Here is a 57,671-nt window from a genome sequence, read left to right on the forward strand (position 1 = left end):
ATTGTTTTACGGCCTTTATGACAGAGCGAAGTAATAGATTTTGCTGATTGATTAACCATTAGCTGCCTAGCGGCAGCTAAAAAAACACTATTGCCTATTGACGGGGATAAGGTTCATATGTGTTATGAATACACTACATTAACACTATGATTGTCATTAATAAAACCACGAAAATCATCGATAGAACAGCTATTTTGTTTAACTGTAATCTCTTTTGGCGCTTTGGCAGGATAGTACAATTTGATTAATTGATTTTGGCCACTCACAAACTGGCAGCTGATTTTATTAACTTCTGTGAGATCAACTTTATATTTACGAAATATGTTTAAATAAAGAGTAAGGTCATTCCCTTCAATTTTAGCTAAAGGCTTTAAGCGAGTTACAGTTTTAAACAAATAGATTGCAAAGCCGAAAGGAAAATATATCGCGTACAGTAAGAGAGATTCATCTAGGTTACCTTCACCTAATCGAAAGTACGCAGCTCTATCAACGGCAAATGCAAATATTAGCGGAACGTACAAAATCTCTGTGTTTTTTATTAAAATCTTATAAATCGGATCGTTTATTTTCTTTCCATTTCGATAGATCTTATTCATTGGTAAACACTATACCTTCCATGTATTCATAACGTAAAGCTTTGGGGAGGCTGGAGCGCAGCGTAAGCCGTCCCAGCCACGATAGTGGCGACAATAGCGCCTTGTTATAACTATATGCCCAATTCATTGCACAATTCATGGTGCTTTTCCGTGATAGCATCAATCAGTTGCAGGGAGTCAGACAGAATTAACATTTCTGGTGACAGATTATCTACTTTTATGGCAAAAGCTAAACCGCATCTACTAGACTGAAATGAGAAAGACATTTGAATCACATCATGGCTATTGTCTTTCACGCTATAAGCAAATCGCTCAATATGTGCTAATTCCTCTTCGCTGATGCCTCCATCAATCAAATCGCCAATTTTTCTCCAAAATGCGGCAATATTTCTCAAATCACAATTTGCTGAAAATTCATAATCCATTGAAGGAACACCGATAGTTATAACAGCTTATTAGAAGGCTCAAGTCTCTCTATCACCAAGCTTAAACCTTAATACTTTTGTTTAAATAGTATTCCTGATACTTATAATTTTCAACGACTTATTTCTTTTGTGTCTCGCTTTCCACGCAGAAAGCGAGATCTATTCTCTATTTCTTGTAGAAAGCGAGACAAACGCTAAGCTGTATATAAATACAACACAATTAACTCTTCATTTTTATCTTCACTGAAAGAACATATGTGGACTTGGCGTTATGCCAAAAGAACTATCGAAAGTTACTTATATTGGATCAAGTATTTTATAAACTTTACAACAAGCGCCACCCGCTAAGCTGTCACAAAGCAGAAGTAGCGTCTTTGTTAAATTATTTGTCAAATGAAAAAGTTAAGCCGCATTGATATTTATAGGTCGCTCTTCGATGTTTATCAGGTGAAATTTAAGCCAATTTTTTAGCACTATCTTCCCAAACATAACCAAGAATATTGAGCATTAAAAAAGCAGCCAAGCTTTCACCTGGCTGCTTTTTACATCGGTTAAATAAATTTATTTAAATTCGATTTTTGCAACTTCTATTGAGCCATCAAAAGTACGAGTTTTAATATCACCGCGCCCTTCAATGTTTACCGTATTAACTTGGCTTGGCCAAATATCTCGCAATGCAGAGTGTTCAACCGTTAAACCGTTTAGCAAAAACGGTTGTTTCGTTTCTTGGTAAACCCAAAAAAAGCGACCATCAACTTCAAAGCCTACCGGTGAAAGCGCAATTGGCTCACCTTGATCATTTTTTAATGAAAAGCGTTGCATCACATATTCAAAGAACTTTTCTTGGGTTTCTTTTGAATTAATGATGTCTGCGTTTTTACCAAAAATATGTTTTACCGCGTGTTCAGCATCGTGCAAATAAAATCGGTGACTGACTTCAATATTTTCAGTTCTTGGATTAAACAACACGGTACTGATTGCTGCTTTTTGTTGATGTGCTAGTGCCATGTCACTAAGTAACATCACACATAGCAATAAACCGTTAATTAAATATTTCATACTACTTTTGTTTACTTATCTTTGTTGTCGTCTTTATCTTTATCTTTATCTTCTTCGTCTTTTTTCAACTTGGTTTTGATTTCGTGCATTAAGTCGCGACGAACACCCGTTGAAGAGCTCTTAGATTTGAAACTTTCGATACGAGAAGGAATAATTTGTCGAGGGAAATGGTTGTTCTCAACATTAACATCGGCAGTTTCCCAACGAGGATCAACCACAACACTAACTAAGTTTTTGCCTTTCTCAGTAACAATTAGCTTGCTAACTGCTTTAGGAGACTTACGCCAGATTTCCGCTGGAATGTACATGTTCTCTTTAGTACCGTCTTCAAAAGACAATTCAAGAATGATAGGCATCACCAAGCCGCCTTTGTTAGAGAAGTCTAAAACATAGTAGTTTTTATCTTCTTTAACAGCGCGTTCTAGTGCTTTGCGCTCCCAATCTTTTAAGCCTTTCATAAACTTGTTGTACTTGTTACGGTCTTTATTGGTAACCGTCCAAATATCTTTTTCATCATAGATGTCTTTGATATCAGAGAAGCGTTCAACCCAAAGCTTTTGGCCTTCTGCTTTGTTGCGCTCGTCTGTTAACGACATAGGCTTGTTCTTCTCAACTTCGCGCTCACGAGCAAAGTCAATATCTGGGTCTTCAGTGTCAATACGAAGTTTGTATACGCTGTCTAAAGAAATATCTACATGATCTGTAGTGTAGAACCAACCACGCCAGAACCAATCTAAATCAACACCTGATGCTTCTTCCATTGTGCGGAAAAAGTCTGATGGTGTAGGACGTTTAAATTTCCAACGCTGTGCATATTCACGAAATGCAAAATCAAACAATTCACGGCCTAAAATAGTTTCACGTAAAATGTTTAACGCTGCAGCAGGTTTAGTGTAAGCATTTGGCCCTAAGCGCAATACGCTGTCAGACTGTGTCATGATAGGTACTTGTGTTTCGCCTTTCATGTAGTCTGTAATATCGCGAGGTTCAACTCCCCAAGGAATGTTTGGATCCCATTCGCGACCAGCAACACCGTCTAAAAAGCTGTTAAGACCTTCATCCATCCAAGTCCATTGGCGTTCATCAGAGTTAACCACCATAGGGAAATAAATGTGACCAATTTCATGAATAACCACACCAATCAAAAAGCGTTTTTCCGCTAATGAATAAGTACGTGAGCCATCATCACGTAATTCTGTGCGCGGGCCATTAAAGGTGATCATTGGATATTCCATACCACCTACTGGGCCATTTACTGATTGTGCCGTTGGGTATGGGTAGTCAAATGAAAAGCGGTTGTAAACATCCATGGTATGAATGATTGACTCAGTCGAATACTTCTTCCACAGGTCGCCACCTTCTTTAGGGTAGAACGACATTGCCATTACCACTGGATTTTCGTCATTGTCTTGCTTAAAGCCACGAGCATCCCACATAAATTTACGAGACGACGCCCAAGCAAAATCACGAACGTTATCGGCTTTAAACTTCCAAGTTTTGGTTTTGTTTGTGCCTTCTTTTTCGTTTTCTAATGCTTCTTCTTCTGTCACGATGAACACGATACGATCAGCATCTTTTGCTTTTTCTAAGCGATTACGTTGTTCTTTTGTTAGAACATTCTTTGCGTTCGTTAATACACCAGTTGATGAAACAATATGATCAGCAGGTACTGTCATTTCTACCTGATAATTACCAAACTCTAAAGTAAATTCACCTTTACCTAAGAATTCTTTGTTGGTCCATGCTTCATAGTCAGTGTAGGCATGTAAACGCGGGAACCACTGAGCAAATAAGAAAATGTCGTTACCACCTTCACGTGCATCATCTGGGAAATGTTCATAACCTGAACGAGCATTTACTGCATCTTCTTCAACAATGTTAAAAGCAAAATCTAAAGAGAATTCAGTTTTTTGACCTGGCTTAAGTGGTTTAGGTAAATCAACACGCATGTTAGTGCCAACAATAACGTATTTTAGTTTGTTGCCACTTGCATCTTTTACATTGCTAATTTGGTAGCCAACATCAACGTCATCAATAAATTGCTGACGACGTAAATCAGACAAACTAATTTTACCTGTTCTAGGATCTGACCCTTTCTGTTTGCCTAAACCACCAAAAGTTGTGGTTAAAGAGCTCATTGAGTCTTCTTTAAAGATATTTTGATCTAATTGTATCCACAAATATTTCAAAGTATCCGGAGAGTTATTGGTATAAACGATGTCTTGGCTAGCTTCAATGCGGCGCTTAGCTTCGTCTAATTTTGCTTTAATTTTATAATCAACTTGTTGTTGCCAGTAAGCATGTCCAGGCTCACCTGCCGCGTTACGGTATACGTTGGGCGTTGGTAACACTTCATCGAGTTGACGGAATTTATCTTCGAAATCCCCTTTAGTCTGCTTGATAGCAGCGGTAGCACTTAATGAAGCACCACACACTAACAAGACAGCCAATTTTATCGTTTTTATATACATGTTGTATCCTGCTCAGCACTTGATTTACGCGAAAGATGACTCGCGCAGCCTTGTGATAATATAACAAACGACGAATAAATACTCGTCGTTCGTCAGATTTATTCCCCACCTTATCGTATTTAATTCACTTTTTCACTCAAATAACGAACGAAATCATTCGTAAGTCAGATAGTTACAACACTTATTTGTTAAATTAAGAAAAACCTTGTTTACAACTCATTAAACTGTACTAGTTCAACACCGATCATATTTTGTAGATAGCTTGCAAAAAACACTTTGTGATTAACCAACATTTGCAACTTTGTACTAGGATTAAATAAGGGTATCTGCACAGATAAAACACTGTTATGGCCGAAGAATTAGACCAGGTTATTGCTAACGCACTACGAGAAGTACTCGAAGTAACTCCCAATGCTATTGGTATTTTTGACCAGTCACTTACTTTGATTTATTGCAACGATGTTTTAGCCGGTTTGTTCTGTATGACTAGAGCTGAAGCTTTAGGTAAAACACAAGAAGAAATTTTAAAGCGATCTTTTGATACTTCGGAAGGAATAAACATAGCGTCAGACGATTTTGATTCCTGGTACCAAGAATTAAACTGTAACCAACAGCAAACTCACTTTAACCAATTTGAAGCCGATACCACTGAGGGTGTTGTGTTCAAAATGACACGTATGACACTAGATAGTGGTTTAATGGTAATGTTGGGCACCGAGATTACTGAGCTCAAACAAGTACAATCATCACTTGAACTCGCACTGACTAAACTTGAATTGTTGGCGAATACTGATCAGCTTACTGGCGTATATAATCGACGATACTTTGAAGATATTGCTCGCAAAGAAATTGATCGCTGTATTCGCTACCAACAAACATTTTCCCTATTGTTAATTGATTTAGATCATTTCAAAAACATCAATGACCATTTTGGTCATCATATTGGCGATGAAGTATTAATTCATGTGACGTCTATTTGCCAGCGTCAATTGAGATTAACAGATACTTTGTGTCGTATTGGTGGAGAAGAATTTGCCATCATATTACCCAGTACAGAAGCCAGTGATGCACTGCAAATCGCGGAGCGAATTAGGGAGTCTGTTAACCAGGCAAACATCCCTGTTGATGAACATCAAACCAATATCACCATGTCAATTTCCATCGGTGTCACTGAATATAAACGACACGACATGGCGATATCCGATACTTTAATAAGAGCCGACAAAGCACTTTATCGAGTAAAAGAAAACGGCAGAAACAGTTGCCTGCTTATTTAACGGGGTTTATCAAAGCAATCGATCAAGTTGCTGTTGATATTGCGCAACCGCCATTTCGTCAGCTTTTGCTTTATCCAATGCCTGTTGAAAATGTTTAACCGCTTGTTTTGTGTTGCGCTCTATTAGATATAATTTAGCGAGTTCGCCAGATAATTGATGAACTTGGGGATGCTGTTTTATTCCTGCTTTCAATACTTTAATCGCACGTTCAACATTGTCATGCTCAGCAAAGAACTTAGCGTAGCTTGTAAATCGATTATTGATTTTGTATTCGCCTAAATAACGCTCAAACTCCTGAAACGCCTGATAATTATTTTCCTCAAGTGCGTATCTAAAAAGCGTAAAATGCGCCACTTCCCCTACCGTTTCAGGGACGCCATATTTTTTTGCTCTGCGTTTAAAATAGTCAACTATTGCCGTCACGCCACCAAAAGCTTCAACATCTTGTAATGAATAAAAAGTTAAGTCGTGATAATCATTAAACTGCCATGTCAGCCCTTTGCTTAACGCGTCAAATGGCGTAGTAAAATGATCGATATGACCACTATAGTTATCATGATAATGATAATTCCAATCGACTGTCGCTCTGCCGGCTGCTTTAAACACCTCAATTAAACCTTCATGACCTACAAGCGCGTGTTTTTCTTTTTCACCCAACGACAAATAAACCTTTACACCTAGCCCCTTATTTAACGCTAGGGTGTCTTTGGTTCTAGCAATTTGTGATTCACTATAATATGGCCCACTTGCCAACAATAATCCTTGGAAAGCTTGTGGGTAGTCATTAAAAAGGCTTAAGCCAAACGAGGCGGCAAACTGCCAGCCAAAATAGAGGTTCTGACCACTGGTATGAAAGGCGTTATCAACTTTTGGCATAATGTGTTCAACCAAGGTTTTGCTTAGCTGTGCAGAATTACTATTTAATAACTGTGCACGCTGCCTTTTCGAGTTTTGTACAAGTTTTGCGGTGTTGATGCCGACAACAATAAAAGCGGGACTTGCCGTCATGGTATGAATACCGGCACTTAACGTTTGTTGAAAACCTATGGCGTTGTAAAGGTAATGTTGCCCGTCCATAACATATAGTACAGGCAGGCGAATGTCTTTGCTGTTGCTGGGAACAAAAACGTCAAGACTTAAGCCTTGTTCTAGCTTAAGTTGATAAAAGTGTCCCATGTCATTGTTATAAACGTTAGTAAACTTGTGGTCTTTGGCAAATGACATCGAAGAACACAAAACGGTCAGCCAAACAATGGTTTTGCATAAGTTACTGATTAATGTTGCTGTTGATATGCTACTGAAATTTTTATAGCGCAATAATGATAAAAACAAAATGATCCCCTTTCCTATTTAACCTCAGGTTTGTATAAGAAATAGTGCTAAATCAAAGAAAACAATAAGTTAGCAATCTCTTATATTTCTAGGACGATATTTTTGTCTGAATTAAAGGCATTTTGCAGCAGGAATAGCTAGCTATTTCGCTTCAAAATAACGCAGAAGTCAGTAAAAATAGCACCTAGAAACGCATTGTTTATGCGAAGCTGAGGTTATTTAATTAATTTACGCCTTTTTAAATGGCAGGGGCAAGCAATACAACCTTAAACCCAGTTGTTTAACTGATGATGAGCTGATGTTTAACTGATGCTTATTCTATTGCTTAAATATCAACAAGTTAAAATAGCTTAACTAGCTCTTTTCGAGCAGAAATTATTTGAGTTGTTAGTAAGTTATCGGCCTTTACGTCAGTAATAAAGGTGGTTTTATCTTTCAGTGTCATCAGTGTGTTAATGCTTGACTGGTTATACGATTTACTCATCAAGTGTCGGGTTTTATGGTTAGTCCAATAAACGCCATCAATCGCAAAAACTGCCACATCCACTTGTTCAGCCAGAACTTCAGGGCTGGTTTGTTGCAGTTCAGCCATCGCTATTTGCATCAAGCGATCATCTCTATCAAGTACGTATAAGGTGTCATCTCTAATCGCGGCACTTGCCACATTGTCGATGCCTAAAGAGGTTAGTTCACCATTTGTTAGATTCACCACATATAACTCTCTAACTTTATGATGGTTTGCGCTGATTAAAACTTCATTATCGCTATACCAATCTAGAACAAATCGAACAGGTACTGACACAGCATGTATTTGACTATTGCCCTGCAAGTCTACTTGCACTAACTGGTCATTGGCAGAAAGTAAAAGATGTGTTCCATCAGGAGACCAATGAATGTCATTTAAATTGCTCCCTTGACGAAACCTTGTCAGAGGGTACGCATGCTGTAGATCAGTTAACCACACCTGCTCTGAGCCATTTTTATCAGAAATATAAGCAATTAAATCACCATTAGGTTGAAACTTGGCTTTTCGTTCAACCGCAGTACTTCGGCTTAAACTTTTATAAGGCTGAAACTCTTGATTAAAACTACCTTGTACCGACTGCCAAGTTGCCTCATCAGCTAGGTTTATCAAGGCGACATCAGTGTCTACATGTCCACGCACACCAACTAAACTTTGCATATCAGGTGCCGCAGTCACCATAATTATGCCCTTTTCAGCTATGGTTATCTCTTCTGTTTTACCCGATAAATAGAGATTAAAAGTGCCCGAATTATTGGCATAAATAAGGTATTCGCCATTGGCGGCAAAATTTGCTTCAACATAATCATATGCGCCAGATTGAACTGGACGTTCAATCAATACTTCAGATATTAACTGTCCCTGCTCATCCAGCAAGATAAGCCAATCATTATGATCGCTGTCTCTGGCGATAACAGCAAACGTGTTTGTCGCAGCATGGTGATCATAATAATAAATGCGCTTTTCACTATTTTGATAAATGGGTTGTTCAACTTGGGTTCTGTTGTCAACCTGCATCAATTGATAACGATTTTGTATCATTTTTAAAAATGCGACTTTGTTATTGCCCAACCCATGGGCAAGTTCAATTAAGTGTTGATCACAACGATGTACAGTATTTAATTTCGCAGGTGCAGTTAACGCTTGAGCAAAATCAACCGATTGAATAGACCAACAATTATTAGTGGAAGCTTGAGGAGTGCAGCTTTCTTGCACTGTGGTAAATATCTGACTGCCATCAGGTGAAAAGCTTGGCAAAGTGTAAACAGCGTCAACTTGTGTTAATTGGCTTTCTTTGCCTGACTCAAGGTGTTTTGCCCATATTTGGCTCTGGCAAGTGCCGATCATGCGGGTAAAAATTAAATATTGTCCGTCGGGTGAAAAAGTTGGAAATAAATCATTTTCTTCACTTTGGGTAAGTTCTTGTATGTAATTATATTTCACCATTGGCGACGATGACTGATGGTGCCAAAAAAAAACACTCGCGACTAATACCAGCAAAAATAAAATTAAGCCGCTTTTAAAACTAAAGCGCTGAGGTGATGTAGCAGTTTGCTCTAGCGTTTTGTTATTGGTTTCAATGATTTCAACACGGGCCGTTAATCGATAACCAATTTTTGGATGTGTAACAATAACCTCCTGGCGTTTTGCATCATCACCTAACACTTTCCTTAATTGTGCAATGCAGCGCTGCAAAGCATTAGGTACCACTTCAACATTGGGCCAAATCGCATTTTTTATCACGTCATGCGTCACCACTTCATTTTGATGCTTGGCCAATAGCGCTAATACTTTTAGGATTTTAGGCTCTATCGATTGTGTATTATCGTCAATAGTCACGGTTGAATGTAAAAGGTCAACCAAAGTGTTATTAACATAAAAGCGAGTGGCAAACATAAAACTTCATTAAAAAACGGCAATTCGCTCATTGTAGCGAGGGAAAATATCAATTGAAATAACTAACTAAAGAAGTGCCGAAATATCACTTTTTTAACTAGCGTAACAGCTATTACAGTAATACATCAGCAATTCATCAGCCCGAAAACATTGTACTCTAGTGACAATTATTCAAAGGTAGCTTTAACTTTTGTTTTAAAATACAAATCAGAGGAACAATGAAGATTTTTAAACAAGTTACTTTTTGCCTATTAACTATTTATTTAACTTTTGGTGTGATAAATCAATCTATCGCAAATGACACGATACAATTTAACACCAACGAATTTAACGCTAATAAATCATTAGTCATAAAACTACCCGAAAGTTATCAGCAATCGCCCAATCGACATTACCCTGTTGTTTACCTGTTAAATGCTAACGACTTTTATTTTGGTGATATCACCGAGCATTTTGAACAAACCATCACACGACTAACTTTGCAAAATCGCATTCCTGAAAGCATTGTTGTCTACGTGAATAATAAATCTTGGTATCAAGACGCTATAAACCAAGGTGACAGTTTTACAACTTTTTTAACTGATGAGGCGATTACAGCAATCAGCAGTAAGTACCGAGTGTTAAACAAGCACATACTCGTTGGACATTCGTACACAGGTGCTCTTATGGCAAAAAGTTTTGCCAAGCTGAGTAAGGCATTTACTCATCAACTGATCATTTCACCAATATTCCCAGACGTTGATTTTATCCGAGGTGCAGCCAATGCTCAGCAGCCGTCAATGACCAAATACCAGCAAGCACTCTTATTTGTTGACCCGCAAAATCAACTAGATGTTAGCTTATTAACTGACATGTTATCGGCATCACAATTGCCAGAGTATTTTGATGTTAGCGTTGAACAACACACGGGGCACTTCACTGTGTTACCTGTTGCAATAACTAAAGGTATGGCAAAGATCTATGCAGACTTTTTACTGACTGAAGAAAAGTCAACGCCACTTAGTCTTGAGCAAATCAAAAGCCAATATTTAGCCGTACAAAATAAATATCAACAACCTACTGAACGCCAAGACATAGACAGTATTATTACCGCTTTTGCCTCGAGCTATTTAGAACAAGGCTATTTTGAGCAGGCTTTTGATTTGTGGCAGCACAGTAAAACTAAATTTAGACATTATTTTATTAACAGAGCGGCACAGCGTTTCATGGCTAAACATAACTACCAAAGCGCAGAGCAAGTATGGCTAGGGCTAGCTAAAATATTTCCAAACTCTCCTTACGTTTGGCAACACCTTTTAAACCTTGCTGATACAACAAACAATAACAAACTAAAACAACATGCTACGTTAGGCTTTGATAGTGCCGTTAAGCAATTTACACAACAAGATCACGCCATGTGGCTGGCCTATATCGAACAAACACAGTCGATCAATCAACAGTTAAAACAAGCAGTATTAATCCGAGTTCTGCAGCAAGAGCCAAATAATGAAAAAGCACAAAGTCTTTTACTTAAACAGCATGACTAAGTGACATACCTCACGCCCCAATTTAAGCGCTTTAAGAAGTTAACTTACTCAATGGAGTTAACTTCATCACTGCTATCTACTTTTGTCTGATTTTTATTGTCAGTTGACAGTTCTCTGCTGATTTTTTGGATTGGCGTTTCTTTTGTTGTCGAAGCTTTCCCCGCCGGATGATTCAAATTCGACAACACATTTACCAGCTCGCCGTCTAATTGCTGCTTGTCAGCAAGTGTCTGTGCAAGAGGTGAAAATACGCTTTCAAGTTGCTGAGAGAACAAGCCAAGCACTTCACTTAAATCATGACCTTGCTCAGATTTAGCTGATTTGTTTGGCTTTAAATCACGAACAGCGTCAGTTAGCTCAGATAAGTTAACACTATTGGGTTGTTGTAATATCTTCGCCAAATTTGTCAATTCCTTCTGCACCAATGAAACTTGCGAAGCAATATTGGCCACAGGGTTGTCACTACCACCCAGATTTTTATGGCGTACGTACTCTTCTTTGATTTGTAACCAACGATGCTGATCTTCTGGAGTTAAGGTGTTTCTTAACTCACCAAGCTTAAGTAAATTCTCTTCAGCACCAACCGTTAATGTTTGTGCTTCACCGCGATAGTGATCGGCTATCAGCTGCTCAATTTCTTGCTCTGTCATCACAGGCACAACTTTTTCTGCCATTTTATTCATGTTGCGATAACTTCCCTGCAACTTAAATGGCGGCTCTATCCGATATTTATCATCTTGAGCGGCAGAGGCAATATACTGCTCGTTGGTTTTTAACACCGTTTGTTGTATTTGCCTAATGCGCTTAATCACTGCGATGATTTCGTTAACTTCTGCTTGAGAGTATCCGTGTTTTAAATCACTGGCATTGACCGGTTCGCCATCAGCTTGTTTGATCAGCTGATACAAGTCATCCATATCTCGTGTTGCCAATGGTGCTAAATAACGGTTACTGGTTAATGAGTTTTCGATAAAACTCAATGAAAATTCATATTCTCGGCCACTTAGCGTGTCACCTAGATTATAAATATCTGCTCGGTTCGCCAACATGTCTGGGATAGTGAACGCTTCGCCAGACTCTGTATAAGGGTTGCCCGCCATGATCACAGCAAACTTTTTACCGCGTAAGTCGTACGTTTTGCTTTGTCCTTGCCATACACCATCAACCTTTCGAGAGCCATCACACAGTGAAATAAACTTTTGCAAAAACTCAGGGTGAGTGTGCTGAATATCATCGAGATACAACATCACGTTGTTACCCATTTCAAACGCTAGGTTAATTTTTTCTACTTCACTCCTAGCCGTTGAGTTATTTGCTTGCTCGGGATCGAGTGACACTTGGTCATGACCAATAGAAGGGCAATTAACCTTAACAAAAGTCATACCTAACTTACTGGCAACATATTCAATTAACGTAGTTTTACCGTAACCTGGTGGAGAAATAAGTAACAATAAGCCCATTAAATCGGAACGCTTTTGGTTGCCTGCTGCGCCAATTTGTTTTGCTAAATTAGCCCCAATGATCGGAAAATAAACATCGTTAATTAACTTGTTTCGTACAAAAGAAGATAAAGCTTTAGGCTGAAATTCACGCATATTCAGCTGGGTTCGCTTGTGCTCTAATACTTGTTGTTTTTGCTGATGAAATTGCTTAAATGCTGGCACATGTACATCAACAAATTCTGTTAACCTTGAAACAAACTCTTGATAATTAATAGTCAGCTGACGATCAACAATATTGCCGTGTTGCCCTAAGAGTTCCGAGACTGTTTTGTCCGTTTCAGCGGACGAGCTATAAAACTGAGCAGCCTCGCCAAAGGTCATTAAACATGCAGCTTCCACTAAAGTATCTTCTGCTGCCTTGATCTGTTGATTCTCAGAAAAGGCACTTAGCCAAGCATAATAAAGTGCATATTGCTGCCCTGTGTGCTGGCAGGCACCAATTGCTTGTCCAATAGAATGTTCTAAGTTATTAGCTTTGAGTTGTAGTTTTAGGTCTTTAACGAGAGTTTGACTGGCTTCTTTGGTCACAAAGCTAGAATTACCCTGTGACAATTCTTCGAGTAAATAACGTGCCGCCAAAGCAGGTTGAGCGCTCAACCATACATGTTGCTGCTGAAAATCACTCAACAGTTCAGTAAATTCAGCTAATAAATCGTTGCGCAGTCCACTAGAGCCAAAGGTTTGCTCCATCATATTTAAATTTACGCAACGGTTTTGTATATCGATACGACTATTATCATTGAGCTGCATGCACCAAAAAGCAAGTACTAGGCGCTTTTCTTGGCAAGGATAAGCAAGTAAACCAATATCAGCTTTTAACGATAACAAAGCGTTTAAAATCGCCACTGCGTCTTGGTCATGTACCCCCTTGTCATAACCTTCTTGATACCGTTGTTCGACATAACGTTGAACAACTTTTATCAAGCTATTATCACTTGCGGCGGCGGTTAATTCGGCGATAGCTTGCAGCCCTTTCTTTTCAGCGTCAAATAAAATACTTGCCGCCAGATATTCACCGCGATACACCGTGCTATTTTCTGATATTAGGTCTTGTTGCCATAAATATTGAGTACCAGCAAACATCGAGCTGTCTATGACTTCAAAATATTCACTGCCAGAAATATGCAACAGCATCTCGTTATCTCTTGGCAGTAACGTTAGCTCTGGCTGTTGCTTATTCACGGAAAATTGATGATCGCCAATTTTAACTAAACTGCCGTCTGCCGAATAAATATCTGACTTATCACGTAATGCTCGAACCGCCTGCTCTTTAGCGTTTTTTAACTTAGCGTCTACATCGTCAGCTTTAACATGATCATCTAAGGCTCTAAGCTGCTCAACTAACTGTCTAAGCTTTGTCACCATAGGGTCTGCGGCAAAATAGCTATTGAGTTTATCTAGGCTGTCAAAACCACTGGTTCGACGGTCGATTCCAGACAAAATACGCTCTGCCGCTGTAAATAACGTCAAACAGCGCTTTTGCTGCGCATCCATCAATTGCTGTTTATGCTGCTCGAAGTTGTCATATACTTCATCGCGTTTTGCCAAGATTTCGCCATGAAACTCATCATAGTCACTAAATTGGCTTTCTAATTCTTCCAGCTGGATCAATAACTGCGATAGCTGCTGATCACACTCTTGAGGTGTGTTACTGGCGTTGAGCGCACTGGTTACGCTTTGGTTTAGTAATTTAAATCGTGCGCCAAATTCAGCACGAGCTTCATCAATACCAACATTTTTCACTGCTAGATCAGCGTTAGCATTAACTCGGTTAACTAAACTAAAAACCGCAGAGATATCTTCCAGAATACGTGTACGTTGTCTGCTGTCTTCAATATCTATCGACAACATAGTTTGATTAAGTAACTCAAGCCCTGCAATAAGCGTTTCAATGCGCTCTTTAATCGGTTTTAGCGCAGAAATTGCATCACATTGAGCCACTGCCTGTTCAATCGATTCTATTTCTTGATAATAAGGTGTTAATGCATTTTCTTGCTGTAAAAAATCAGCCGTTTGTTGGCTTAATGATTTGCTTAATTGGTCAAGTTGTTGGTCTATTTGATCGATGGCCTCAACATCAATGTATTTAAGTTCTTTGTGAGAAATAAGCTCACCTTTAAAGCCAGATAATGCCACCAAACCTTCAACATATTGTGCCGCATTATCTGCCGACATATCGGCCAATTCACTTGAAAGTTGCGCAAACTTCTCTTTTGCGCCAATCAATGTTTCATCTGAGTTTTGCTTAATTGCGGTAACTTTTTCAAACTCATCTAATGCCAATTCTGCCGCTTCAACCACCTGTTGTAACAATGCATACAAAGAAGCTAGCTCTGAATCATTTAACCAGTGATAGTGGTCAAACAGTTGCTTCGCCTCTTTGACCAAATCGTTAAAGTGCACCATGCTAGGCGTTTTAACGCCAATTAATTTAACCACGCTGTAAAGTGCAGAAATACCTCTTACTAATTCTGCATTACCTATTTTTCCAAAGAAGCTGTTATCCGCTGGTTGGCTGCTCGCGTGCTCTTCACTGCAAAATGGTGTTGTCCATATTTGCATTGAGTGCAGTCTTGATGGCTCAGATTCGGCTGCAAAAATTACTGCTCGGCCATTTTCGTAAATACTTTGACCATGACCGTAAATCGGGTTTTGTAGCGTTCTCGTAATTAAGTTATAAGCAAACAACGCATATTGGCCTGCACTTGGCTCATAAAAGATGTAGAGAAAGTCTTCACCGTTAGGTGACTTGATAATGCGGTGAAGCTCTAAATTATCGGATTTGTCATCAAAACTTTTATGGTCACCATTTTGTAAGTAATAGCCACCGGGGAAAATAATGCCATGATCTTCTGGTAATTGAATACAGGAATTTGCAATGGCATCTTGTCGCAAGACCTGCTGAGTTTTGGTATTAAAAATTAAATGGCGAGTGTGCTCTTCACGATAAGGCTTCACCTTTAACAGGATCAGTTCACCAACCATAGCATAATCAATATCAGCATCATCAAGTGACTGGTGTGTATCTTCCACTGGTTCACTATAAATGCCTTCGCCTGCCTCAGTATTATTTTCCACTTTGAGTGTTAGATTGCCACCCGTGCATTCTACAAACAAAGTATCAAACAAGTTGTAATGGGCAAACTTGCCACTTACTTGCTGGTCACGAGTTACACTTTGCCATTCAAAATCAAAGTTTTCAGGCTGTTTTAGTGCACGTTCGCCTCGGTTATCGATGTAAGTCACTTGGTGGTTAGCATCGATTGCCCACTGAAATACCCGAATATCATCGAGACGTTCACCTATCTGAAATATGGCAAACACTTTGCTGCCTTGACGGTAAACATGTGCTAGGAATGTTTTTTTGTAATAGGTGTATAGCTCATCAAAATCACGAACAAATTCTGGCTCTTCCAGAAAACTGCCTTCAATAGGTAAGTCGACAATATCGACACCTTCGTCGGTAACTTCCAACTTATGCAAACTGAAAACATCCGCCACGGTGATGTTACGTTTTAGACCCAAAAATACGTTGTAGCCAAAAAGTAAGATATCACCAATGGCTGCGATATCACGAGCAACGCAGTTGTTTTCTGTTCTCACTCTAACACGAGACTCAACCGCCATATCGGTATCACCAAAGGTATTGATACGATCGGTGTTAAGTTGTTGAATTTGTGTATTTAGCTCTGTACCTAGGTGGGTCAGTCTACGCTGAATTAGCTCGTAAGAACCGCCTTCTGCAACAGCCTGATTAGTGACATTGTCCTGAATTGCCATGAAAAACTCCGTGAAGATTGGGCAGCCACTTATGTTATTTAGAGCATAAGTGGCTTAGTAACACTATTTAACGTCGGTTGTATTTTTGTCACCTAAATTTAATAAGTTTGCCAACATACCTTTTTGGCTATCGTCTGCGTTGTTCAGTGTTGATAACAACTTAGCCATATTAACGTTTTTCAATGTTTCACTGGTTTGATTAACCCCTGAAAGCACCCCTCCTAAATCATCCATAATATTGCGATCACCGTTTAATTGATCTTTGAACAGGCTTTGAACCGTTTCACTCTCGTTAACTAAGCCATCAATTGATTTACCAACGGTAATAGACTTCATGAACTGTCTTAAGAACTCTCCGTCACCGCCCATGATATTAATATTGGCTTCTGCAAGTGCAGTTGCTAGAACTTGGGCTTGTTTTTCAGCTAAATCAACGCTGTTATCTAGTTTTGCAAGCGTCAACTCACGTTCTTGATTTAAGCGTAAGCCAAAGGTTTCAAATTCACGCGCTTGCTCTGACATGGCGTTTAATACTTCTTGTTTCTCTCTTAAACCTGTTGCCTCTGCTAGGGCTTTTTCTTCGATACCTTTTGCTTCGGCAGTCAATTTAAGTTCAAGCGACTTAGCAATCGCCTCACCTTCTTTCTCTTTAGCCTCAGCTTGCGCCAATGTTACTTGTGCATCAGCTAAACCAGCTGACGCGGCTTCTGCTTGGTTACCTTCAGCAAGGATCTTCTTAGCTTCCGACTGTTTAGACGCGGCTTTTAACTCTGCATCAGCAATAACTTGTAGCTCTTTCGCTTTAAATTCTGCAGCCTGCTCTTTAGCCTTAGCTGCTTCAATATCTTTAACTAACGCTTCTTCTGCTTCAGCCTGTGCTTTTATTACTTGTTCGTCTTTTAGGCGCGTTGCTTGTGATACCACGCGAAGATCTTTAATTCGCTCTTCTTCTTCCGCAACACTTTTTTCAACCGCTATACGCTCTTTTTGCACCTGAGCAATATTTTTACGTTCAACTTCTAGCGCTTTTTCTTTATCTATACGTAAAGTTTCTACTTCTTTTTCACGGTCAATAGATTCAATTTGACGAGCGCGAGTTACTTTTTCTTGTTCAATTGCCACAGCTCTTAAGCGGTTCTGTTCAGCAACTTCAGCTTCACGCATTTTGTTTTCTTCAGCAATAGCAACAGCTTGCTCTGTTTGAATGCGTGCTTGCTCAGACTTAGCTCGCTCTTCTTCAACAATTTTAGCTGTTTCTGCTTCTTCTCTTGCTTTAACAGTAGCAATCTCACGTGCTTGTTTAGCGGATGCATCAGCCAACTGGCGGTCCAGCTCTAATCGTTTTTCTTCTGCTTCAATGTCTTGACGTTTAATTCGTATTTCTTCTTGGCGTTTTAAATCGTTAGTTTGAACACTTTGTTGCGCCGTTAATTCAGTGATTCTGCGAATACCTTCTGAATCCATAATGTTGTTTGGATCAAGATCGTTAATTGACGTTTGCTCTAAAAAGTCGATGGCAACATCTTCTAAAACAAAACCAGATAAATCTTGCCCAATCACTTCTTTAATTTTGTCTCTAAAAATATCACGCTGAGTAAATAATTCAGTAAAGTTAAGCTGTTTACCTACCGTTTTAAGGGCTTCTGAAAATTTCGCTTCGAATAATTCTTGTAATGTTTCAGGGTACGCAGAACGTTCACAACCTACCTGCTTAGCAACACGTAAAATGTCTTCTTTAGTTTCATTTACACGGATATAAAAGGTGATGATGATGTCAGCACGAATATTATCTTGGCATATCAAACCAGAGCGACCTTTACGCTCCAGTACCATACGCTTTGTTGAAATATCCATAACTTCTTTTTTATGGATAATTGGAATGACCATGCCACCAGTTGTACTAATGGTAGGCTCAGCTCTGAGCTTATTGATAATGAGGGCTTTGCCTTGTTCTACTTTGTTATAAAACTTCGCCACCATGATTAATAAAGAAAAGACGACTAATACGCCAATGCCAATAGCTAGGTAAAGTGGTTCCATTACCATGTGTTCTTCCTCTTTGTAGATGTTGGCCTATATTAACGGCCTAAAATATGGGTAGGTTATATTCAAATTAGATTGCATAACGTGCAACGATATAGACGTGCGAATCAGCGTTATATTCGATGAGTAACACTTTGTCGCCACGATTAAAAAGCTGATCTTCGGCGCAACGAACATCAAGTAAGATTTCTGCACCGTCGTTAAAAATTTTTGCTTGACCAAATGTTGGCGTCACGCTGCTTGTTGAAATGGTTGCTTCTAAACCAACAAACTTAGCACTGCTTGCCGTTTCAGCAGTGGCAAACATAGACTTAAATGGTCTTAACATGATTGCCGCTATTGGCAGTGAGATAAAAAAGATAACGACATTTGCAATCGCCCCAGCGCCAAAATACAGCCAACCACTGGGTAACAAATCAAGCACATAATACTGTGTGTAAACGCTGATTAGCCAACACACGAGAGCAACAATGCTAATGACCAGTGTGAAAGGAATACCAGATAAGCCAAACGTTAACATAAAGCCAGATAGACCACCTATTGAACCATCGGCGTCAATATCCGCGTCAACATCACCAGAGAAGTCTAAGTCGACCAGCCCTAAAAGACCAACAATCCAATAAACAACGACAACTCCCAATACCACAGAAAATATGACAGTTGGGAAGTTAGTAGAGACTTGAAATAGCTCTTCCATGCTTCATCCTAAAAATACATCACCTAATAGCAAGGAGCATCTAAAGCAATGTGTATTATCAATAAGTTGATTAGTACCTAGCACCATCAACGTAAACAATTTGTTAATAATAGAGAAACTACCACACAAAAATACGACTGCCTATAAAAAATTTCTGCTAAGCCTTTGTGCTTATTCAAACCTTGCTATTGAATTGAATTAAATAAACTCAGTAAAAGGAACCAATTCATTCTTTAATAGCCAATATTGTGTAATAGGGTTATGAATTGGCGAGTCGCTAGGCACCAATTCGGTTTTACCCCAAAAAACGGGATACCCCATCAACTTTGATTCGGCTAGCAGGTTTTGCTCAGGTAAAACAATGCGATAATAACCGTGTTTGTCTTTAAAAAAGCCATCGCGGTCTATGATCAATTCACCATTTTTAACATTGTAGCCAGTCCACACTTTTTGTTTGCTGTGCCAAGTTGCAAAACAAATCAGGTACAGTTGATTGTTTTGTTTGCTAAGCCTTATTGGGTGGCGATCATCATCAAAGGTATTTTTGCCATCAAGTTCAAAATCACCATCAGAAACTGGCACTCTAAGCTCTACCACCACCTCTTCTATCTGCTGATATTCAATGGCATTTATTTTGTCTTTAATAAAACTGGCCAACATGCTCAGTAATGGCCCATTAATTAAACCTAAATTTAACAAATTTGACGATGTGACCATTTGCTCAACGCGGTTTGAAAGTGCCATCAACCCCATTTTAAAATGGGCCATATAGGTGTCGTATTCAGGGTAGTTTTTATCAAATGGCGCTGGCAATGTTGTTGGAACTTTACCATGTGGGATCGCAGAGGCTTGCTGCATAAATTCCATTGCACAATACCTGGCAACGTCTACCTCATAACGGCTTGGTATCGGCGACATAAAACCCGCAAATGCAGCTATAGGACTTCCCGGTAAAAATATTTTTTCGAAATTTTCATCAGACTTTTTATAAAATGGACCAATCGCAATGAGTTGGCTATTGCGACTTTTTGCCGCTAACCCACTAATAATATCAACAAAACTAAACACCAATGCCGTCATGATTTTCTTTTGTTCGTCTGCAGAAAACTCAGTGATGTCATTACTGACGTCAATTTGCTCTGCTAATGGCGATAAATCTGCGACAACGGAGTCTTTTTCATTAGCTAAGCGCCAGATTTCACCGGCAATAGTGGTTGGCAATGTAGGAATGGGATCTTTGTCAGATAATTCAGTTAAAAAATTAGCGATTTGAGCTTTTAAATTTAAAAAATTATCGTTATTTGGCGCAATAGCATTGGTAATACATGCTCTGAGCTCATTTCGCATTAATAACTTGTTTGCGATTTGAAAAGTGCGATGTTCCTCTTTTGCTTCGGCTTGTGCACTAGAAACGGTTGCCTGAGTCACTACTTGCCCAATAAGCTTATCCAGCGACGTTTTTTGATATAAATCGTTACCGTCAAATGCTCTAAAAACTTTTAGCGGCCCTGCTAACGCTTGTTGCGTCTGCCAATCGGTCAACCCAGGTAAATAATAATTAGGCTCAGCACCTACGTTAGGGTCAACAAAAATTATCCTTCGTTCATAATTGGTATTTTTATCTAAGCCATCAATATGAGAAGCAAGTTTAAACGCTTCAGCAACAGGCTCGTTATTAAATGCTCCACCATCTATGTAGCTAAACCGCCCAGAGCTTTCTCCTTTATATGGCCATAAAGTCGACGGATATTCCCAGTTGTATCGCTTTAAGGTCACTGGCTCAAATGCCACCGGAAAACTGCCACTGGCGACAGCCGTTGCAACGATATGCTTCCAGTCGTCACCAGAGCGTAGGTCAAAGGTTTCATCAGGTATTTGATCGCCCCAATGCAAACGGACCCAACGTTTAGGGTGCTGGTCTTGTTGGGATAGTTTTTCACTTGGCACCGCAGCAAAGTTAATATCAAATATTCGCATTTCTTTGTGCTGAAACGATGTAAGTGCATCATTGGTTGCAATATTGCTATCTTTGGCAACGGGATATAATTGGTAAGCTTTAGCATGAATTGGGTTTAAGTTGGCAATGCTGCAGCCATAAAGTACTCGATTAGCCAGCAACATGTGTTTTGCTTTATCACTGTTTTTATATTGCCCACTTGAAGGCATTAAATTTGCGCGAGCAATATCCACCACTGTTTTTTTATTGACCACACCACATTGAAATTTAAGCGGTGGAATATTGGCATCGCCATCTGGTTCTAACAATCGCTCTAAAGTAATTTGGTTAACCCAAATATCATTCATCACCTCTTGTGCCAGTTGAGCATCAACTAATTGCTGTTGCTTTTTATCACTAAACCCTTGCCACTTTTTGTCACTAATATCGTAAAGCGTTTTTAATGATTGTATTGCATTGTTTCTTTTTTCTGCGCCTTTATTGGGAAAAGCTAAACATTTGAGCATGATCCCTAAGCTCATTGCCCCAGCACTGGCACCAGCAAACACATCAATTTCAACACTATCATAGGGTTGATTTTGCCCATCGACACCATAAAGCAAGGCGAGTTTTATTGATTCAGTCAGTGCAGCGCCACTAAATGATCCCAGTGAAACACCGCCGCCCATTGCAAATCCTAGTTTTAATTTAGTTGCCATATCCATATACCTATCCGTAGCCTCACCACTAAGATAGTTTATTTTTTAGGCATGGCAAATTAAAAACTACTTAATGCTCTTGTACGGAACAACACTGCGAGATAAACGTATTTCTGACATAACTCTAGCTAAGCAACATATTGATTTAGTTAAAAGATACTCTTCACTGCCAAACAGTTGAAGCAATATTGGTATGTTCTAATCAATGATCAGTCACGACATTGTTATAGTATAACAATACCTTAGCCTGCATTGGTTAACTACTGGCAGGTTATCTCAACTTTTAGTCGTCCAAACGCATTTAAGCTGCAATTGGTGTCTTTTCGTCCTAAGTTATCGTGGAAAAATAAAATAATAATTTTAAGGACTCTAATGAAAAAGCTCTCTTTAATGGCACTTTGTGCCTCTACAGCTTTTAGCATGTCAGCAAGCGGCAATTCAGACCTAGACATCGCTAATAAAATTCGCGCAGAAGGCTTCTACAACTCAGAAGTAATGCATACTTTACAATACCTTACTGACAATATTGGCCCAAGGTTGTCTGGTTCTCCTCAAATGAAGGAAGCTAACGAGTGGACTTTAAAGCAGCTAGAATCATGGGGCTTAAAAAATGCTTATTTAGACCCATTTGAGTTTGGCCGTGGCTGGACTCACAGCGCTGCGTCAATTGATTTAATTTCTCCACGTAAAGTGTCGTTCCACGGTATTCCAGTTGCTTGGACACCAGGTACTAATGGTGACGTTACCGCTGAAGTTATCATGTTTGAAGCGTCTTCAATTGAAGATTTGAAAAAGTACAAAGGTAAACTTCGTGGCAAAATCTTAATGATGGGCGAAGGTCGCACTATTGGTGAGCCTCAAAGAACTATTTTCAAACGCCATGAGTCTTCAGATTTAGGCAAAATGAAAGAGTTTCCAGTAAACCGTGGTCCAAGTCATCGTTCTGACCGTCATCCTCACTACCATGAAACAAGTAAACAGCGTTACCTTTTCAACAAAGCGTTAAATAAATTCTTGAAAGAAGAAGGTGCAGTAGCTGCTGTTTACCGTAGCTGGCGTCAAGGTGGATTAGTAGGTATTTGGGGTAAGTCACATCAAGTAGGCAATACCTTCCCAATTCCAGCTATGGTAATTGAAGCAGAGCAATATAACTTAATTAACCGTTTAATGGATGATGGCGATAATCCAAAAATCACCATGAACGTTAAAGCGAAATTCCATGACGAAGATCACAACGCATACAACACTATTGCGGAAATTCCTGGTACATCGGAAAATCCAAAAGTTGTTATGTTAGGTGGTCACTTAGACTCATGGCATGCAAGTGATGGTGCTGTTGATAACGGTGCTGGTGTTGCGGTTGTCATGGAAGCGGTTCGTATATTAAAGGCATTGGATATCAAGCCTAAAAACACGATTCGAATTGCCCTTTGGTCAGGTGAAGAGCAAGGTTTATATGGCTCTCGCGCCTATGTAGAAGAGCATTTTGCAACGCGTCCAAAACCAACTGATAAAGATGAAGCGGCATTACCATCTTACTTATGGAAATCTCCAGGATGGCCAATTCAACCAAAATCAGACTACGAAGACTTCTCTGTATACTTCAACATGGATAATGGTAGTGGCCGATTCCGTGGTATTTACACAGAAGGTAACGTTGCCGTTAAGCCAATTTTTGGTGGTTGGTTTTCACCATATTCTGATTTAAGCACGGGTACTATTACAAACCGTTCTACTGGTGGTACTGACCATGAATCATTTGATGATGTAGGTTTACCGGGCTTCCAGTTTATTCAAGATCCTCTTGATTATTCATCACGTTTGCATCACACCCATATCGACTCGTTTGACCATGTTCTTGAAGACGATATGAAACAAGCATCAGTTCTTATGGCGGCTTTTGTTTACCAAGCGGCGATGAGAGATGACGTGTTACCACGTAAACCAATGCCACAAGGTCCTTCGAAGTTGCAGAAAGAACAAATGCAACTGAAGAGTGACAAAGAGCGCAGAAAACGTGAACGCGACGCTTTACGAGCTTTAGAAGCACAAAAGTTAATTGAAAAATAAACTTTTGTTTAACCATTAAAAAAACGGTGGGCTTGCCCACCGTTTTTATTTGTTCAAAAGAAAATTCAATTTACTTTAAGTCAAATCGATCATTTTGCATCACTTTAACCCAAGCTTTAACAAAGTGGTCAATAAAACGTTGTTGCGCATTGTCAAATGCATAAACTTCTGCAACTGCGCGTAACTCTGACGATGAACCAAAAATTAAATCCACTGGTGTCGCCGTGTATTTAATCTTGCCAGTTTTACGATCTAACCCTTGGTAATAGTTGCCAGCTTTTTGCCATTTAGTTGACATATCCAGCAGATTCACAAAGAAGTCGTTACTTAATTTACCCGGTGACTTAGTTAAAACACCATGTTGACTGCCATCAGCATTTGCACCTAGTACACGCATACCGCCAACTAATACTGTCATTTCAGGTACAGTTAAGCCCAGTTGATCCGCTTTATCTACTAGCGCGTCAGTTGGTGACTTGTAATAACCACTCGCATAGTAGTTTCTAAACGCATCTGCTTGTGGCTCAAGTAATGAAAACGAATTCACGTCAGTTTGTGCTTGTGTAGCATCACCACGACCTGGAGCAAATGGCACGCTAACCTTAATACCTGCTTCTTTAGCTGCTTTTTCGATAGCCGTTGCACCACCAAGCACCACTAAATCTGCTAACGATATTTGTGTTTTTCCAGCCTGAGCATCGTTAAAGTCTGCTTGTATACTTTTAAGTACCGACAATACTTTTTCAACTTCTTTAGGGTTATTCACTGCCCAGTCTTTCTGTGGCGCTAAAGCAATACGAGCGCCATTGGCACCACCACGCATATCAGTATCTCTATATGAAGATGCTGACGCCCAAGCAACACGCACTAACTCTTGCACCGTTAAGCCTGAATCATTGATTGCTTTTTTCAAGCGGTTAACGTCTTTACTGGTCACTAACTTATAGGTCGGTTTATCAATTGGGTCTTGCCAAATAAGTGCTTCTTTGGGTACTTCACTGCCCAAGTAATTTGCTTTAGGGCCCATATCACGATGAGTTAACTTAAACCACGCTTTGGCGAACGCTAGCCTAAACTCTTCTGGATCAGCTAAGAAACGTTCAGCAATTTTTCTATATTCAGGATCATGTTTAAACGCTAAATCAGCCGTGGTCATTACTGGCGGGTTAAACTTGCCCTTAATGTGGGCGTCTGGCACAACTTTTTGCATGGATTCATCAGTTGGGATCCACTGTTTTGCACCTGCCGGACTTGTCGTTAACTGCCAGTCAAAGTTAAGCAAGTTTGATAAATACAGTGAAGTCCATTTTGTTGGAGCTTGTGTCCAAGCGCCTTCTAAACCACTGGTTACAGTATCTTCTGAGTGTCCTTTACCACAGCTATTTTTCCAACCTAAACCTTGTTGTTCAATAGGCGCTGCTCCTGGCTCTGCCGACAAACATTTTGCCGCTTTATGGGCGCCATGCATTTTACCAAAGGTGTGACCGCCTGCCGTTAGGGCAAGTGTTTCTTCATCGTTCATCGCCATGCGGGCAAATGACTCGCGAATATTTTTGGCTGAGCCAAGAGGGTCTGGTACGCCACCGGGGCCTTCAGGGTTAACATAAATTAAACCCATATGAACGGCCGCTAAAGGCTTTTTCAGTTTGCCGTCAGCTTCACGGCGATCGCTTGCTAACATTTCAACTTCTGGTCCCCAATACACCATATCAGGTTCCCAATCGTCATCGCGCCCTGCTGCAAAACCATAAGTTTTAAAGCCCATGTTTTCTAGCGCAACATTACCAGCAAGTACAATTAAGTCGCCCCAAGAAATTTTTTCACCGTACTTTTGTTTAACCGGCCAAAGTAAGCGCCTCGCTTTATCTAAGTTACCGTTATCTGGCCAGCTATTAAGTGGGTCGAATCGCTGCTGCCCACCACCAGCACCACCTCTGCCATCTAATGTTCTATAAGTGCCTGCGGCGTGCCATGTCATACGAATAAAAAGTGGGCCATAATTACCCCAGTCTGCTGGCCACCAATCTTGTGAGTTGGTCAGTACTTTATCTATGTCTTGTTTCAGTTGATCGTAGTCAAGCGTGGAGAACGCTTTATGATAATCAAAGCCCTCACCTAAGGGATTGGAACGAGTGTCGTGGTCTCGAAGTGACGATAAATCTATTTGTTCTGGCCACCAAAAAAGATTTGATTTTGCTTGATTAGGTGCAACTTTACCCATGCCAACCGCACCTGCTGGCTTACTTATTTTTACTTCTTCAGCCAATGCGCTGTGGGAGAGTGTTAATGCTAATACACTACTGATCACCGACAATTTACAGCGGTTATGTTTGATCATAATAGACTTCCTTCTATCTCTTGCTTTTTAAGGGTTCTGCATGAGTATAGAAGTAATCTGACAAAGCGAAATTGAGTAAACTAGAAGATGACGTTCAGTTTTTTTAATCAATGTTTTTATATTTAACAAAAATAGTAATTTACCTAGTTCACCCGCTTATAATCGAACAAACATACTGGTATCAACTTTCTCTGTGATGCTTTGATTTAACAAGCCATTGTTTAACATAACTTCATCGAGGATTAACATGGTCGCTTCCAGTTTGTAACGATTAATATAGGTATTGTTTAACTCTTTATTGGCCAGTTGCACTCCTGTGGTCATCTCAGGCCACTCTGCGGGAGGTAAGTTTAAATTTGTACCCACTATTTTAAGCACCTCGGGATCTTTGTTTAGTAGCCTATTATTCACTTTATATAAACTGTTAATCAGCTGACTTAACGTTTCTTTTCGACTGTCTTTTGCATAGCGATTAACCACCATAACATCAATAATTGGCGCATCATCCATTTGTGAACTATCAAAAAGTTTATGCATACCCTGATTTAACATGTGATCGCTAAAAGGCGGAAAGGTAACAGCGGCGTCAATTTCATTTTTTTGAACCATTTCAAAGTGTTTATCTACTGTGGAATTGACAATTTCTACGTCTTCTAACGTTAAATTTGCGTGATCAAGCAAACTACTCAACACCAAGCGGCCTAAGGCTGTCGTTTCTACGCCGATACGCTTATCTTTTAACTGCGTTATCGATTCAACTTGCTCAGATGCTAACACCTGATCTGCGCCATTAGAAACATCCATGACGGAAACAAAGTGCAGTTCAACGCCCTTTTCAATCAATATCATAGCTTCATCTAAGGTAAGGCAAGCAACATCAATTTTTCCCTGCTCGAATAATGACATGACATCAGTGGCATTAGATTGGCGTATCAAAGTTAACGGTTCATCAAGCATATTAAGTTTGTCGATTACATATAACGATTCATACCCTATCCAATTATTTGTACCAATTTTTAACGGCCTAGTTTTGTCTGAACAACTCATTAACAGTAAAGCGCTTATCAATAACAATGTTTTCCATACTTTCATCATTCACTCTCCACAGGCACTAAGTTCGCCAATTTGTTGTGCAGTGCGTTAAAATTAATGGGCTTTGTTAAATAGTCATCCATACCAGCGGCTAAACATTTTTCTTTATCACCCTCTAAACTGTTTGCCGTTAATGCAATAATATGGATGTCTTTGACCGGCGCAGCGAGCTCTCTTATCTCTTTTGTAGCTTGATAGCCATCTTTAACTGGCATCATGCAGTCCATCAATACCCCTTGGTGACAACTGCTGATCTGTTTTACCGCCTCTTCACCATTGCTGACGAGATCGACAGTACAACCCATTTTTTTTAACGCATCTTTGATCACCACTTGATTAATGCGATTATCCTCAGCGACCAATAAGTGTAAATTTAACGGTTCAAATGTCAGGTTTTCAGCTGGTTTGTCGTTATGTGATTGCTCTTGTCTGGTATCAAATGCTTGGTCGGCTATTTCCATTAGCACGGAAATTGTAAACGTACTGCCATGCCCTTCCTCACTTTTTACCGATAAATCGCCAGCCATTTTTTCGCATATTTTTTTAGAAATAGACAAACCAAGGCCAGTGCCTCCGTAATGTCTTGTAGTACTTGCGTCGGCTTGTAAAAATGGATCGAAAATAGAATCCAATTTATCTTGTGCTATGCCAATACCGGTATCTTGAATATCAATGGTTAATTTGACGCCTTCCTGCAGAGTTTGTGTTGTCGCAATAATCGAAATACTTCCTGCTTGAGTAAATTTAAAAGCGTTATTGAGCAAATTATTCAGCACTTGAGTTAAGCGATGACTATCACCTTTAAGTTTTGATTGACTGATGCCCGAACCGTCAAACGTTAAATTAACCGCTTCATTGCCATTACTGGCCTGATAAATTTCAACTTGCGCGTTAATTAACTCAGTAATATCAAAGTTAATTTGCTCTAAAGTTATACCTGTACTCTCAATTTTTGACAGATTAAGAATGTCATTAATGATCATTAACAAGTTTTCACTGCTTGAAAGCGCTAACCTAAGATACTGTTTATCTTTTCGAGACATATCTTGGTTATCAATCATTTTCAATAAGCTTAAAGATGCATTCATCGGCGTACGAATTTCATGGCTCATGTTAGCTAAAAACTGCTCCTTAGCTAGTGCAGCCTGCTTAGCTTCGGCCAAAGATTGAGTAATTTTATCTTCATTATCTTTGAGTTTTTTACCTAATCGATGACCAAATAACGTGACTATGCTGATGATCACTAATACAACCACAGAGATCACAGATTCATACTGTTTCATCTGCTTAGCTCTTAATAGTTGTCGTTGAAAATGTTGATTTTGAATTTCAGTAATATATTGGGTTATTTCACCAATGGCGTGCGTAGTTGCATATAATTCCGCATCCATTTGCGACATATGCCCACCTGCCCTGACGTTTTCATTTTTTGATATTGCATCAAAAATGTCGTAGGTATGGCTTACCATAGCGTTCATGTTGCTATTAATTTCTTCCAGGTAATGCTCTAGCTCAACAAGTTGCTCGGTAGTAAAAGATGAATTTAGATTCGCTTTTGCGTGTTTAAAAGCGGTATTAAACCAAGTAAGGTTTTGTTTTAAAGCTTGAGATTCGGCATTAATATCACGTGACTCAAAAATTCTATTTCCAGGCTCGTTAACGGCCTGAGCGATGTAGCCAAGTTTGACAAACTCATTGACACTCAATGACATTTTTTTGTTGTCATTAACCGAGCTTTCATAAGTACTCATTAACACTTGTGTTAATGACAATGCCGCGACAATAGTGATGATATCAATTAGGGCCAACACATAATATACATGGTGCCAACGCAACTTTTGTTTCTTAGTCGCCAATGTTGATTGTTTCATGCCTTCCTAAATGACAAACGTCTGAAATTTTTGTTGAAATACCATTCCTTCTTGTTCTAACTCTAGCGCTAATCCATGAAAAATCAATGAATGATATCGGCTAAAACCTTTTCTAGAGAGATTAAACTTTTAGCGGTAAATTTAACGCAGGTTAAATGCATTAAAGCTCCAAAATATTATTCAACACTTGTGCTTAAAGTTGCGTTTTTAATTTGTTCGATATAGTAATAAATAGGCCAAGTATGCGGTTTACCCAAAAAATTAGCCTCGGACTTTAATGCAGTTATATCAACACCTTGGCTATGTTTTGGCGCTTGATTACTACCAGGTACGTTATCGTCAGTATCAAAATAAGTGTTGCTAGCATCAGCACATTGGCCAAAATGATTTAACCCATAATGCCAAAACACACCACCATAAACGGATACCGGGTCAAGATAAACACTATTAACTATCACGGATTGCCCTTCTAATGTTTGTGACTTGAGCCCTTCACAAATCCCTAAATTGACAAAAGCTCCACAGCTGTGGCCGATTACTTCAACCCGTTTAAGGTGCTGATTGGCCATTAACTTTTTGGCGACAATCTCTCCTATACGCCTGCCGTTCACAGAACATGTAAATGCGTTGTCGGCATATCGCTGCCAATCTAAGGCGATAACCTCTGCTTGCGGATTTTTTTCTTTCAATGCTTCCTTAAGGTCAATTGCCCAAGAGTCGGCGTTATCTTTTAAGCCATGAGAAACAACAATAACATGTGTGCTTTCACTTTGAGGAACCGATATTTGGTAAGGGGTAAAAGGCCAAAAAATGTAGCCTAGCAATACTAGAGTGACAACAACAAAAGAGACAACGGGAAAGTAAATTAAAAAGAATAATAGCCAAAACACTAGAGGTGTATGACGCTGATAAAATTTTCTAAACAAAGCGTTAATTTTCATGACAATTCGACAGTTCAATAAATGTTAATTGATTTTCAGCTGGCAACACACAGGTGCAAATGTAGTTATCTTGGAGCAGATGCTGCGACACTAAGTTGTTGGCGGTAAGTAATGCTTCACTCTCTAATGAGAATAACTTTGTGAGTGAAATCTTGGTTGCTTTTGAAAGCGCTTCTTTTAATGTCCAAGCTTGATAAAAAGCACTAAAGGCATCTGACGAGTGCAACACATGGTTAACTTCATCCGCTGTTAAACAAGACACTGCCAATGCCTCTACACCACGCTTACGATTAATAAGCTCAATATCGATGCCAATTGTAAAGTGCTGGCCAACAGCAAATATAACTGCAACCGCGTCATTAGAGTGGCTTAGTGCGCCATAGGCAAATAGTTCACCTTCAACAGTAATGTTTAACACGCTGGTATTAGTATCAAAAAACACTGCTACCGCCTGTAAACCGCATCCAAGGTGTTTCGCCACAACGTGTTTAATAAACCCTCGCGACGCCAAAAACTGCCGCTGTGCTTTGTTACTCGTTTTTGTTGAAAATTGCGCTAATTCATTGGCCTGTAATGCCGACTTATCAAGAGCAAATTTGGCAGCTTTAGTCGAAACCGCCACATAAATAGGTTTATTTTGCATTCGTCATAAACGCCTTTTTGCCTATATCAATTGTACAAATGTTTGAATTTAGGGCGTATAATGCGCCATTCGAATAAAAGATGGAATACTTTAAAGGAATCCCATGAAGAATGTTACTTTCTCATTATTAATGTTGTTTGCTGTTGCTGGCTGTTCAACTTCACAACCAATATACAACGCAAATACAACAGTTCCAGTGACTATTAGCAATGACGCGATGGAAAAAGCGATTGTAGAGGCACTACTGTTTAAACGTTGGAAAATTTTGTCACAATCTGAAGGTAAGATTGTTGCTGGTATTGAAGTAAGAACACACTATGCTGAAGTGGAAATAACGTTCGACGCTAACAAGTACGAAATTAATTATAAAGACAGCAATAATTTAGACCATTCATCAGCTAGAAATAAAATTCATAGAAACTACAATAAATGGATCAAATTGTTAGCCACTGAAATAGATAGAAATGCATATATGGCTAAAAGCCAATAGCATTACCTGAAAAAAAGCACTAATTGATTTAGTGCTTTTTTACCTTCTTCTATTCAAAACTTTAATTAAACACCCAGGCAAGTCCTAACCCAACTGAAACATTTTCTTTTTGTTGCACGAGAGGGCTGTTTTCATTTTTACTACCACCGATATGGCGATAAAGCACAAAGCCAGCAAGCCACCATTGCTGTTTGCGATAAACAAGCCCAGAAGATAAGCTGGTGCCTAGGTATCCTGATTTAGCATCAAACGCTGGGCGATGAGCAAGTTGATACTGTTTGTCTACCTGATAATAAACATCTTGATATGTTTCAGAGGCAAAGTTTACCGTTAAACGATTTTGCCAAGTTAACTGCCCCTGATTAACTGCAGCTAATGTATGTTGTGCATGTAACGCAGTGCCATATTGCCACCCAGCATCAGACAATGTAGAAAAATCTGTCATGATTGCTTTGCGCGTGAACAATTCAGTAAAGAGCTTGTTATCTGCTGACGGCGTACCTGACAAATAATATTTGATGGCGCCGCCAAGCTGGAAAGTCCAATCAATGTCAGGCATACCAGAGCGAATAGCCACATCATCACTGTTTACGGGCAACTGCGCTGACACCGAAAAATCAACATATAAACGTTGTGTTTGCCACAAGCTGCTGAGCAGACCATCGCGATCAACTTTGATGTGTTTGTCTTGATAATACACATAAGGCAGTGGAACTATATGTTGGCGATAATCCTTTGCCCCAGCATATTCTGGAACATGAAGCGCAAAGGCACCAACACCAATTTCAAAAATTCGTTCAGGCTGCTCGCCAGCCTCTGTTAACGTAGCGCACAAAAGTAATAGTGCACAAAACAATCCTTGTCGTTTCAATGATTAGTTCCAGCGTTTAAAAATAAGAGAGGTGTTGATACCACCAAAGGCAAAGTTATTACTCATTACATGATTGGTAACAATTTCTCTGCCAGCGCCTCGAACATAGTCAAGTTCAGCACACTCTGGATCAATAGTGTCTAAATTGATGGTTGGAGCAAACCAGTTGTCATTCATCATATTGATACAAGCCCATGCTTCAATTGCCCCACAGGCACCTAGCGTATGGCCTAAGTAACTTTTAAGTGAGCTTATTGGCACTTGCCCCAACATTTGGTGTGTTGCATGTGTTTCTGCAATATCACCGCGTTCCGTTGCTGTACCATGTGCATTGACATAACCAATTTGTGTAGCATCCAAGTTAGCATCTTCAAGTGCTAATTTAATCGCGCCAGCCATGGTTGCTTGTGTCGGTTGAGTTACATGCACACCATCGGCATTGGTGCCAAAGCCAACAAGCTCAGCCAAAATTGTTGCGCCACGAGCTTGGGCATGTTCTAACTCTTCTAACACCAAAGTACAGGCGCCTTCGCCAATAACTAAGCCATCTCTTGAGGCTTCAAAAGGACGAGGGGATGATTTAGGGGCATCATTTTTAATACTTGTCGCAAAAAGTGTATCAAAAACTGCAGCTTCTGTGACACAAAGCTCCTCTGCACCGCCTGCAACCATCACTTTTTGCTTGCCATATTTAATGGCTTCATAAGCATAACCTATGCCCTGGGAGCCAGAAGTACACGCAGAGCTAGTAGTAATAGTGCGCCCTTTTAACTCAAAAAACACACCAACATTTACTGCCGTAGTATGAGCCATCATTTGAATGTAACTTGTTGCTGTTACGCCGGACATTTCACCATTTTTCATCAAGTTACCAAAAGGCACAATAGGATTGGTTGAACCAGTAGATGAACCATACGCAATACCCGTTGAACCATCAGTTAAACAGTCTTTATCAATTAAATCTGCTTGAGTAAGTGCTCTTTCTGTCGCCAGCGTTGCCATTAATGAAACGCGCCCCATCGAGCGAACTTTCTGTCGTTTATAGTGTTTTGGCTTTTCAAAGTCTGTTACTGGCGCCGCTAAACGGGTGTTTAATCCGTCAACATAATCCCATTCAGACATGTTGACGACTGCATTTTCGCCTTTAACTAACGCGCCTTTAAATGTTTGCCAATCTTGCCCTAAAGACGTGATGGCAGACATTCCAGTCACAACTACACGTTTCATTATACTAACCCACCATTTACTGATAACACTTGGCGTGTCATGTAAGCAGAGTCGTCAGACATTAAAAATGCCACGGTTCCTGCAACTTCTTCAACCTTGCCCATGCGTTTAATCGGCACTAATTTTAAGATTTCATCAACAGGCAAATCGTCGGTCATTTCAGTTTCTATCAACCCAGGCGCTACACAGTTTACGGTAATTTTTCTTTTGGCTAGCTCTAACGCCAAAGCTTTAGTTGCACCAATAATACCTGCCTTGGCGGCACTGTAATTAACTTGGCCTCGATTACCAGCAATACCAGATACTGACGCCATGGTGACAATACGACCACCCTTTCGAGCTTGAACCATAGGCATTACCGTTGGATGTACAACATTGTAGAAACCTTCCAATCCTGTTTTTATAACGGCATCCCAATCATCACCTGACATGGCAGGAAACGCCATATCTCGTGTAATACCTGCATTGCAGACTACGCCGTAATATGCACCATATTGTTCAATATCTTGCTCAATGGCTTGTTGCGCTAATTGGCGATCACAAACATCAAATTGCAACACAGATGCATCTTGCCCCATGTCTTTTATTTCTTGAGCAACCGCTTGCGCTTGTTCTATTTGGCTGCGGCAATGTACAGTAATGTCAAATCCTTGCTTTGCTAACCTTAATGCAATGGCTCGCCCAATACCGCGACTTGAACCCGTTACTAATACACGTTTATTCATTATTGTTCCTTTAAAAATGCTATTGGGTTTTCAGGTTGAAAGGCATTCACTTTCGCCTGTGCAATCACTTGGTTTTCACGTTCTATTTTACATTCAAAAACCGTTAAACCTGAGTCGTCTCGATAGAGCTCTTCAACATGAACTTGATAACTTTCACCCAATTCAAATGCAGGTTGAAACGTTTGATATTTGCGACTACCCAGTAAAAAACCTATATCAATTTTTTTATCTTTATCTAATGCATTAGCACCAGCAAAAGCGGCGATAGTTTGAGCCATATATTCAATGCCGATATAGCTTGGGACCCCTTGAAGCTGTTCTTGATAAAAGGGAGAAGTTGGCAAAATATCTACCTCACAGGTCGCCGAGTCAGCCGTATAGTGAGTTAATCGAGACAACAAAATCATTGGTTCGCGATGAGCAATCACCTCTTCAATCGCGTAGTTTTTCATGCGGTTTTACCCAAAATAACACTGATATTATTGCCACCAAAAGCAAAAGAATTAGACAAAGCATTGTCTAATCGCTGTACTGAGTGGCCTTGAGAAACGGCAATTCTAGCAAGATCAGGCGCAATTCCAAAGTCACTTTTATTTTTTGGTAAAGCACCGTGTGTATTGCGTGGTGAAAGTAACAGCCACAGTAGTGCAGCTTCAATTGCGCCAGCAGCCCCTAAGGTATGGCCAGTAAATCGTTTGGTTGAGCTGCAAGGTACTTGCTCGCCAAACACCTGTGAAACTGCAAGTGTTTCCATGGCATCATTTTTGGGCGTCGCCGTCCCATGTAGGTTGATATAATCAATGTCTTGCCCTGATAAACCTGCATCGTTTAACGCTTGCTGCATCGCTGATTGAGCACCAATCCCTTCTGGGTGTGGCGCAGAAATATGATGAGCATCAGAGGTTTCACCTACACCACGCAACATGATAGGGCTAGTTTGACGAGACATAACAAATAAAGCCGCCCCTTCACCAATGTTAATGCCGTCTCGTTCAGCTGATAATGGGTTACATAAAGTCGCTGCAATTGACTCTAATGCATTAAAACCGTTATTGGGTAAATGGCTTAGCGTATCTACACCACCACAAATAACAAGGTCAGCTAAATCACTTTGCAATAACGCTCTGGCGCTGGCCAAGGCTTTTGCACTAGAGCTACAAGCGGTAGAAATACTGTAAACAGGGCCTTTGGCACCACTTACCGTCGCAATAAAGTCAGCGGGTGACACCATTTCTTGTAGTGCGTAATCAAAATCACTTGGCCATTGCTGATGGTCACAAAATACTTGTCGCGCCACTTCCCCTTCTTTAATGCCCGAGGTACTTGTGCCAACAACGACTGCTATGCGTGTTGCTGGCATATCTTGCGTTAACATATCAATAGCGGGCTTAATTTGCTGATAGGCCAACATCGCTAATTGATTGTTTCGAGTTTGCATCGCTGGCTCATAACCGTCCAACAGGCTTTGCATATTGCTGGTTTCAGCAACTTGACCACACCAAAATACTTTGTCGCTATCTAACGCTTTTGACCAAGGTTTTAAGTATTCTTCATCGGCCTTGTTGATCAGCGAATCAAAAACGCTATCTTTATCATGACCAAGGGAACAAACAATACCAACATCGTTTAAGAAACTCATGAGTTTTGCCTCAGATTTTTAATGCTAAGCTGGTAGCCACGTGTTTTATGCGAAAAGTGTATCAGCTGCTCGGTATATCGCACTTCAATCACTAAAGTATCCTGATGATAAATACGACGATACCTATCACCATTTTCTATCTCTTCAACTAACCTAGCGCCAACAAGCTGACTTTGCACGTCATTCAGTGGCAAGTGTATGACTTGCATATCCGCCAAAACATACTCTGCCTTCATCGGTATTGGGATATATCGCTTTGTTGATATCTCGCCTGTTGCACTTTGCGTTAATTCAAACAAGGGAACACCTTGCAATGACACACCTACCATCACAAATTTATTATGGTTAACTTCAGTGGTCACCAGCATTTGATGGCTTTGTTGAGCAAATTGTCCAGTGACTAACACCTGAGTATCAGCAAAGGTATTATTTTGCGTTAACACTTGTAATGGCCAATTAACACCTGGCGACAATGTCACTTGACCAGCAGGTAAAGTCACACTGCAGCCCATTAATCCCATAAAAAAAACTAGGCTTAACCATTTTTGCATAATTGCGCCAATACGTTTAAACGTCGTTCACTTTGAGCGACATACGGGTTTTCTATATCCCATGCATAACCTGCCAATATTGAGCTGATCATGCTTTTCACTTGTTGATCTTGTTGACCGTAGAAAATAACATCTTGAAATCGCCCATCATACCACGCGGTGACAAACGTTCTAAAACAGTCTACACCTGCTTTTAATGGCTTTGCATAGTCATTTTCTAGATCTATAGACTCGCCATTAAGTTTGCGAACAATTAACGGCGCAATCAGTGAGGCCGACTTTAATGCGATGGTTACCCCAGAAGAAAAAACTGGATCTAAAAATTCACCAGCATTACCTAACAACGCAAAATTGTTGCCATGTAAACGCGACACATTGGCTGAATAACCTTTGATTGTTCTGACATTGTTTGCCAACGTAGCTTGGGCAAGAAGCGCTTTTAAATTGTCCGCTTGTTCGATAAAAGACAATAAGGTTTGTTGCTCGGTTAAGCTAGGGTCAAACCGCGCTGGCTCACCCACAACCCCGACACTGGCTGTGCCGTCTGAAAAAGGGATCAGCCAATACCAAACATCTTTGTACTGTGGATGCACAGTGATCAAAATTTTATCGCGGTCAAAGCTAGGATCAGTGATTTGGTCATTAAAGTGCGCAAAAAATGAATGACGTACAGGAAAATCTGACGGCGTTTCTAAATCCAGTAAACGCGGTAAAACACGACCAAAGCCGCTAGCATCTAGCAAAAACTGACCTTGAACTTGATACTCGTTACCCTGTTCATCTTGTACATCAATTGTTGGCTGGTCATCAGCAACATTTACCGCAAGCACTTGATGACCATATCGAATTTCAACGCCTTGCGCCTCGGCACCATCAGCAAGCACTTTGTCAAAATCAGCACGTTTAACTTGAAACGTTGTGCCAGGTCCAGTGCTAAATTTCTGTGTAAAATCAAACTCAATGTCATGAACCTGATTACAAAATGCCGCACCATTTTTAAACTGAAATGCCAATGACGGTGCTTGTTCTGTAACCTGATCAACTAATCCAGCTTGTGCTAAAAATTCCATACATTGGGGCAATAAACTTTCGCCAATAGAAAAACGTGGAAAGTGTTCTTTTTCGACAATAAGGACCTTAATTCCCTCTCGCGCTAACATCGCGCCAGCAACGGCACCAGAAGGGCCAGCACCTATGATAATGACATCAACTGTTTCTGTTTTCATTTTCTTCCTTTACAACGAGTGGCGCCAAAACATAAACCAAGATCAGGCCAAATGTTACGGTTAATCCAAAATGATAAATCGCTGGTGTTTTACTCAAGGCTAACATGCCAAACACCATTAATGAGGACGCCGACGAGAGGCTAATTGCTAACACATTGCCTTGTGTTACCTGCCGCTCGCGATAAAAAATAAGATAATCTACTGCTAAACCAATCACTAAAATGGCACTGAGTAAATTGAATAAAGTTAAATGACCTTGCACTTGTTGCGCTAGCACCAATGCACCATAAATAGTGCCAGCCAATACGACACTGGCTTTTAATGCGGTTTTCACATCAAAACGCCAGCAAAGAATAAGTAAAATAATGCCAACAGCGAACATTAACCAATAACTAAGCTGATGCCTAAAATGTATCAATACCTTGTTTAACGACGTCTGTTTATCAAACATCATCATGTTTGGCTCTGATGCAATAAGCGCAGACACTTGCTCACTACTGATACCGCTAAGTTCAACAATAGACACATGATTATTATCAACAGTTGTATAAAGGTGCGAAAAATAGTCCGTTACCGTTTCTTGGTTAAGTGTTTGATAACTTAAAAACCTTGGCCGCTCGTTGACGCTAAAGGTTGGCATCATGTGTTGAAGCGCGGCAAACACACCACTAGATTCAGCCTGCTGATAACGGGCAAAATTGTTGGCCTGCCTCTGTTCAGATGGCAACCAATCACTTAATTTATTGATTTTAACTTGTGGGTAATGACTATGCAGTTTAGTGGCTAAGCTTTCTTCTTGTTGCAACAGCTCCTCTAAACTATCGGCGTAAACAAACACACGGACTTTATCTTGCTGTTGCAATAATTGACCATGATAATGCTCCGCTTGCAACAAGGCAGTAGAGCTGGCATTAAACTGTTTAATACTGTCGTCAAACGATAAGGGCTTAAAAAAAGACCACACAATAAACGTACCCACAAAGACGATGGTAAATTGCTGAGCTCGCTTGATGTATCGCTTAAACACCACAAGTTCAATTGTTCTTTTGTTGGATAAATCTGCTCGTTTTATTAAACGCTCTTCCAGTGTCAAGCTAACTAACAAAGCGGCAAAAAGTCCAGCACCAACAAACACGGCGACCTGTTTTAAAATGGCTAATGGCGTAAAGTAAAACAAGGCATAACATAAAGCGGTGGTTAAAAAGGCAAACACAAGTGTTCGGCTAACCTTAACTGACGTTTTAACCTGATGATGTGACAATACATGCAAGCTATAATCTACAGCCAAACCAATGAGTGTGACACCAAAAACTAATGTCATTAAGTGCACTTGCTCAAAGCACCACACTAATGCGGTAAAGCCCGTAAACATAGCCAAAGCAACCGAGCTAACCATCCAGATCAACGGGGCAAACGCTTTAAATGCCCACATCACCAATAACATGGTGCCAAATAAACTCAGCGCGCCAAAGGTGTTCATTTCCCATTTGGCCTGTGCTGCATTTTGTGCAGTGTGAAGTGCTATGCCTGAACTGGTAATTTTCACATTAGGGTAAAGTGTCGCTAACCGTTGCTGCTCGTTAGCAAGGCGGTTTGCCACCTCAATGGCATAATCAAGCTTATTCATTTGACTGTGCTGTGGCGCAATATCAATAAAAGCCAGTACCGGTTTGCCTGCTTGGTGAGCAGCAACAAAGCGGTTGTTTTCAACTTGTAAATTAACGTTATTACTTAACAAATAAGCCAGGTAGCTAGCACTAGCTAAGCTTGGGTCTTGACTAAAAGTTTTACTGACAAATGGCTGAGCTATTTGTGATAGTTGCTGAGCAAAAAATGAATGAAAACGCTCAGTAGAATCAAGTTGCGCTTGGTAACTTGGACTTAATAACAAACCAGCATAGGGTGTATAAACATCGGCTAATTTTTCCAACACTGCGGCATCTGCCACTTTAAGTTTCCAGCCTTGTTTGTTAACAAACTGCACAAACTCGTCATAGGCAGCTGTTTTTTTATCACCAACAAACGAAACCACCAGCTGATTGCTCAGCCGCTCAAATAATAGCGACTCGGCATCTAAAATAATTTGTTTATCATTTCCTGCTGGCAGCACAGATAACATGTCTGCTTGAAACTTTATCCCCTTTGTTATGGCGATAACAAAAAGCACACTGATGATCAGTGTATGTAAAGCAAGCACATGTATTTTAGCCAGCTTCAACTGCCCTACTCCTTAGGCGATGAATTTTCTGCATGGGGAAACACGTTAATTTCGGTGTAATTGTCATTAGGTTCATTCAACCGAATCGATAACATGTTGTTGGCATGACATAACAAAATAGTATCAGCAATCATAGACATTTGCTTATCGATAGGGGCTAACAATACACATTGTGATTGCTCTGTAGCTGACAACTTAAAATAGGACGATAGCGTTAATATATCGCCAGTAACCAAGGCATTAATCACACGGATAAAACTTTCAGACAGCGGTAATTGAGTACGTTGGCCATTGGCGTCAATTTGCCAAAGGTTTTGGCCATCAAACGTTAAAGTAGTTGGCACAGGCGTTTGTGTTGCCCAAATAAATTGCTCAGCATCTTGTTGATAATGACCTGCTGACACAAAAGGCACAGACAATACTTTAAAATATTTTTTTTGCTCAAACTTGCCTTGTTTGGCCAAGGTGTTTGGCAAATTTAATACCTTACTCGCTTGTTCTGCTGTTAATGTCGTTGCTTGCGCATTAAACAACAGAAAAACGAGTGAAATAAAGGTGATTAGCTTAAGCATTAGTCTAACCAAGGTTTAAGTTTTTCTAGGAAAATTGCCGGGCTTTCAAACTGCATTTCTTTACTATTAATACATACCGCCACTTGGATGGTATATGCTTTAGTCAGTTTTTTTCCGGTTTTAACATCTGATATCACGTAATCAATTTTTAAACGAGATTCATATTCTTTTAAATAGGCATCAATGCGTATTTCCTGTGAAAACACAGCAGATCCCACATACTTTAACCGCATATCAATAATGGGCCATGCAAAGCCGGAGTCATGCATTTGCAAGTAGTCGTAGTCAATTTTACGCAACAATTCTCGACGCGCTTCTTCTAAATATCGCGCGTAGTTACCATGCCATACAACCTGCATAGGATCACAATCTTGAAAAGGCACATCAACAATGGCATGTGCGCTTAACAATGCATTTTTACTATTCATAAAGAGCCCAACGCTTTTCTTGAATATGAGCAATGGTTTGCCTTAAGACTGACTCTAGTGGTCTATCTTCAGATAAATCATCAAAATACTCACTGATATCTTGATACATTGCCACTAAAGCTGGTGATAAAGACGTTAACGATACTTCATCTTTGCTGATACGTATTCTAATCGCTTGTACCGCAGCCAATAGCGTGCTGGCTAGTACTTGTTCGGTTAATTGCAGCACACGTAAACCGTCTCTTGCTGCAATCGTGCCCATACTAACTTTGTCTTGATTGTGACATTCAGTTGAGCGAGAAAACACACTTGCTGGCATAGTCAGTTTTAGTGCTTCAGCGGTATAGGCTGACGCGCCAATTTGCACCGCTTTAAAGCCATGATTGATAAAGCGACGGGTATCACAACTTGACGATAAATTTGCCGGCAAACCGTTGTTGTAACGGGTATCAACCAAAGAGGCAATTTGTCTATCAGCCAAGTCAGCTAAGTTAGCAACAGCTGTTTTTAAGCTGTCCATCACCATGGCAATATGACCACCGTAAAAATGGCCACCATGTAAAACGTGTTCGCCTATACCATCAATAATCGGGTTATCGTTGGCAGAATTTAATTCGTTTTCAATGGTAAGTTTGTAAAAAGGTAAACTGTCTTGTAATACACCAATAATATGCGGAGCACAGCGAATTGAATACCTATCTTGCAAACGGTCAGCATTTCTTGGGTGTTCGTGGTGATTTAAATCATCACGTATCCAAGCGGCAATTTGCTGTTGTCCTAAGTGTGGTTTTACCGAAAACAATATTTCATCAAAATGGTGGCTATTCCCTTTTAAGGCAATGCTCGACAACGCGGTAATACGTGTTGCCAATTTTGCTGCATATTGTGCTCTGTCATAGGCTAAACATGAAAGCGCTGTCATAACAGCCGTGCCATTCATTATCGCTAAGCCTTCTTTTGGTCTTAACGTTAACGGCGTTAAATTTAGCTCGGCCATCGCCTGTTTACTGTTGACCACTTGCTGCTGGTAAAAAACGTCACGTTCACCCACCAGTGCACCTGCAACATAAGAGAGCGGTGTTAAATCACCACTGGCGCCAACAGACCCCTCTTGAGGGATCACAGGGATCACATCGTGATTAATAAAGGCGGCTAGTAACTGCAATAATTCCCAGCTCACCCCAGAATAACCTTGGGTTAACGAGGCTAGTCGGGCAGCTAATATTGCTTTGCCTTGTACAAGGCTGAAAATATCGCCTAAACCACAACCGTGAAAACGTGTTAAGTGCAATGGTAATTCGCGTACTAAATTCAATGGAATTTCTGTGGTTACCGAATCACCATAACCGGTTGTTACGCCATAGATAACCCCTTCTTCAGCTAATAAGCTATCTAGAAAATTAACAGCGCTATCAATACGCTTTGCAAAGCTTTCATCAGCTGAAATTTTAACGCCACTTTCACTGGTAGCAATTGCAACGATGTCGTCAATCGACAGCCTACCATTGCCAAATTCTATTGCGTTCATTTTTACCTTATTTATCGTTATTTCGTATTGACCCATCGTCTTTTTGCCAAAAATCGAAAAAGTTAAACCATTGAAATGGGTATTGCAGCGCATAATACTCCAATCGCTGTGCATATGCAGTGATTAATGCGCTAAGTGTTTCTTTTCGTTGTTTTCTTGGTAATTTCAACTGATCTGATACTTTCTCAAAAACCAGATGAAAACCCTGTGATTCTTTTAAACAAAATAGCCAATATACAGGGCACTCTAATAAAGCGGCTAGAATAAAAGGCCCTTGAGAAAATGGTGCATCTTGACCTAAAAATGGCACGTACTCTACTCGGCCAGCTTGAGTGACACTGGTGCGATCACCAACAATCACCACCATTTCACCACCGTCGACTTTTTCTTTCAACATGATAGCCAAAGCTGGCGACATCTCAGTGACTTGAATCAAGTTTACTGACACTTGTTGATTAACACTTTGCAGCACTTCATTAAATTTGACGGCATTTTCAGTAAACACCAACACATTGATCGGTTTTTGATATTTTCCTTGGCTTAACGCCCTACACACTTCTAAATTACCTAAATGTGAGCCAATAAAAATAGCCCCTTGGCCTTGCTCAACCAGTTGCTTAAAAGTTGAATCGTCGTTGTAGGTAATATTTTGTTGAGTAATATGACCAAGCCAAGCATCAAGTTTATCAAACGCCGAATCAGCAAACTTGCAAAAATGTTTTAGCCCAACTGTAAAACTGGGTTTAGGTACAGATGGCGATATTTGATGCGCTTTGGCGAAAAACTGATATGACGCTTCACGTGCACTGCGGCCAGTGACACACATAAATAACACCACGGGGAATAGAAAAACCCACAACACACGACGGCCAAAGACTCGATAGACCCAAAGCAAAATTTTTATGCCTAAAATTGAGCCACGCTCTTGTTGACGTGACCAATGCTGTTTGGCCTGACTCATGGCTTCGACCTTCTAAACAGCAATTTAGGCAAGCGCAATAACATGCCAAAACAAAGTTTAGTATGCATCCAAGAAATACGGACATTGTCTTCAAAGGCACGAAAATGTGAGGTACCCGCTTCAGGATAAATCACTTTTGTATCAATAAACTGAGTATTAGTACCTCGCCAGTACAATCGCACAAGTATTTCTATATCAAAGTCCATGCGTTTACCAATATTGACCTGATTAATTAACGCAACACTCGGTTTTAACGGGTATACACGAAAGCCACACATGGTGTCTTTTAACTGCAAAGATAAGGTTTCGACAATGACCCAAAAGTGGGTAATGTAGCGCGCCCAATATCGATGTTTTGGAATAGAGTCATCATATACTGGCTTGCCGCTAATCACGTCTTCCGGGTGTTGATGTGACAGAGTCAACAAGCGAGTAATATCGTCAAGGCAATGTTGCCCATCAGCGTCAACTTGTATCGCGTAGTCAAAGCCGTTTGCTAACGCATATTTTAAGCCCGTTTGTACCGCGCCACCTTTTCCTTGGTTAACGTCGTGATGTAACAAAGTTAATGATGGCGTTGAGCCTTCTATGGCCACTAACTGTTGCTTAACGGTTTCGTCACTCGCATCGTTTACCATAATGATCGGCAGCTCAAAGGCTGTTAACGCACTGATCAATGAGTCGATACATGCAACATGGTTATAATTGGGGATAACAAAACAATAACGCACTACGGTTCCTTTTATTCTGCTAATGTCACAATGCGACCAGAAGCATGAGTGCCTTTTTCCGATACATATTTAAAGGTAAATTTATTGGCTGATTTTTGTGTCAGAATTAATTTCACCTCTAATTCTGGTTGAATCACCACTTGAAACTTAAGCACTTCAACATTTTGCACTACATGAGACGATAAGGTTAAATACTGGCTAGCAAAATGAACCGCCCAATCTAACTGTGCAACGCCAGGCAATACAGGCGCCTGCGGGAAATGGCCTTTAAAATAGTCGATTTCAGCACTGATATATAAAGTGAGTTCGGTTTCATCGCCAACCGTGTTTACTTTGACAAGGTCAGGCAATAAGTGATTGAGTTCAGACAAACAATTTCTCCAATTCTTTCACGGGCAATTTACCTTGTGCGTTAAAAGGAAGTTCAGTTAGGTATCGCCATTTACGCGGTATTGTCACTAATTCAAAATGTTGTTGTAAATGTATTTTTAACTGCTGACTGACCTGACGTGCCCCCTCCTGTTGCAAGTGTTGCCAGCCTTTTGCATTTAATTGAACTACTGCAGCTAAAACCGTGCGCTTTCCTTCTAAGACCAATAACTTAATATCTGTTACCCATTTATGGTTTTTACAGCACAGCTCCATTTGCGTCAGATTAACACGCTTTTCTTCCAGTTTAATGGTTCGGTCAATTCGCCCTAACAGCTTTAACTTGCCGTCAATGAGTTGACCGGTATCATCTAATGGCATGTGCTGCTGGTGAATAAACGGCGAATTTAAAATCAAGCGGCGACTCTGTGGCTCGACTTGACAACTAACACCAGGAAAAAACTGCCATAAATCATCTGACGGTGCACTTTGTTGGCGATAGGCAATGCCACCAGTTTCAGTGCTACCGTATACTTGAGTCACAGCAAGGCCTAATTGATAATGTAAAGTCAGCGCATCTTGAATTGCCAATAAACCACCAGAACTGAAAACATAGCTCAATCTATTGGCAACGTCAGTAATTACGTTATCTTGCTTAAGCCTTGATAAAAATGCTGGGCTAGAAACCAAGATAACTTGCTGGTGTTGCTTGATTAAACTGGCAAGTTCTTCAGGGTATTCAATGGTATTTGTCACCTGACACTGCAGCTTTAACGGCAACAATGCACGAAACAAAAGTCCATAAATGTGTTGATGCGACACCGTTGAAATAAACACACTGTCAGCTTGTATCTCAAACAAGGATGCCAGTGTTGCTAATTCGTTGTTAATTAATGGCCAATCTTTAACTATCGCTTTAGGTTTACCTGAAGAGCCTGATGTAAAAAAGACAATGTTGCCTTCAGTTGGCCAAGCTAAAGGCGCATTTTCAGTTTGTTGTGGCGTAGCTTGTACTGTTGATGCGTGTTCATCTAACAATGTTTTTCCACTAACAGACACCGCACCACAGCAATAATCGACATGTTCAGCTAATTCATTAAGCGTACCTAGTTGATCATTAGGCGGTAATACAACTGTATGTTGCTCAAGTCCTAATGCTATCAACCGAGTTAAAAAAGCATAAACATCAGCTTCAAACAACAATACCTTGGCAACGACACCATGGGGAATGCTCTGCCTTAAAACGTTCCTAAAGTGAGCAACGTCATTAATAAAGGTTGCGTCACTAAAGTTTATTGTCTTTTTACTAACTGGCGCAGCGGATGAAGAATTATTCATGGATTTAACTATGTTTAACTTTTTGCCTAACTAACCATTCAATGGCAAATAATAATGCAACTAGGATATACGATATCAAGCCGTTATAGAGTATCCACGCTTGTTTAGACAAGCAAAGCGCACTGTATAACGATACCGCAGCATTTAATGCAAAAAACGCACACCATACTTTTGTCACATTTTCAGTGTATTTAACCGCTTTATCACTTAATTCTGGCTCTTTAATACGAGCAAATGTTTCAATAATACTCGGCTTATTGATCAGCGAGTAGGCAAACGCCAACATCATAGCGATGTTAACCGCCACCGGATAAAGCAAGATGCCCAATTCATTATTGGCAAATGCAGACATCAACAACACCATCGCACCCAAAGCAAAAGCAACAGGTAACCAAGGCATTTTGGCTAACAATGGTTTTGACAAAAACAAACGTAAACTGATCAAGGCAAGCAGTGCAATGCTTAACCATCTTGGTGGTAAATATTGTAACCCGATATAAACAACAAATGGGTAGGCTACAAGTAGCATACCCATTGATATGTTTAAGATTGTGTTTACGCGGTTAATAGTAGTTTCTCTATTTCGTCAATCACATCTTGTACGGTTCTAACACGTCGAAATGCGTCAGGATTAATTTTCTTACCTATGATTTGACTTAACTTAACCACTAAGTCAACAGCGTCAATACTGTCAAGTTCAAGGTCTTCATATAAATTGGCTTCAAGCGTAATATCGGCCTCGTCTATCTCAAAATCTTCCACTAAGATTTCGGTTAATGTCGCTAACATTTCTTCTCTAGACTTCATGGTTTTACCTACTTCTCTCTCACGCTTTCTATGAAGGCACATAAACTGTTTACTGATGCAAAGTGCTGTTTAGTTTCTTCTGAATTTGCATCTAGCTTGATATCAAAACGCTTTTTAATAGCTAAACCTAGCTCTAATGCGTCGATGCTATCTAGACCTAAACCATCGACAAAAAGTGGCTCGTCGTCTTTTATTTCGTCTACTGTGATGTCTTCGAGATCTAGTGTCTCGATTATTAACGTTTTAACATCAAGTGCTAAACTACTCATGCTTTTTTTAGTTCCTGTATAAAGTGTTGTTCTAAAACGGCAGTAAATTGTCTGCTCATTTTACTCATGGCTTGACCTTCAGCCATTTCAAAGTTGGGAGTGCTGTTTGATATTCTTAAAGTGAATAACGCTCGCCTTTGTGGAATATGATACCACTTTTCAGCTTTTGTTAACGTAGTTGGCGTAACATTTATAACAACAGTGGTTATTGCTGCTCGACACCTTAGAGCAATATTGGCTGCACCACGCTGAAACTTAATTGTTTTACCGGCAGTGGTACGTGTGCCTTCTGGGAATATAATTAGATTATTCCCGGCGGCTAACGATTGATTGCAATCGTCCATCACACCGTCTGCACTGTCGTTACTGATATAACCGGTATTGTTCAATATCGCTTTCATAAAAGGATTTTTGAACAAACTGGCTTTAACCACACAATCAGCATTGGGAATAATAGAGATCAACACAACAACGTCAATTAAAGACGGATGATTAGCCATAACAATATGGCCACGTAAATTATTTAATTCTTGTTTGTTTTCAATGTTAAATCGAATAGTGCCGGTAATGTTCAATACCTGTACAAAAAACTTAAAAAGATAATGCACCATTTGGCGAGTTTTTTGGTTTCGCACCATTTGATCGCGATACATTAAACGTTGTAAAGGACAAACAAAAATTGAAATAAGTAGCCCACCAAGACCAAACAAGGTGAAACAAAATGCCGTTGAACACAATCGCCAACAATAACTTAAATACTTCATAAGGCGAGCTTTATTTGACCTGTGTTTCTTGCGCCAACAATATGATGTTCCGCTAAACTATTGTTGTTCATTGCATCAATAAAGGCGATGGCCTGAGGTATATCTTTATCTGGTAGCGTTTCATGACTTGGTATCAAGTCAAAAGTACAAGCTCGGCCATGTTCGGCTTGTTTTGACAGGATAAAAGCAACGGCATGATCAATTTGCTTTTCATCACTGAAAACTTGGTATTCTTCGGGTAATGCTTGGTCACAATGTATAACCAATATCTCTTGGATTTCAGAACTTTTTAATCTGGCGTAAGCATCAATAACACCAGCTAAAAATGTATCTTTACCGGCTGATACCGTATTGGATGCAGCAACGTTGTTAGTCAAAATACTCAATAAACCTGCTGACGCGTTATGCACCGACATACTAAAAGCCGTAGGTGATAGACTTTCTTTAGCAGCGACGGTATCGAGTAGCCCAGCCGTTTTATGAATATCGCCGTGCCTTGTAGAAAATACCACGGGGATTTCTTCTCTTCCGTCTAAAGCTTGGTGTGCACAGTGTAGCGCTATTTTAGTAAAAGCACTTAACCTGCGCCTTTGCATTGCGGGCACCCAATCTAAAACGGGTAATTGTTCCTTGGCAAAACGTTGACTTGAACCCTGTTCAACTATACTCGACTCTGCAATTAGGTAACTTAAATGATGAATGTAAAATTGCACGTTGTTGTTCCTAGTATCGAGTATATTTTGGTTACTTTTAAATAAAGCGGCGAATTATATCTGTTTATTTTTGATATTCAATCTTTCTATTCTTTGAGAAATAAAACATATAGTTAACCACCCATTAACACTGTATCAACTTGGTTTATAAACTCTTTGTTCAATACATAAAAAACATCATTAAAACAGTAAATAAGGCTATTAAAAATAGCGATCTGAATTATACTTTTTTCAGTTGTAACAAGGATTAATCAATACCCATGAATATTTCCACTATTAGAGTTAGATATACATTACTGTTTTCTATTATTGCCCTGTTATTTATTATTTCAATGGCTTTAAATTATTCGCTTATTAGTAAAACTGAAAGCGGCATTACCAGTTTTTCAAATACCTACAATCCTGCTATTTCTGCGGTACTTAATGCTGATAGAGATTTATATCAAGCCAGAGTTGCTGAATTACAATTATTGTCCACTTCGCCAGGTTCAAAAGCAATTTCTTCTTTCAAAACTGATTTTGAAGAAAATGCCAAACAAGCCTTGGACAGAATGCGCCAATACCAAGGCTTAATGTCTGGTTCTCCTGAAGTATTAGCCAAACTTAGCGGCTTTGACCAAGCCTATGAACAATGGAAAAAACAAGCTTCGCGTGTTATCCAGCTGATTAATAGCAGCCAGTTAGCAGAGGCAACACAACTAAGCGAAGGTCAATCACTCGAAGCGTTTAACGCACTTCGAGAGTTTTACAATACCGCAGGTGAAGAAGTAGACCGCTTAAGTCAAAGCGAATCTGAACAAACGATCACTTCAGTTAACAATCAACAAGTCGTCTTATTTGTTATCAGCACCATCATTATTGTCGCTGTTGTTTTCATTGGCTATTTTGCACCCATGAGGCTCTCCAATGCACTACTAACATTGTCGACGCAAATCAAAGAAATCAACAGTGGCGATGGCGATCTAACGCGTCGTATTAATTCAACAAGGCAAGATGAAGTGGGACAAGTGGCCAACGACTTTGATCAATTGATAGATACACTAGCAACGCTACTGCATTCAATAGTTGAACAATCTTCACAAGTAACCCAAAGTATTGAGCACCTCGCTGATGGCGCTTCACGCATTCAGGACACCAGTTTAGCGCAAACCGAACGTGTTGAATTAATTGTGACCGCGGTAAATGAAATGTCTTATGCCATTCAAGATGTTGCACAAAATGCGCAAGAAACGGCGTCTGAAATTGACGAAGTTAACAAGCTAACTAACCAAGGAAGTGAGGTTACCCGAGCATCGGTTGAACAAATTCAAATGCTTTCTGCCGCGGTTGATAATGCAACCGACGTCATCACCAAACTTTCAGTGAATTCTTCTGAAATCGCCTCGGTCATTGATGTTATTCGTGGCATTGCAGAACAAACTAACCTGTTAGCACTTAATGCGGCAATAGAAGCAGCTAGAGCGGGAGAACAAGGCAGAGGGTTTGCGGTGGTTGCTGATGAAGTTCGTACGTTAGCCAGTCGAACACAAGAATCAACACAAAGTATTCAAAACATGATTGAAACACTACAAAACGGTGTTAAAGAAGCGGTAAGTTCAATTGGCGAAGGTAAACAAGCGACTATTACCACAGTTGAGTTATCTCAAAAAACGTTAGAAGCATTAGAGCAAATCACTTTGGCTTCTTCACGAGTTTCGGATGTAGCCACACAAACGGCAACAGCAACAGAAGAGCAAAGCCAAGTAGCACAAGATGTTAGCCAAAACTTAACTTTATTAGCTGACCAAACACAAGAGAATATGGACGAAGCACGCCACAACGGCGACACATCAAAAGCCACCAGCCAATTAGCTTATGCGCTGGCCAATTCAGTTAACCGATTTAAGTTAAATTAATTGTTTGTTGCTGTAATTTAAACTAACCAAAAAGGCTGGTGTTTTATCACCAGCCTTTTTGGTTAATACCATTTGATATAACAACTAAACCGAGCCTTCTTTTAAAATTTTAGCCACTTTTAAATGTTTGTCTCGGCTATTAGCAAGATGAGCTCTGGTTGCTTCTCTTGCTTGTTGTGGCTCTTTATCTTCTATCGCTCGAGCAATTGCAGTGTGTTCCTCGTGGATAATTGACAAATACTGCTCTCGCGTTAATTTGTCGTATTCACTGATCAATGTACGTCTTGGAATTGCACCTTGGCCAATATAGCGAATAAAGCGGCCAAAATATGGGTTGCCCGAAGCATCAGCGATAGCTAAATGAAACGCCAAATCTTGCTCCATAGCATCACCACCAGCAAGCACCTCTTTACTAAAGGCTTCCAGCGCCTGCCATATCGCATGCATTTGTTCGTCTGTGCGGTTTTTTGCTGCCAATGCAGCCATTTCAAGTTCCACTGACATACGCAATTCAACAATGTGAACCGCATCTTCTACCGAGGTAAACTCGGTTTTATCTATTGAAAAAGGTTTTTGGCTTGCCGCATCAGCAACAAACATCCCAACACCTTGACGACTAGATATTAAACCTTCGGCTTTTAAGGCGGCAATAGCTTCGCGAACCACGCTGCGACTTACACCTGCCTTTTCTTCAATTTCTTTCGCTGGAGGAAGTTTAGTTCCTGGCGTTAAATTTCCTTCAAGAATTTGCTTGCGTAAGTTGATCACCAAATCCTTGGTTAAATTACGTGAACTTTGCAGTTGCGAAATATTTAGTAGTTGCAGTCCCATGTTATTTCTTCCACACCTTCCCTTAATTCAGGGGTGTTATTTGAGCTCGCCATAAAATCATTGTAGTTTATATTATTATCGATTAAATGGCAGCGTTTAATCATATGAAGTCGGATAACAATATGAATTACATCTGTCATATTGCTATTACGAATACGAATAAAACCCCAAAAGTGAACGAATGTAAAGGCCGAGCTTTAGATTGATTGCTTTTGGAGTTGAACATTTTGTTTGATTTATCGTTTATAGAGCAAGTGGTTAAGGTCATTTTTACTTTCCTAACCACTCCCCTGCTTAAACACTTTTTTATATGTATGGCGAAAACACTTAATCAGTGTCACAAGCGTTTGCCATTACATTTAAGTATTTTTTATTTACTGAGCTTTTTGTAATCGAATAACTTCAGCACCAGCACTTAAAAATGCACCTACACCATAAACTTCAGTTTTATTTGGGCCAGAATCACCGGGCGCCGCACCAACGGGTTGAACATATCCCAGCATGCCATTTGGTTGAATTGAGGTTTCTAAGGCATACCAACCGCGTTTTACTGTATTAATATATTCATCTTTTTCTAATAGGCCTGAATTAATTCCCCATGCTAAACCATAGGTAAAAAAACCCGTTCCACTGACTTCTTTGTTTGGATAACCTTCTACACCGCCCAATAATCCCATTGGCCAGCTACCGTCAGGTTTTTGTAATCCTTTTAAACGTTTAGCCATTTGTTTAAACAAATCTTGATAAAATGCTTTGTGTTGCCATGTATCAGGCAAGTCTTGCAACATAATGGCTAAACCACCAAATACCCAACCATTACCACGTGACCAAAAGACTTTTTCACCATTTTTTTCACGTGCATCGAAGAAGCTAGAATCACGGAAAAATAAACTTTCTTCAGTGTCCCACAGGTAGTTATATGTCGCCATATACTCTTCATGCATAAAGTCTAAGTATTTTTGCTCATTGGTAATTGCAGCTAAACGAGCAAACACTGGTGGTGCCATAAACAAGGCATCACTCCAGCCCCAGCGTGTTAATCTGTCGGTGCCTTTTTTCCATTCCAACGAGCCCGTCTTGCGGTTTGCCATGATCCAATCTAAGTGATTTTTTATCGGTTCAAACATCTTTTTATCACCAGATTGTAGATACAAATCAAAGTAAGCTTGTCCTACAGCATAATCGTCTGCATGATAAATACGACCTGGGTACTTGTCATAGGTTGTATCACGAGTCCAATTGGCTTGTTCACCTCGCTCAACCACCCATTGCTGGTATCGCTCGTCACCTGAAACTTCTGCCAATTCAAGCATGCCAACGTATAACGTTGCGTTGGTCCAATTTGCAACACCATGTTGCTTAGTTAACTTACCGCCTTTGTTCCAATCTACTCGCTGTGTCCAATTGTTGATTTGCCAATTGGCGACACGTTTCATGTTTGTTTCAATTTGCTCAACATCAGCCAGAGGCGGTGCTGACTGCTGATTTGCACAAGCCGTTAATACCAGTGCTGAAGATATAAATAATAAATGCAGTTTTTTTAACATGTTTACTTCTCTTGTTTATATTTATTCGTTTTTAGCTGTAATTTTAAAAGCGTAAGCATACATATGCTCAGCTCTAAAATGTTCAGGATTAAATTCAGGCATATTGACCACTAAGTCTTTTCCTTCATTTTTCCAAGACAAAATTTGCTCACCCGCTAACAAGCTCACTTGACCCTGTTTTGGTAAATTAAAGTCTTTAATGCGCAATGTGTTACCGGGCCATTTAGGTGAAATCGCATAAAGTGCGTTAGTTTTGCGGGTAAAGAAGATATCTTTGGTCGCATAACCTGGTTCAGGATCAACCGTCAGTTTTAAGATATGTTCACCACTGACATATCTGTCATCTGATTTATATTCGCGATCACCTTCAGACCACTGAACGGGCTTATGCCAACGTTGTGTCCCGTAAATTGCCTCACCATTAACCTTGAGCCACTGACCAATTTGCAACAACCTTTCTTGCATGATCACCGGAATATTGCCACGCGCATCAGGCCCTACATCTAACAACAAGTTGCCACCGTGACTAACAATATCAATCAAGGTTAACACTAACGCGCGGGTTGAGGTGTAATCGGCAATATCTTCATTTTGGTTATATCCAAATGAAAAGCCCATGCCACGGCATTCTTCCCATACTCGGTGTAATTCACCACTTTCATATTCTGTTGTGAGAAAACCACCGTGTTTTTTATACGTTTCTTTACCCCAGCGATCGTTAACCACAACCTTTTCTGCCACAGGTGATTCGTTGTATAACCAAGCCAACAATTCTGGCGTTTTCCAATCATCTGATGGCATGCTCCATTGGCCATCGGCCCATATGAGATCGGGTTGATACCGGTTAACCAAGTCCTTAAATTGTGGATAGAAGTGTTCAGTGACATAAGTTGGGCGCTTTGCCTCATCCTTCCACATTGGGTGATACCACTCATATAACGAATAATACAATCCCAGTTTTAAGTCTGTTTTGCGAATGGCTTGGCTAAACTCACCCACGAGGTCGCGTTTGGCACCAACTTCCATGCTATTCCATGCAAAACCACGTGAATTGGCTTCTTTACTCGGCCAGAGAGTAAAGCCATCATGATGTTTGCTGGTTAAAACCACGTAACGAGCACCGGCGTCACTAAATAGTTGTGCCCATTCATCAGGCTCAAATAAGTCGGCAGTAAACTGCTGTGCTAAATCATAATAGCTGGTGTTTTCACCGTACGTGCTCACGTGATGATCTGGAATTTCATTTCCAGTAAATTTTCCGTTACCCGACAATTTTCGCTCTTGCAACCAATATTGATACCACTCGGCATAGGTACCTTTGGGCGAATATGCTGGCACCGAATACGGCCCCCAATGGATAAAAATACCAAATTTAGCGTCAGCAAACCAAGGTGCCAACGGGCGCGAATCGAGTGAGTCCCAATTAGGCTGATATTGCGCCACAGTTTCGTCAAGTTTTAAAGTTGGCGTTGTTGCACCAACAGTTAAACTGATACCAGCCACAACTAAAGGCATAATTTTGCAAAACAGTGCCTTGCTCAACGACGTTTTTTTTAAAAGATGCTTCATTTAAGTTTCCAATAGTTTTAACACAGTTTTGCTTACCCAAAATGGGAAGGTTCGGCCCAGACTCAGCTTAAAGGAGAAACATATAAGAACTAGGCCTCACCTAAAACAAAACTTTTTGCGTCAATGATTAAAAGCGATATTGCACCCCTAAGTTATATTTAGCACCAGCACTAGCAACATAGTTAGTTAGCTGGCGATATTTTAGGTAGCGTTCGATATCTTGATCATCAACATTTACCGCAGAAAACGTCACTTTTAGATCTGGGCTGATATTATAGTTGGCCGAAATATCAAGCTGCCCCCTCTCGTGCTCCATCTCAGGTAAAAACTGACCTGTGCCATAACCTAAAATAGTGTTGGCGTTTCTTACAAAGGTGTCGCGCCAGTTATAAGCAAAACGTAAACTAAAGGTGCCATCGTCATAAAAAGCAGTTACGTTATAGCTATTTTTTGATAGTCCAACACGTGGGATTTCACTACCTTCGTCATCAACCATTTCGCTGTTTTCAGTGCTATAGGTGTAGTTTGCACTCAAACCTGCATGTTGAATAATTGGTAACTCAGTAAAACCAAAAGATTGTACCCAGTTGGCTTCGAACCCTTTAATTTTTGTACCAGGCAAGTTAACCTTTTGATTTACTTTGTAAAGTAAACCATCAATTTTCATGTCCAGCTCGTAGTCAGGATAACCAATGCTGCTGTCGATGTCTTTATAAAACACTGCACCTGCTAACATGCTGTCTTCATTCATGTACCATTCAACTGAAAGATCTAAGTTGTCTGCCAGCATGGGTTCTAGATTAGGGTTACCGGCACTGCCTGAGCCGTCATAACCAGGAATGCTGTCCTCACCATCAAGAGAGACACGAATTCCTGGTGATAAATCAGTTACCGCAGGGCGAGCAATGGCGCGATAATAAGCCCCCCTTACCAACAACTCTTCTGACAATTCAACATTGACGTTTAACGTTGGTAGCAGGTTGTTGTAACTGCCTTTTAACGTGATTGGATCCCACTGATCCGTTTTGATTTTGTAAAAACCACTCGATGTAGTGTCTGTTTTCACATAACGTAAACCTGCATTACCAAACACCCCAAAACCAGCAACTTCAGTATCAAAATCGGCTCTTACATAAAGTGCAGTGGTTTTTTCTTTTACTTCGTAGCTAGAACTTAAAATTTCGTAGTAGCCAAAGCCTGTTTCAGGATTAATTGCACGTAACTCTGGCAAGCCAAACATTTCTTGGAAATAATCGAAAGTACAAGTTGCGTCAATAACATTGCGATTAATATTACCACTTCGGTGTGACATGACGTTGCCATCAATCACTTTATGGCACTGCAATGCTTTTTCCGCATATGCCTTTAATTGAGGATCGGTATTGGCATCAGGGTTTACCTTAATTTCACGTGCAGCAAATGCAATTTGTTGATCGCCAACAAACTGGTTTTTACTGGCGTTATAGTTAGCGTAGCGCTTGCTGTTAAATGAACGTTCAGCAATGCGCGCGCCCATTTTAATTTGGGTAAACACTTCACCGTCTAACAGGTATGTTGCGTCAAATTTTAATGATGTGTCTTTATTGCGAACGTTTGAGCCACCACGATCCATTTTTACATATAAATAATGAGGATCCATGACATTCGCAGAGTCAAATGGTACAAGCTTGTCAGGTGTTTCACTGTAAAATGGTGCTTCGTACGCCTGAAAGTCAACAATATCTGAATTGGTTAAATCAAAATCGACGATGCCTGACCAATCAGCAGCACCAAAGTCTTTATCATGGTTCCAATCCACCATCATATAGGTTGAATTTGAGTTAGTTTCTTTTGTACCTTTTGCATAAGAAAGTTCAGCACTTAACGATAACTTGTCGTTAACGTCGTAATCACCGCCTAAAGTGAATTTCTGCGACTCGGTATCTGAAAAGCCATTTGACGGTAAGCCGCCCATTCTAGCATTAGCACCGCTAACGCGACCTTTGGTCATGTAGTAAAAATCGCCATTAGGTTGGTTGGCTAACAATTCATAATGATTATCGCCACTGGCCATAGGCATCGCCTGTGGTCGACCAAGTCGCATACCGTGATATTGAGAATTTCTAGACCAGTTATCACTCGATGTGTACGTTGCATCAAAAAATATATTGGTAGCATCGTTAGGCTGCCATTGTGATGATAAACCCAGTGAATCACGCTCAGATTCTTTTTGTAGCACACTAACAATGTAAAGTTGCTTCATGTAGAAAACATCGTTTTTATCTGATACGCCGTCCCCATTGGTATCAATGGCATCATCGTAGCGCCATTGACCATTCTCACCACCTTCTGCAAATGGCGCAGCTGGGACCATATCGCCAGTTCGCCTTAACCAACCGCCAATACCATCGTCGGTACCGTCTGAACTTTCCGTGTAGGAGGTAACCGTTTTACGACCAGCAGTTAACATTAAGCCAAAGTCACCTAAAGCGGTATCGCGCAATTGCTGACCTGCAATCAAGTTGAAATCAGGCTCTACTTTGTCATTTTTTTCTAGGTACTTAGCTTTGGCTGAAACGTTAACAAAGCTAGGTTTATCCATTTCCAACACACGTTTTGTTTGCAGGTTGATGGTGCCACCAAGTGAGCCTTCAATACGATCAGCTGTTGGCGCTTTTAGTACTTCAATACCGGAAAACAACTCAGAAGGAATATCTTGAAAGTTAACACTGCGGTTTGCACTAGTGCCTACTAAGGTTTGGCCATTAATTTCAACATTGTTATTAGAAATACCACGAATCTGTACAGTAGAGCCTTCTCCATCTGAACCTCTAGACATTTGAATGCCAGTAACACGCTGTAATGCCTCAGCAATATTTTCATCTGGCAGCTGGCCAATGTCTTCTGCCGAAATAACATCTTTAATTTCTTTTGAGAAACGCTTTTCGTTCATCGAAGCTTTAATACTGCGCTTAATACCAGTAACTTCGATTACCTCAATTTGTTCTTCAGCTTGCGTTTCATTTTGAGTTTTAGCTTGCAGCTCAAACGGGGAAATAAAATACAACATTAATAATGTTGCCGCGTTGTAGGGAGACGTTTTCATAATTTTGTACCTTCTCTTATTGTTATCTAATTTTCTGACTTGTTTCTGAGTTATTATTTTCTACATTCTTTTATGATGTATGATATCTGACATGAGTATGCCACTAAAATAAACAAATGAAAACACCAAGAGACATTTCGTAACATTATGAAAGCTGATGTGCGACAAAGACAAGAATATGAAAGCAAGAGAGGCTTGACAAAAACCACCTCAACCCTTTGTTTTTCTTGAGACTTATTTAGCCAACACTTTAAACCAACTGAATATTTACACCCGAGATAAAAATTAATATACAGCTTATATTCTGCTGCGTTTTTAACGTTTTTAAACAAATACACAGCTGTACAAACCTTGCACTTGTCTGACATCTAAGGTTAAAGTCAGAATTTTAAATTGAACATAGAGTTTAGGTGTGTTTAAGCGCTTGCTACCTTACTTTGTCAGTAAAAAGAAAACACCTTGGTAGCTATTAGCCAAAAAAGATGGGAATAAACATGGCTACGTTAGGCCGTAACTTCGTTGGAATATATCTATTTAAATAAAGAGGTGGCTAACCTACATGTTAGCCAACCTCAAAACC

The 57,671-nt window shown here is 40.1% G+C and carries 45 protein-coding genes; 6 read left to right on the forward strand and 39 right to left on the reverse strand.

The features are described from left to right. Window positions 1-122: 122 nt before the first annotated feature. Window positions 123-596 carry a hypothetical protein gene (locus IE199_RS13385; protein ID WP_189771394.1) on the reverse strand — a complete coding sequence of 158 codons (474 nt, stop codon included), beginning with the start codon at window positions 594-596 and terminating at the stop codon, window positions 123-125. Window positions 597-706: 110 nt separating this feature from the next. Continuing rightward, a complete protein-coding gene (locus IE199_RS13390) occupies window positions 707-1,021 on the reverse strand; it encodes a hypothetical protein (RefSeq protein WP_189771396.1) in 315 nt (104 codons plus the stop codon). 255 nt (window positions 1,022-1,276) lie between these two features. On the opposite strand from IE199_RS13390, the gene IE199_RS22170 reads away from it, so the two are divergent. Beyond that, the gene (locus IE199_RS22170) at window positions 1,277-1,369 is read left to right on the forward strand and encodes a hypothetical protein (RefSeq protein WP_373304821.1); all 93 of its coding nucleotides are present in this window, start codon (window positions 1,277-1,279) and stop codon (window positions 1,367-1,369) included. A gap of 213 nt (window positions 1,370-1,582) precedes the next feature. On the opposite strand, the gene IE199_RS13395 is transcribed toward IE199_RS22170, so the two are convergent. Together IE199_RS13395 and IE199_RS13400 are read right to left on the reverse strand one after the other, a co-directional pair. Next, window positions 1,583-2,080, reverse strand: a complete 498-nt coding sequence (locus tag IE199_RS13395) for a DUF6702 family protein (RefSeq protein WP_189771397.1) — start codon at window positions 2,078-2,080, stop codon at window positions 1,583-1,585. Between the two features lie 11 nt (window positions 2,081-2,091). Next, the gene (locus IE199_RS13400) at window positions 2,092-4,551 is read right to left on the reverse strand and encodes a M1 family metallopeptidase (RefSeq protein ID WP_189771399.1); all 2,460 of its coding nucleotides are present in this window, start codon (window positions 4,549-4,551) and stop codon (window positions 2,092-2,094) included. Window positions 4,552-4,898: 347 nt separating this feature from the next. On the opposite strand from IE199_RS13400, the gene IE199_RS13405 reads away from it, so the two are divergent. After that, on the forward strand, window positions 4,899-5,828 hold the full coding sequence (locus IE199_RS13405) for a sensor domain-containing diguanylate cyclase (RefSeq protein WP_189771407.1): 930 nt from the start codon (window positions 4,899-4,901) through the stop codon (window positions 5,826-5,828). A 9-nt stretch (window positions 5,829-5,837) separates the two neighbouring features. Here IE199_RS13405 and IE199_RS13410 read toward each other — a convergent pair whose 3' ends face one another. Both IE199_RS13410 and IE199_RS13415 read right to left on the reverse strand, forming a co-directional pair. Further along, entirely contained in the window at window positions 5,838-7,160 is a 1,323-nt protein-coding gene (locus IE199_RS13410) for an alpha/beta hydrolase-fold protein (RefSeq protein ID WP_189771409.1), read from the reverse strand. A 340-nt stretch (window positions 7,161-7,500) separates the two neighbouring features. Beyond that, complete coding sequence (locus IE199_RS13415) at window positions 7,501-9,579, reverse strand: winged helix-turn-helix domain-containing protein (RefSeq protein ID WP_189771411.1); 2,079 nt, start codon at window positions 9,577-9,579, stop codon at window positions 7,501-7,503. Between the two features lie 218 nt (window positions 9,580-9,797). On the opposite strand from IE199_RS13415, the gene IE199_RS13420 reads away from it, so the two are divergent. Continuing rightward, a complete protein-coding gene (locus IE199_RS13420; protein ID WP_189771413.1) occupies window positions 9,798-11,105 on the forward strand; it encodes an alpha/beta hydrolase family protein in 1,308 nt (435 codons plus the stop codon). A gap of 44 nt (window positions 11,106-11,149) precedes the next feature. Here the strand turns inward: IE199_RS13420 and IE199_RS13425 are convergent, their stop codons facing one another. The 4 genes from IE199_RS13425 to IE199_RS13440 form a co-directional block, all read right to left on the reverse strand. Further along, a complete protein-coding gene (locus IE199_RS13425; RefSeq protein WP_189771415.1) occupies window positions 11,150-16,387 on the reverse strand; it encodes a DNA repair ATPase in 5,238 nt (1,745 codons plus the stop codon). A 63-nt stretch (window positions 16,388-16,450) separates the two neighbouring features. Further along, complete coding sequence (locus IE199_RS13430; RefSeq protein ID WP_189771417.1) at window positions 16,451-18,433, reverse strand: flotillin family protein; 1,983 nt, start codon at window positions 18,431-18,433, stop codon at window positions 16,451-16,453. 67 nt (window positions 18,434-18,500) lie between these two features. After that, window positions 18,501-19,127 carry an OB-fold-containig protein gene (locus tag IE199_RS13435; RefSeq protein WP_189771419.1) on the reverse strand — a complete coding sequence of 209 codons (627 nt, stop codon included), beginning with the start codon at window positions 19,125-19,127 and terminating at the stop codon, window positions 18,501-18,503. Window positions 19,128-19,325: 198 nt separating this feature from the next. After that, entirely contained in the window at window positions 19,326-21,782 is a 2,457-nt protein-coding gene (locus tag IE199_RS13440) for a patatin-like phospholipase family protein (RefSeq protein WP_189771421.1), read from the reverse strand. 372 nt (window positions 21,783-22,154) lie between these two features. On the opposite strand from IE199_RS13440, the gene IE199_RS13445 reads away from it, so the two are divergent. Next, on the forward strand, window positions 22,155-23,852 hold the full coding sequence (locus IE199_RS13445) for a M20/M25/M40 family metallo-hydrolase (RefSeq protein ID WP_189771423.1): 1,698 nt from the start codon (window positions 22,155-22,157) through the stop codon (window positions 23,850-23,852). Between the two features lie 70 nt (window positions 23,853-23,922). On the opposite strand, the gene katG is transcribed toward IE199_RS13445, so the two are convergent. The 5 genes from katG to IE199_RS13470 form a co-directional block, all read right to left on the reverse strand. Further along, complete coding sequence (katG, locus tag IE199_RS13450; protein WP_189771431.1) at window positions 23,923-26,190, reverse strand: catalase/peroxidase HPI; 2,268 nt, start codon at window positions 26,188-26,190, stop codon at window positions 23,923-23,925. A gap of 156 nt (window positions 26,191-26,346) precedes the next feature. Next, window positions 26,347-27,285, reverse strand: a complete 939-nt coding sequence (locus IE199_RS13455) for an ABC transporter substrate-binding protein (protein ID WP_189771439.1) — start codon at window positions 27,283-27,285, stop codon at window positions 26,347-26,349. Further along, a complete protein-coding gene (locus IE199_RS13460; protein WP_189771441.1) occupies window positions 27,282-29,153 on the reverse strand; it encodes an ATP-binding protein in 1,872 nt (623 codons plus the stop codon). Before IE199_RS13460 ends, IE199_RS13455 begins: the two co-directional genes overlap by 4 nt. 176 nt (window positions 29,154-29,329) lie before the next feature. Continuing rightward, window positions 29,330-30,094 (reverse strand): alpha/beta hydrolase, encoded by a 765-nt coding sequence (locus IE199_RS13465; protein WP_189771443.1) that lies wholly within the window; start codon window positions 30,092-30,094, stop codon window positions 29,330-29,332. After that, the gene (locus IE199_RS13470) at window positions 30,084-30,737 is read right to left on the reverse strand and encodes a 4'-phosphopantetheinyl transferase family protein (RefSeq protein WP_189771451.1); all 654 of its coding nucleotides are present in this window, start codon (window positions 30,735-30,737) and stop codon (window positions 30,084-30,086) included. The genes IE199_RS13465 and IE199_RS13470 overlap by 11 nt, the downstream gene beginning before the upstream one ends. 103 nt (window positions 30,738-30,840) lie before the next feature. Here IE199_RS13470 and IE199_RS13475 point away from each other — a divergent pair, with 103 nt between their 5' ends. Then, window positions 30,841-31,227, forward strand: a complete 387-nt coding sequence (locus tag IE199_RS13475) for a hypothetical protein (protein WP_189771453.1) — start codon at window positions 30,841-30,843, stop codon at window positions 31,225-31,227. 61 nt (window positions 31,228-31,288) lie between these two features. On the opposite strand, the gene IE199_RS13480 is transcribed toward IE199_RS13475, so the two are convergent. The 20 genes from IE199_RS13480 to IE199_RS13575 are packed head-to-tail and all read right to left on the reverse strand — an operon-like array spanning window position 31,289 to window position 48,164. Further along, window positions 31,289-32,098 carry a MipA/OmpV family protein gene (locus tag IE199_RS13480; protein WP_189771455.1) on the reverse strand — a complete coding sequence of 270 codons (810 nt, stop codon included), beginning with the start codon at window positions 32,096-32,098 and terminating at the stop codon, window positions 31,289-31,291. 3 nt (window positions 32,099-32,101) lie between these two features. Further along, entirely contained in the window at window positions 32,102-33,325 is a 1,224-nt protein-coding gene (locus tag IE199_RS13485; protein WP_189771457.1) for a beta-ketoacyl-ACP synthase, read from the reverse strand. After that, window positions 33,325-34,050 (reverse strand): 3-oxoacyl-ACP reductase FabG, encoded by a 726-nt coding sequence (gene fabG, locus IE199_RS13490; RefSeq protein WP_189771459.1) that lies wholly within the window; start codon window positions 34,048-34,050, stop codon window positions 33,325-33,327. The genes IE199_RS13485 and fabG overlap by 1 nt, the downstream gene beginning before the upstream one ends. Continuing rightward, a complete protein-coding gene (locus IE199_RS13495) occupies window positions 34,050-34,502 on the reverse strand; it encodes a hotdog family protein (protein ID WP_189771461.1) in 453 nt (150 codons plus the stop codon). Before IE199_RS13495 ends, fabG begins: the two co-directional genes overlap by 1 nt. Beyond that, on the reverse strand, window positions 34,499-35,689 hold the full coding sequence (locus tag IE199_RS13500) for a beta-ketoacyl-ACP synthase (RefSeq protein ID WP_189771463.1): 1,191 nt from the start codon (window positions 35,687-35,689) through the stop codon (window positions 34,499-34,501). Before IE199_RS13500 ends, IE199_RS13495 begins: the two co-directional genes overlap by 4 nt. Beyond that, complete coding sequence (locus IE199_RS13505; protein WP_189771465.1) at window positions 35,686-36,240, reverse strand: DUF3261 domain-containing protein; 555 nt, start codon at window positions 36,238-36,240, stop codon at window positions 35,686-35,688. The genes IE199_RS13500 and IE199_RS13505 overlap by 4 nt, the downstream gene beginning before the upstream one ends. Next, a complete protein-coding gene (locus tag IE199_RS13510; protein ID WP_189771467.1) occupies window positions 36,225-37,466 on the reverse strand; it encodes an NAD(P)/FAD-dependent oxidoreductase in 1,242 nt (413 codons plus the stop codon). Before IE199_RS13510 ends, IE199_RS13505 begins: the two co-directional genes overlap by 16 nt. Continuing rightward, window positions 37,447-39,684, reverse strand: coding sequence for an MMPL family transporter (locus tag IE199_RS13515; protein ID WP_189771469.1), 2,238 nt, complete (start codon window positions 39,682-39,684; stop codon window positions 37,447-37,449). Before IE199_RS13515 ends, IE199_RS13510 begins: the two co-directional genes overlap by 20 nt. 5 nt (window positions 39,685-39,689) lie before the next feature. Beyond that, a complete protein-coding gene (locus IE199_RS13520) occupies window positions 39,690-40,256 on the reverse strand; it encodes a LolA family protein (protein WP_189771480.1) in 567 nt (188 codons plus the stop codon). Further along, window positions 40,256-40,684: an acyl-CoA thioesterase gene (locus IE199_RS13525; protein WP_189771482.1), complete on the reverse strand. Its 429-nt coding sequence runs from the start codon at window positions 40,682-40,684 to the stop codon at window positions 40,256-40,258. The genes IE199_RS13520 and IE199_RS13525 overlap by 1 nt, the downstream gene beginning before the upstream one ends. Continuing rightward, window positions 40,677-42,212, reverse strand: coding sequence for an HAL/PAL/TAL family ammonia-lyase (locus IE199_RS13530; protein WP_189771484.1), 1,536 nt, complete (start codon window positions 42,210-42,212; stop codon window positions 40,677-40,679). Before IE199_RS13530 ends, IE199_RS13525 begins: the two co-directional genes overlap by 8 nt. A gap of 7 nt (window positions 42,213-42,219) precedes the next feature. Further along, window positions 42,220-43,173: a lysophospholipid acyltransferase family protein gene (locus tag IE199_RS13535; protein ID WP_189771486.1), complete on the reverse strand. Its 954-nt coding sequence runs from the start codon at window positions 43,171-43,173 to the stop codon at window positions 42,220-42,222. Next, entirely contained in the window at window positions 43,170-43,904 is a 735-nt protein-coding gene (locus IE199_RS13540; protein WP_189771488.1) for a glycosyltransferase family 2 protein, read from the reverse strand. Before IE199_RS13540 ends, IE199_RS13535 begins: the two co-directional genes overlap by 4 nt. Before the next feature lie 11 nt (window positions 43,905-43,915). Next, the gene (locus IE199_RS13545) at window positions 43,916-44,275 is read right to left on the reverse strand and encodes an ApeI family dehydratase (protein WP_189771490.1); all 360 of its coding nucleotides are present in this window, start codon (window positions 44,273-44,275) and stop codon (window positions 43,916-43,918) included. Continuing rightward, window positions 44,268-45,611: an AMP-binding protein gene (locus IE199_RS13550; RefSeq protein WP_189771492.1), complete on the reverse strand. Its 1,344-nt coding sequence runs from the start codon at window positions 45,609-45,611 to the stop codon at window positions 44,268-44,270. The genes IE199_RS13545 and IE199_RS13550 overlap by 8 nt, the downstream gene beginning before the upstream one ends. A 4-nt stretch (window positions 45,612-45,615) precedes the next feature. Then, a complete protein-coding gene (locus IE199_RS13555) occupies window positions 45,616-46,140 on the reverse strand; it encodes a COG4648 family protein (protein ID WP_229854717.1) in 525 nt (174 codons plus the stop codon). Window positions 46,141-46,166: 26 nt separating this feature from the next. Further along, entirely contained in the window at window positions 46,167-46,418 is a 252-nt protein-coding gene (locus IE199_RS13560; protein ID WP_189771496.1) for an acyl carrier protein, read from the reverse strand. Window positions 46,419-46,426: 8 nt separating this feature from the next. Further along, window positions 46,427-46,687 carry a phosphopantetheine-binding protein gene (locus tag IE199_RS13565; protein ID WP_189771498.1) on the reverse strand — a complete coding sequence of 87 codons (261 nt, stop codon included), beginning with the start codon at window positions 46,685-46,687 and terminating at the stop codon, window positions 46,427-46,429. Further along, a complete protein-coding gene (locus IE199_RS13570) occupies window positions 46,684-47,451 on the reverse strand; it encodes a lysophospholipid acyltransferase family protein (protein WP_189771499.1) in 768 nt (255 codons plus the stop codon). Before IE199_RS13570 ends, IE199_RS13565 begins: the two co-directional genes overlap by 4 nt. Next, window positions 47,448-48,164, reverse strand: a complete 717-nt coding sequence (locus tag IE199_RS13575; protein ID WP_189771501.1) for a beta-ketoacyl synthase chain length factor — start codon at window positions 48,162-48,164, stop codon at window positions 47,448-47,450. Before IE199_RS13575 ends, IE199_RS13570 begins: the two co-directional genes overlap by 4 nt. Window positions 48,165-48,424: 260 nt before the next feature. Between IE199_RS13575 and IE199_RS13580 the strand changes: the two genes are divergently transcribed. Continuing rightward, entirely contained in the window at window positions 48,425-50,059 is a 1,635-nt protein-coding gene (locus IE199_RS13580) for a methyl-accepting chemotaxis protein (RefSeq protein ID WP_189771503.1), read from the forward strand. 84 nt (window positions 50,060-50,143) lie between these two features. Here the strand turns inward: IE199_RS13580 and IE199_RS13585 are convergent, their stop codons facing one another. The 4 genes from IE199_RS13585 to IE199_RS13600 all read right to left on the reverse strand — a co-directional run bounded on the left by IE199_RS13585 (window position 50,144) and on the right by IE199_RS13600 (window position 57,091). Further along, a complete protein-coding gene (locus tag IE199_RS13585) occupies window positions 50,144-50,890 on the reverse strand; it encodes a FadR/GntR family transcriptional regulator (protein ID WP_189771504.1) in 747 nt (248 codons plus the stop codon). A 374-nt stretch (window positions 50,891-51,264) separates the two neighbouring features. Beyond that, window positions 51,265-52,437, reverse strand: a complete 1,173-nt coding sequence (locus IE199_RS13590) for a glycoside hydrolase family 88/105 protein (RefSeq protein ID WP_189771506.1) — start codon at window positions 52,435-52,437, stop codon at window positions 51,265-51,267. Between the two features lie 21 nt (window positions 52,438-52,458). Further along, the gene (locus IE199_RS13595; protein ID WP_229854718.1) at window positions 52,459-54,006 is read right to left on the reverse strand and encodes an alpha-L-fucosidase; all 1,548 of its coding nucleotides are present in this window, start codon (window positions 54,004-54,006) and stop codon (window positions 52,459-52,461) included. 127 nt (window positions 54,007-54,133) lie between these two features. Next, complete coding sequence (locus IE199_RS13600) at window positions 54,134-57,091, reverse strand: TonB-dependent receptor (protein ID WP_189771508.1); 2,958 nt, start codon at window positions 57,089-57,091, stop codon at window positions 54,134-54,136. Between the last annotated feature and the right edge of the window lie 580 nt (window positions 57,092-57,671).

The sequence above is a fragment of the Thalassotalea marina genome, from assembly GCF_014656435.1.
Classification (GTDB): domain Bacteria; phylum Pseudomonadota; class Gammaproteobacteria; order Enterobacterales; family Alteromonadaceae; genus Thalassotalea_C; species Thalassotalea_C marina.

Coding starts and splice junctions, on each gene's coding strand:
- IE199_RS13385 (WP_189771394.1), bottom strand. CDS start 596: ATGAATAAGATCTATCGAAATGGAAAGAAAATAAACGATCCGATTTAT.
- IE199_RS13390 (WP_189771396.1), bottom strand. CDS start 1,021: ATGGATTATGAATTTTCAGCAAATTGTGATTTGAGAAATATTGCCGCA.
- IE199_RS22170 (WP_373304821.1), top strand. CDS start 1,277: ATGTGGACTTGGCGTTATGCCAAAAGAACTATCGAAAGTTACTTATAT.
- IE199_RS13395 (WP_189771397.1), bottom strand. CDS start 2,080: ATGAAATATTTAATTAACGGTTTATTGCTATGTGTGATGTTACTTAGT.
- IE199_RS13400 (WP_189771399.1), bottom strand. CDS start 4,551: ATGTATATAAAAACGATAAAATTGGCTGTCTTGTTAGTGTGTGGTGCT.
- IE199_RS13405 (WP_189771407.1), top strand. CDS start 4,899: ATGGCCGAAGAATTAGACCAGGTTATTGCTAACGCACTACGAGAAGTA.
- IE199_RS13415 (WP_189771411.1), bottom strand. CDS start 9,579: ATGTTTGCCACTCGCTTTTATGTTAATAACACTTTGGTTGACCTTTTA.
- IE199_RS13420 (WP_189771413.1), top strand. CDS start 9,798: ATGAAGATTTTTAAACAAGTTACTTTTTGCCTATTAACTATTTATTTA.
- IE199_RS13425 (WP_189771415.1), bottom strand. CDS start 16,387: ATGGCAATTCAGGACAATGTCACTAATCAGGCTGTTGCAGAAGGCGGT.
- IE199_RS13430 (WP_189771417.1), bottom strand. CDS start 18,433: ATGGTAATGGAACCACTTTACCTAGCTATTGGCATTGGCGTATTAGTC.
- IE199_RS13435 (WP_189771419.1), bottom strand. CDS start 19,127: ATGGAAGAGCTATTTCAAGTCTCTACTAACTTCCCAACTGTCATATTT.
- IE199_RS13440 (WP_189771421.1), bottom strand. CDS start 21,782: ATGGCAACTAAATTAAAACTAGGATTTGCAATGGGCGGCGGTGTTTCA.
- IE199_RS13445 (WP_189771423.1), top strand. CDS start 22,155: ATGAAAAAGCTCTCTTTAATGGCACTTTGTGCCTCTACAGCTTTTAGC.
- katG (WP_189771431.1), bottom strand. CDS start 26,190: ATGATCAAACATAACCGCTGTAAATTGTCGGTGATCAGTAGTGTATTA.
- IE199_RS13455 (WP_189771439.1), bottom strand. CDS start 27,285: ATGATGAAAGTATGGAAAACATTGTTATTGATAAGCGCTTTACTGTTA.
- IE199_RS13460 (WP_189771441.1), bottom strand. CDS start 29,153: ATGAAACAATCAACATTGGCGACTAAGAAACAAAAGTTGCGTTGGCAC.
- IE199_RS13465 (WP_189771443.1), bottom strand. CDS start 30,094: ATGAAAATTAACGCTTTGTTTAGAAAATTTTATCAGCGTCATACACCT.
- IE199_RS13470 (WP_189771451.1), bottom strand. CDS start 30,737: ATGCAAAATAAACCTATTTATGTGGCGGTTTCGACTAAAGCTGCCAAA.
- IE199_RS13475 (WP_189771453.1), top strand. CDS start 30,841: ATGAAGAATGTTACTTTCTCATTATTAATGTTGTTTGCTGTTGCTGGC.
- IE199_RS13485 (WP_189771457.1), bottom strand. CDS start 33,325: ATGAAACGTGTAGTTGTGACTGGAATGTCTGCCATCACGTCTTTAGGG.
- fabG (WP_189771459.1), bottom strand. CDS start 34,050: ATGAATAAACGTGTATTAGTAACGGGTTCAAGTCGCGGTATTGGGCGA.
- IE199_RS13495 (WP_189771461.1), bottom strand. CDS start 34,502: ATGAAAAACTACGCGATTGAAGAGGTGATTGCTCATCGCGAACCAATG.
- IE199_RS13500 (WP_189771463.1), bottom strand. CDS start 35,689: ATGAGTTTCTTAAACGATGTTGGTATTGTTTGTTCCCTTGGTCATGAT.
- IE199_RS13505 (WP_189771465.1), bottom strand. CDS start 36,240: ATGCAAAAATGGTTAAGCCTAGTTTTTTTTATGGGATTAATGGGCTGC.
- IE199_RS13510 (WP_189771467.1), bottom strand. CDS start 37,466: ATGAAAACAGAAACAGTTGATGTCATTATCATAGGTGCTGGCCCTTCT.
- IE199_RS13520 (WP_189771480.1), bottom strand. CDS start 40,256: ATGCTTAAGCTAATCACCTTTATTTCACTCGTTTTTCTGTTGTTTAAT.
- IE199_RS13525 (WP_189771482.1), bottom strand. CDS start 40,684: ATGAATAGTAAAAATGCATTGTTAAGCGCACATGCCATTGTTGATGTG.
- IE199_RS13530 (WP_189771484.1), bottom strand. CDS start 42,212: ATGAACGCAATAGAATTTGGCAATGGTAGGCTGTCGATTGACGACATC.
- IE199_RS13535 (WP_189771486.1), bottom strand. CDS start 43,173: ATGAGTCAGGCCAAACAGCATTGGTCACGTCAACAAGAGCGTGGCTCA.
- IE199_RS13550 (WP_189771492.1), bottom strand. CDS start 45,611: ATGAATAATTCTTCATCCGCTGCGCCAGTTAGTAAAAAGACAATAAAC.
- IE199_RS13555 (WP_229854717.1), bottom strand. CDS start 46,140: ATGCTACTTGTAGCCTACCCATTTGTTGTTTATATCGGGTTACAATAT.
- IE199_RS13560 (WP_189771496.1), bottom strand. CDS start 46,418: ATGAAGTCTAGAGAAGAAATGTTAGCGACATTAACCGAAATCTTAGTG.
- IE199_RS13565 (WP_189771498.1), bottom strand. CDS start 46,687: ATGAGTAGTTTAGCACTTGATGTTAAAACGTTAATAATCGAGACACTA.
- IE199_RS13570 (WP_189771499.1), bottom strand. CDS start 47,451: ATGAAGTATTTAAGTTATTGTTGGCGATTGTGTTCAACGGCATTTTGT.
- IE199_RS13580 (WP_189771503.1), top strand. CDS start 48,425: ATGAATATTTCCACTATTAGAGTTAGATATACATTACTGTTTTCTATT.
- IE199_RS13585 (WP_189771504.1), bottom strand. CDS start 50,890: ATGGGACTGCAACTACTAAATATTTCGCAACTGCAAAGTTCACGTAAT.
- IE199_RS13590 (WP_189771506.1), bottom strand. CDS start 52,437: ATGTTAAAAAAACTGCATTTATTATTTATATCTTCAGCACTGGTATTA.
- IE199_RS13595 (WP_229854718.1), bottom strand. CDS start 54,006: ATGAAGCATCTTTTAAAAAAAACGTCGTTGAGCAAGGCACTGTTTTGC.
- IE199_RS13600 (WP_189771508.1), bottom strand. CDS start 57,091: ATGAAAACGTCTCCCTACAACGCGGCAACATTATTAATGTTGTATTTT.